The organism is Micromonospora sp. CA-244673, from assembly GCF_050948395.1.
Taxonomy (GTDB): Bacteria; Actinomycetota; Actinomycetes; order Mycobacteriales; family Micromonosporaceae; genus Micromonospora.
In genome coordinates this window covers 3,228,752-3,285,130 of sequence record NZ_CP192019.1, presented here as the reverse complement: position 1 = coordinate 3,285,130, position 56,379 = coordinate 3,228,752, and the positions used below count along the sequence as shown (strand labels likewise).

57 protein-coding genes and 1 pseudogene (2 of these 58 only partly in view) are annotated in these 56,379 nt (G+C 69.5%); 35 read left to right on the top strand and 23 right to left on the bottom strand.

Annotation, left to right across the window (positions count from 1 at the left end; all coding sequences use genetic code 11):
* Positions 1–424, bottom strand: the 5' portion of a protein-coding gene (locus tag ACQP12_RS15270) for a TetR/AcrR family transcriptional regulator (RefSeq protein ID WP_433288540.1). Its footprint begins 170 nt before the window's first position; the window shows 424 of its 594 coding nt (coding positions 1–424); it begins with the start codon at positions 422–424; the stop codon falls past the left edge of the window.
* Positions 425–506: 82 nt separating this feature from the next.
* Between ACQP12_RS15270 and ACQP12_RS15265 the strand changes: the two genes are divergently transcribed.
* The 4 genes from ACQP12_RS15265 to ACQP12_RS15250 all read left to right on the top strand — a co-directional run bounded on the left by ACQP12_RS15265 (position 507) and on the right by ACQP12_RS15250 (position 3,830).
* On the top strand, positions 507–929 hold the full coding sequence (locus ACQP12_RS15265) for a YbfB/YjiJ family MFS transporter (protein ID WP_433288538.1): 423 nt from the start codon (positions 507–509) through the stop codon (positions 927–929).
* A gap of 3 nt (positions 930–932) precedes the next feature.
* On the top strand, positions 933–2,087 hold the full coding sequence (locus tag ACQP12_RS15260; protein WP_433288536.1) for a CapA family protein: 1,155 nt from the start codon (positions 933–935) through the stop codon (positions 2,085–2,087).
* A gap of 213 nt (positions 2,088–2,300) precedes the next feature.
* A complete protein-coding gene (locus ACQP12_RS15255; protein ID WP_433289283.1) occupies positions 2,301–2,858 on the top strand; it encodes a dihydrofolate reductase family protein in 558 nt (185 codons plus the stop codon).
* Between the two features lie 660 nt (positions 2,859–3,518).
* Positions 3,519–3,830: a tyrosine-type recombinase/integrase gene (locus ACQP12_RS15250; RefSeq protein WP_433288535.1), complete on the top strand. Its 312-nt coding sequence runs from the start codon at positions 3,519–3,521 to the stop codon at positions 3,828–3,830.
* 5 nt (positions 3,831–3,835) lie between these two features.
* Here the strand turns inward: ACQP12_RS15250 and ACQP12_RS15245 are convergent, their stop codons facing one another.
* From ACQP12_RS15245 to ACQP12_RS15225, 5 genes are all read right to left on the bottom strand, one after another.
* Positions 3,836–4,159: an STAS domain-containing protein gene (locus tag ACQP12_RS15245; RefSeq protein ID WP_433288533.1), complete on the bottom strand. Its 324-nt coding sequence runs from the start codon at positions 4,157–4,159 to the stop codon at positions 3,836–3,838.
* Positions 4,160–4,353: 194 nt separating this feature from the next.
* Positions 4,354–4,755, bottom strand: coding sequence for a hypothetical protein (locus ACQP12_RS15240; RefSeq protein WP_433288531.1), 402 nt, complete (start codon positions 4,753–4,755; stop codon positions 4,354–4,356).
* Positions 4,756–4,996: 241 nt separating this feature from the next.
* Positions 4,997–5,542 (bottom strand): DNA cytosine methyltransferase, encoded by a 546-nt coding sequence (locus tag ACQP12_RS15235; RefSeq protein ID WP_433288529.1) that lies wholly within the window; start codon positions 5,540–5,542, stop codon positions 4,997–4,999.
* A gap of 47 nt (positions 5,543–5,589) precedes the next feature.
* A complete protein-coding gene (locus ACQP12_RS15230) occupies positions 5,590–6,573 on the bottom strand; it encodes a TRM11 family SAM-dependent methyltransferase (protein ID WP_433288527.1) in 984 nt (327 codons plus the stop codon).
* Positions 6,566–7,477: a hypothetical protein gene (locus tag ACQP12_RS15225; protein WP_433288525.1), complete on the bottom strand. Its 912-nt coding sequence runs from the start codon at positions 7,475–7,477 to the stop codon at positions 6,566–6,568. The genes ACQP12_RS15230 and ACQP12_RS15225 overlap by 8 nt, the downstream gene beginning before the upstream one ends.
* A 751-nt stretch (positions 7,478–8,228) precedes the next feature.
* Here ACQP12_RS15225 and ACQP12_RS15220 point away from each other — a divergent pair.
* Positions 8,229–9,080, top strand: a complete 852-nt coding sequence (locus ACQP12_RS15220) for a hypothetical protein (RefSeq protein WP_433288523.1) — start codon at positions 8,229–8,231, stop codon at positions 9,078–9,080.
* Positions 9,081–9,165: 85 nt separating this feature from the next.
* Here the strand turns inward: ACQP12_RS15220 and ACQP12_RS15215 are convergent, their stop codons facing one another.
* Positions 9,166–9,354, bottom strand: coding sequence for a dihydrofolate reductase family protein (locus ACQP12_RS15215; protein WP_433289281.1), 189 nt, complete (start codon positions 9,352–9,354; stop codon positions 9,166–9,168).
* Positions 9,355–9,384: 30 nt separating this feature from the next.
* Entirely contained in the window at positions 9,385–9,735 is a 351-nt protein-coding gene (locus ACQP12_RS15210; protein WP_433288521.1) for a dihydrofolate reductase family protein, read from the bottom strand.
* A gap of 380 nt (positions 9,736–10,115) precedes the next feature.
* Between ACQP12_RS15210 and ACQP12_RS15205 the strand changes: the two genes are divergently transcribed.
* Together ACQP12_RS15205 and ACQP12_RS15200 are read left to right on the top strand one after the other, a co-directional pair.
* On the top strand, positions 10,116–10,643 hold the full coding sequence (locus ACQP12_RS15205) for a 2'-5' RNA ligase family protein (protein WP_433288519.1): 528 nt from the start codon (positions 10,116–10,118) through the stop codon (positions 10,641–10,643).
* Between the two features lie 82 nt (positions 10,644–10,725).
* Complete coding sequence (locus tag ACQP12_RS15200; protein ID WP_433288517.1) at positions 10,726–11,505, top strand: transposase; 780 nt, start codon at positions 10,726–10,728, stop codon at positions 11,503–11,505.
* Positions 11,506–11,556: 51 nt separating this feature from the next.
* Here the strand turns inward: ACQP12_RS15200 and ACQP12_RS15195 are convergent, their stop codons facing one another.
* Positions 11,557–12,351: a Cof-type HAD-IIB family hydrolase gene (locus tag ACQP12_RS15195; protein ID WP_433288515.1), complete on the bottom strand. Its 795-nt coding sequence runs from the start codon at positions 12,349–12,351 to the stop codon at positions 11,557–11,559.
* 470 nt (positions 12,352–12,821) lie between these two features.
* Between ACQP12_RS15195 and ACQP12_RS15190 the strand changes: the two genes are divergently transcribed.
* The 8 genes from ACQP12_RS15190 (at position 12,822) to ACQP12_RS15155 (ending at position 22,907) form a co-directional block, all read left to right on the top strand.
* Positions 12,822–13,199: a pilin gene (locus ACQP12_RS15190; protein WP_433289279.1), complete on the top strand. Its 378-nt coding sequence runs from the start codon at positions 12,822–12,824 to the stop codon at positions 13,197–13,199.
* 2 nt (positions 13,200–13,201) lie between these two features.
* Positions 13,202–14,122: a hypothetical protein gene (locus ACQP12_RS15185; protein ID WP_433288513.1), complete on the top strand. Its 921-nt coding sequence runs from the start codon at positions 13,202–13,204 to the stop codon at positions 14,120–14,122.
* Entirely contained in the window at positions 14,119–15,081 is a 963-nt protein-coding gene (locus tag ACQP12_RS15180) for a PrgI family protein (RefSeq protein WP_433288511.1), read from the top strand. Before ACQP12_RS15185 ends, ACQP12_RS15180 begins: the two co-directional genes overlap by 4 nt.
* On the top strand, positions 15,078–16,868 hold the full coding sequence (locus ACQP12_RS15175) for a VirB4 family type IV secretion system protein (RefSeq protein ID WP_433288509.1): 1,791 nt from the start codon (positions 15,078–15,080) through the stop codon (positions 16,866–16,868). Before ACQP12_RS15180 ends, ACQP12_RS15175 begins: the two co-directional genes overlap by 4 nt.
* A gap of 20 nt (positions 16,869–16,888) precedes the next feature.
* Positions 16,889–19,378 (top strand): type IV secretory system conjugative DNA transfer family protein, encoded by a 2,490-nt coding sequence (locus tag ACQP12_RS15170; RefSeq protein WP_433289277.1) that lies wholly within the window; start codon positions 16,889–16,891, stop codon positions 19,376–19,378.
* Positions 19,379–19,746: 368 nt separating this feature from the next.
* Entirely contained in the window at positions 19,747–20,586 is an 840-nt protein-coding gene (locus ACQP12_RS15165) for a replication-relaxation family protein (RefSeq protein WP_433289275.1), read from the top strand.
* A gap of 646 nt (positions 20,587–21,232) precedes the next feature.
* Positions 21,233–21,937: a hypothetical protein gene (locus ACQP12_RS15160; protein WP_433288507.1), complete on the top strand. Its 705-nt coding sequence runs from the start codon at positions 21,233–21,235 to the stop codon at positions 21,935–21,937.
* A gap of 250 nt (positions 21,938–22,187) precedes the next feature.
* Positions 22,188–22,907 carry a DinB family protein gene (locus ACQP12_RS15155; protein ID WP_433288505.1) on the top strand — a complete coding sequence of 240 codons (720 nt, stop codon included), beginning with the start codon at positions 22,188–22,190 and terminating at the stop codon, positions 22,905–22,907.
* Between the two features lie 240 nt (positions 22,908–23,147).
* Here ACQP12_RS15155 and ACQP12_RS15150 read toward each other — a convergent pair whose 3' ends face one another.
* From ACQP12_RS15150 to ACQP12_RS15140, 3 genes and pseudogenes are all read right to left on the bottom strand, one after another.
* Entirely contained in the window at positions 23,148–23,864 is a 717-nt protein-coding gene (locus ACQP12_RS15150) for a hypothetical protein (RefSeq protein ID WP_433288503.1), read from the bottom strand.
* Positions 23,865–24,338: 474 nt separating this feature from the next.
* Positions 24,339–24,776, bottom strand: coding sequence for a hypothetical protein (locus ACQP12_RS15145; protein ID WP_433288501.1), 438 nt, complete (start codon positions 24,774–24,776; stop codon positions 24,339–24,341).
* Positions 24,777–24,991: 215 nt separating this feature from the next.
* Positions 24,992–25,474, bottom strand: a pseudogene (locus ACQP12_RS15140) (HalD/BesD family halogenase).
* Between the two features lie 159 nt (positions 25,475–25,633).
* On the opposite strand from ACQP12_RS15140, the gene ACQP12_RS15135 reads away from it, so the two are divergent.
* A complete protein-coding gene (locus ACQP12_RS15135; protein WP_433288499.1) occupies positions 25,634–26,047 on the top strand; it encodes a hypothetical protein in 414 nt (137 codons plus the stop codon).
* A 720-nt stretch (positions 26,048–26,767) separates the two neighbouring features.
* Here the strand turns inward: ACQP12_RS15135 and ACQP12_RS15130 are convergent.
* From ACQP12_RS15130 to ACQP12_RS15110, 5 genes are all read right to left on the bottom strand, one after another.
* Positions 26,768–27,022, bottom strand: coding sequence for a VOC family protein (locus ACQP12_RS15130; RefSeq protein ID WP_433288498.1), 255 nt, complete (start codon positions 27,020–27,022; stop codon positions 26,768–26,770).
* Positions 27,023–27,056: 34 nt separating this feature from the next.
* A complete protein-coding gene (locus tag ACQP12_RS15125; protein WP_433288496.1) occupies positions 27,057–27,470 on the bottom strand; it encodes an HAD family hydrolase in 414 nt (137 codons plus the stop codon).
* Between the two features lie 12 nt (positions 27,471–27,482).
* A complete protein-coding gene (locus tag ACQP12_RS15120) occupies positions 27,483–27,725 on the bottom strand; it encodes a hypothetical protein (RefSeq protein WP_433288494.1) in 243 nt (80 codons plus the stop codon).
* A 133-nt stretch (positions 27,726–27,858) separates the two neighbouring features.
* On the bottom strand, positions 27,859–28,122 hold the full coding sequence (locus ACQP12_RS15115) for a VOC family protein (protein WP_433288492.1): 264 nt from the start codon (positions 28,120–28,122) through the stop codon (positions 27,859–27,861).
* A gap of 192 nt (positions 28,123–28,314) precedes the next feature.
* Entirely contained in the window at positions 28,315–29,556 is a 1,242-nt protein-coding gene (locus ACQP12_RS15110) for a hypothetical protein (RefSeq protein WP_433288490.1), read from the bottom strand.
* Between the two features lie 807 nt (positions 29,557–30,363).
* Here ACQP12_RS15110 and ACQP12_RS15105 point away from each other — a divergent pair.
* A complete protein-coding gene (locus tag ACQP12_RS15105; protein WP_433288488.1) occupies positions 30,364–31,011 on the top strand; it encodes a hypothetical protein in 648 nt (215 codons plus the stop codon).
* A gap of 394 nt (positions 31,012–31,405) precedes the next feature.
* Here the strand turns inward: ACQP12_RS15105 and ACQP12_RS15100 are convergent, their stop codons facing one another.
* Entirely contained in the window at positions 31,406–31,765 is a 360-nt protein-coding gene (locus ACQP12_RS15100; protein ID WP_433288486.1) for a hypothetical protein, read from the bottom strand.
* Between the two features lie 365 nt (positions 31,766–32,130).
* On the opposite strand from ACQP12_RS15100, the gene ACQP12_RS15095 reads away from it, so the two are divergent.
* The 7 genes from ACQP12_RS15095 to ACQP12_RS15065 all read left to right on the top strand — a co-directional run bounded on the left by ACQP12_RS15095 (position 32,131) and on the right by ACQP12_RS15065 (position 37,703).
* A complete protein-coding gene (locus ACQP12_RS15095) occupies positions 32,131–32,925 on the top strand; it encodes a MarR family transcriptional regulator (protein WP_433288484.1) in 795 nt (264 codons plus the stop codon).
* Between the two features lie 89 nt (positions 32,926–33,014).
* Complete coding sequence (locus ACQP12_RS15090) at positions 33,015–33,653, top strand: diguanylate cyclase domain-containing protein (RefSeq protein ID WP_433288482.1); 639 nt, start codon at positions 33,015–33,017, stop codon at positions 33,651–33,653.
* 214 nt (positions 33,654–33,867) lie between these two features.
* Positions 33,868–34,452, top strand: coding sequence for a hypothetical protein (locus ACQP12_RS15085; RefSeq protein ID WP_433288480.1), 585 nt, complete (start codon positions 33,868–33,870; stop codon positions 34,450–34,452).
* A complete protein-coding gene (locus ACQP12_RS15080; protein ID WP_433288478.1) occupies positions 34,449–34,712 on the top strand; it encodes a hypothetical protein in 264 nt (87 codons plus the stop codon). Before ACQP12_RS15085 ends, ACQP12_RS15080 begins: the two co-directional genes overlap by 4 nt.
* Positions 34,713–34,905: 193 nt before the next feature.
* Complete coding sequence (locus ACQP12_RS15075) at positions 34,906–35,424, top strand: hypothetical protein (RefSeq protein WP_433288476.1); 519 nt, start codon at positions 34,906–34,908, stop codon at positions 35,422–35,424.
* Positions 35,421–36,512 (top strand): C40 family peptidase, encoded by a 1,092-nt coding sequence (locus ACQP12_RS15070; RefSeq protein ID WP_433288474.1) that lies wholly within the window; start codon positions 35,421–35,423, stop codon positions 36,510–36,512. Before ACQP12_RS15075 ends, ACQP12_RS15070 begins: the two co-directional genes overlap by 4 nt.
* Before the next feature lie 93 nt (positions 36,513–36,605).
* Positions 36,606–37,703 carry a DUF4314 domain-containing protein gene (locus ACQP12_RS15065; RefSeq protein WP_433288472.1) on the top strand — a complete coding sequence of 366 codons (1,098 nt, stop codon included), beginning with the start codon at positions 36,606–36,608 and terminating at the stop codon, positions 37,701–37,703.
* Positions 37,704–37,719: 16 nt separating this feature from the next.
* On the opposite strand, the gene ACQP12_RS15060 is transcribed toward ACQP12_RS15065, so the two are convergent.
* Entirely contained in the window at positions 37,720–38,748 is a 1,029-nt protein-coding gene (locus tag ACQP12_RS15060; protein ID WP_433288470.1) for a hypothetical protein, read from the bottom strand.
* Positions 38,749–38,917: 169 nt separating this feature from the next.
* Between ACQP12_RS15060 and ACQP12_RS15055 the strand changes: the two genes are divergently transcribed.
* From ACQP12_RS15055 to ACQP12_RS15010, 10 genes are all read left to right on the top strand, one after another.
* Entirely contained in the window at positions 38,918–39,220 is a 303-nt protein-coding gene (locus ACQP12_RS15055; RefSeq protein WP_433288468.1) for a hypothetical protein, read from the top strand.
* 251 nt (positions 39,221–39,471) lie between these two features.
* Positions 39,472–40,596: an AAA family ATPase gene (locus tag ACQP12_RS15050; protein WP_433288466.1), complete on the top strand. Its 1,125-nt coding sequence runs from the start codon at positions 39,472–39,474 to the stop codon at positions 40,594–40,596.
* A gap of 18 nt (positions 40,597–40,614) precedes the next feature.
* Positions 40,615–42,210: a VWA domain-containing protein gene (locus ACQP12_RS15045; RefSeq protein ID WP_433288464.1), complete on the top strand. Its 1,596-nt coding sequence runs from the start codon at positions 40,615–40,617 to the stop codon at positions 42,208–42,210.
* Between the two features lie 208 nt (positions 42,211–42,418).
* Positions 42,419–43,408, top strand: a complete 990-nt coding sequence (locus ACQP12_RS15040) for a DUF4192 domain-containing protein (protein ID WP_433288462.1) — start codon at positions 42,419–42,421, stop codon at positions 43,406–43,408.
* Positions 43,409–43,870: 462 nt separating this feature from the next.
* The gene (locus ACQP12_RS15035) at positions 43,871–44,344 is read left to right on the top strand and encodes a DUF3085 domain-containing protein (RefSeq protein WP_433288460.1); all 474 of its coding nucleotides are present in this window, start codon (positions 43,871–43,873) and stop codon (positions 44,342–44,344) included.
* A gap of 68 nt (positions 44,345–44,412) precedes the next feature.
* Positions 44,413–44,934, top strand: coding sequence for a hypothetical protein (locus tag ACQP12_RS15030; protein WP_433288458.1), 522 nt, complete (start codon positions 44,413–44,415; stop codon positions 44,932–44,934).
* 1,007 nt (positions 44,935–45,941) lie between these two features.
* Positions 45,942–46,313 (top strand): hypothetical protein, encoded by a 372-nt coding sequence (locus ACQP12_RS15025; protein ID WP_433288456.1) that lies wholly within the window; start codon positions 45,942–45,944, stop codon positions 46,311–46,313.
* Between the two features lie 234 nt (positions 46,314–46,547).
* Positions 46,548–47,834, top strand: a complete 1,287-nt coding sequence (locus ACQP12_RS15020) for an IS256 family transposase (protein ID WP_433288454.1) — start codon at positions 46,548–46,550, stop codon at positions 47,832–47,834.
* 183 nt (positions 47,835–48,017) lie between these two features.
* Positions 48,018–48,254 carry a hypothetical protein gene (locus ACQP12_RS15015; protein ID WP_433288452.1) on the top strand — a complete coding sequence of 79 codons (237 nt, stop codon included), beginning with the start codon at positions 48,018–48,020 and terminating at the stop codon, positions 48,252–48,254.
* 245 nt (positions 48,255–48,499) lie between these two features.
* Positions 48,500–49,030 carry an HNH endonuclease family protein gene (locus ACQP12_RS15010; protein WP_433288450.1) on the top strand — a complete coding sequence of 177 codons (531 nt, stop codon included), beginning with the start codon at positions 48,500–48,502 and terminating at the stop codon, positions 49,028–49,030.
* Between the two features lie 249 nt (positions 49,031–49,279).
* Here the strand turns inward: ACQP12_RS15010 and ACQP12_RS15005 are convergent, their stop codons facing one another.
* The gene (locus ACQP12_RS15005) at positions 49,280–49,483 is read right to left on the bottom strand and encodes a hypothetical protein (protein ID WP_433288448.1); all 204 of its coding nucleotides are present in this window, start codon (positions 49,481–49,483) and stop codon (positions 49,280–49,282) included.
* Positions 49,484–50,250: 767 nt separating this feature from the next.
* Entirely contained in the window at positions 50,251–52,332 is a 2,082-nt protein-coding gene (locus ACQP12_RS15000) for an NB-ARC domain-containing protein (RefSeq protein WP_433288446.1), read from the bottom strand.
* Positions 52,333–52,844: 512 nt separating this feature from the next.
* Here ACQP12_RS15000 and ACQP12_RS14995 point away from each other — a divergent pair.
* A complete protein-coding gene (locus ACQP12_RS14995) occupies positions 52,845–53,903 on the top strand; it encodes a glycoside hydrolase family 18 protein (protein WP_433289273.1) in 1,059 nt (352 codons plus the stop codon).
* 268 nt (positions 53,904–54,171) lie between these two features.
* Here the strand turns inward: ACQP12_RS14995 and ACQP12_RS14990 are convergent, their stop codons facing one another.
* Together ACQP12_RS14990 and ACQP12_RS14985 are read right to left on the bottom strand one after the other, a co-directional pair.
* On the bottom strand, positions 54,172–55,035 hold the full coding sequence (locus ACQP12_RS14990) for a DUF2637 domain-containing protein (RefSeq protein WP_433288444.1): 864 nt from the start codon (positions 55,033–55,035) through the stop codon (positions 54,172–54,174).
* Positions 55,032–56,379, bottom strand: the end of a protein-coding gene (locus tag ACQP12_RS14985; RefSeq protein WP_433288442.1) for a BTAD domain-containing putative transcriptional regulator. The gene runs 1,604 nt beyond the window's last position; 1,348 of the gene's 2,952 nt are visible here — the last part of the coding sequence; the start codon falls outside the window, past its right edge; it ends in the stop codon at positions 55,032–55,034. The genes ACQP12_RS14990 and ACQP12_RS14985 overlap by 4 nt, the downstream gene beginning before the upstream one ends.

Sequence of the window (56,379 nt, the reverse complement as noted above, 5' to 3'; positions counted from 1 at the left end):
TGGAGGTCAGGAGGTCGAGGCGGCGGTCCAGGTGGCGCGCGGTGATACCCATGACGGGCTGGGACTGGTGTTGCGCTGCGGCGTTGTGCATGGCGCAGCCACGGAACGTCGGCTCCTCGTACCACCGATGGAGCTCATCGAACACGGCGGCGAGCTGCTCGCGGGGATCCTCTCCGGCGGCGGCCGCGGCCGCGGCGATCCAGGAGGTCACCCGGTCGCTACGCGCCTGCAGCACCGCTTGGATCAGGCCGTCCTTGGTGCCGAAGTACCGGTAGAGAGTCTCCTTGGACACGCCGATGCGCGAGCACAGTTCGGCGACGCCGATGCCGTCGAGGCCCCGCTCGTACAGCAGCGGGGACGCCGCGTCGATGATGCCCGAGCGGGTGCGCTCCGGGTCGATCGTTGATCCCTTGGGTACCGGCACGAGATAGATGGTACCGAGCGGTTCCTTCTACTGCTAGCATCTCCCGAGTTCGTACCGATCAGTTCGATCACCGGGAGGGCTGATGACGTTGACCGCGCCGTTGTGGCCGGCCCTGCGGCTCGCCCTGGGCACCGCGTCCGCTCTCGGCTTCGCACGCTTCGCCTACGGGCTGCTGTTGCCGGCGATGCGGGACGACCTCAGCTGGACGCTGGCAGCAGCCGGCGCCATGAGCACGGCCAACGGCTTCGGCTACCTGCTCGGCGCGCTACTGACACGCGGGCTGATACGCCGCCTCGGCGCGGCCACCGCGTTCCGCCTCGCCATGGCGCTGACCGCCGCGTCGCTGGCCATCACCGCCGTCAGCGGCGACTACCTGACGCTGGCGGCCGTCCGTACGCTGTCCGGGGCCACCGGCGCGGTGGTGTTCGTCGCAGGCGGGGTGCCCGCGTCGCGCCTCGCGGCCGGCGGTCCGACCCGACCAACCTCAGAAAGCGTTGTGGCCTGATCGATGCGCAACCTCAACGGCAGCCTTCCGTTCAATCTCGGCCGTAGGTCGGTGCTCGCTCTAGGGGTCCTGGTCCTTGCTGTGCTGGTTGCGGCTTGTGGCACGCCGGCCGCTCGATGGACTGAGCCACCCTCGAAGACCGGCGCCCCGTTCCCAACTGCGAACATGCCTTCGGCGGCCCGGCCCCAGCGGGTCGTTTCGCTCTCCGCGACAGGCGACATCATCATGGGCAACGCCCCGAACCGGCTGCCCGCGGACGGCGGCAAGGGGTTCTTCGACTCGGTCGAGCGGGCGCTGCAGGCCGACCTGGTGATGGGCAACCTCGAAGAACCACTGACCGTGGACACGGGCACCGGCAAGTGCGGTGCCCACTCCACCCGCTGCTTCCAGTTCCGGGCGCCGCCGGAGTACGCCGCCCACCTGCGCGACGCCGGTTTCGTCCTCCTCAACCAGGCAAACAACCACGGCTACGATTACGGTCCGAAGGGTTATGAGAACACCCGGAAGGCCCTGGAAAAGTACGACCTGGCGCACACCGGCGCTCCCGACGAGATCACTGTGATCGAGGTGCAGGGCGTCAAGGTTGCGGTCGCCGGCTTCTCGTCGTACGTCTGGTCCAACAGCGTGATCGACATCGCCGAGGCGAAGCGGGTGGTCGCCAAGGCGGCCACCATGGCCGACCTGGTCGTTGTGCAGGTGCACATGGGCGGCGAGGGCGCGGACAAGACCCGGGTGCGCCCGGGCACCGAGATGTTCCTCGGCGAGAACCGGGGCGACCCGGTCACGTTCTCCAAGGCGATGATCGACGCCGGCGCCGACCTCATCGTCGGGCACGGTCCACACGTGCTGCGCGGCATGGAGTTCTACAAGGGCCGGCTGATCGCGTACAGCCTCGGAAACTTCGCTGGCGGAGGCAATTCACTCAGCAACGACGGCCGGTTCGGCTGGGGTGCCGTGCTCAAGGTGTCGCTCCGGCCCGACGGCACCTGGGCCGGCGGCTCACTGACATCGACGTACATGAACGGCACCGGCCGCCCGACCATGGACCCGGACGACCGGGGCCTGCGGCTGGTCCGTCAGCTCAGCGGCTCGGACTTCCCTCGGACCGCGGCCCGACTCGACGACTTCGGAAAGATCAAGCCGCCCACCGGCGACTGACGCGTTGGTCACGAAGCGGCCGAGCGAGACGCGGCGAAAACGGGCAGCTTCAGCTTCAGCCCACGACCCAGGAGGGCGGCATGGCCACCGCCCGCGAGCGAGCGCAGGCTCGCCCAGACCGACGACTTCAACGAGACAGGGCGCGTGTACCGCGAGCTCGCTGACGCGACGCCCGCCTGGGCCGACGCCCTGGTGGCGTTAGACTCGCCGGCCATGGGACCGCTCATCTTCAGCCTCAACCTCACCCTGGACGGTTGCGTCGACCACCGGGAGGGGATCGCCGACGACGAGACGCACGCCTTCTTCACCCGTCTCATGGACGAGGGCGGGGCAATGCTGTGGGGTCGCGTCACCTACGAGATGATGGAGAGCTACTGGCCGGCCGTCGCCCGCGGCGACGAGGAGGCGCCGCCGGCCATGCGCGAGTGGGCGGTCAAGCTCGAGGCCAAACCCAAGTACGTGGTGTCGTCGACGCGCAAGGACTTCCCGTGGGCCAACAGCCACCACATCGCCGGTGATCTGCGCGAGGGCGTGCAGAAGCTCAAGGACGCGACCCCGGCCGGGGTCCTCCTCGGAAGCGGCAAGCTCGCGACCGAGCTCGACCGGCTGGACCTGATCGACGAGTACAAGATGCTCGTCCATCCCAGGATTGCCGGCCACGGCCCGACGCTGCACCAGGGCGGGCTGCCCGGCACGCGCCAGCTCGAGCTGCTCTCAGCGGAGCCGCTCCGCAACGGCGCGGTGGCCATGCACTACCGCCGCGCGCGCTGAATCACAGGAGTCCATCGCCGCCAGCTCACCGGCAGCGCGGCGTCCTCCTTGCGCTCGCCGTGCAGCGCCGAACGACTCCTCGAAGGCGAGGACGTCTTCGAGGAGCCCGGTCGAGGGCTCCGTGGATGCCGCCAGCGGCGCAGCATCGGCCCGAACTACAAGATCGATGCCCTTCTCCGCGGCCACGACATCATCGGTGACCCCGGCTAACAATAAAAGCCATACCTGCCCCGTCCGCGTCAGCCCGTACGACTACCACCGGCGGGCCTGCAATGGAAGGTAGGGCGCTCTAACGGCAACCCCGCGGCCGCCGCAAGCTCGCCGACGCCGCCGGCGTCCCCTCCCCCACGCCGCGCGGGCTCGTGGCCGCGCGGCCCGGCCGGCTGCCGGCTTACAACATCACGGGTCAACGCCCTGCCGTGCTGCGGCGGCCCTCCGGGCTCTCCGCTCTCCGCGCCAGTCGCCGGGCCATCAGGCGTGACGGCCGCAGAGCGACAGCGGCAGCAGCCGGCGCGCGCCCAGGCGGCGGCGCGTGCGGCCCGTTCAGGGCCGCCTTGACTTGGACCCGATCGTCTGCCAGGTCCTCGGCGAGCACGTCCGGGAGTTCCCACCTGGCTTCGCCGAACTGGTTGACATCCCTCGGGCCCGGTCCGTCGTTGTGTGCCGCTGCCGTTCACCACCACGCGCGGCAATCCGTTCACCGACCGGACGTGGTCGCGGGAGTGCGCGGACTGGCGCGATGCGGCCGGCTGGCCGAAGGAGCACGGAAGGTTCCACGCCCTGCGGCGCTTCTTCGCCACGACCCTGATCACGAACCACGCCGACCCGCAAGAGGTGCAGCGCATGCTCCGGCATAAGACGCCGCGGATCACGCTGGAGACTGACGTGCGCTGGTGGCCGAAGCGGGAGCGCCGCCGCGGCCTGGTCGGCACGGTGCTGCAAGCTGCCGCGAGCCGTGCGGCACAAGCCTGAGCGAATCACCTGTCCGCTATGACGAACAGGTGCGACAACCCGGTGACGTTCAGAATCCGCCGCACAAACTCACTCGGCGCGATGGTGAGCTGCCGATCTGAGTTCTCGGTGGCGTTGTAGGCGTAGAGGAGCGCGCCGAGCACGGTGGAGTCCATGAACGTAACCGCTGACAGATCAATATGCAGGCGGGTGAGCTCGGGGTGCCGAAGCTCCTCGGTGAACAGTTCTCGGACGTCCGTGTGGGCGGACAAATCCAGTTCTCCGGACAGCCAGATAATGCTCGTGTCCCCGAGCCACTTGGTGGTGTGGGTCCAGAGGGGCGCCGGCATGGGCGGATCGTATACGCACCCACGCCTTGCCCGACCTCAGCCAAAGGGGTGCCGGGCGGGCGAGCGGTCTGGCGGGGCAAGTTCGAGTGCATTGGGGGCTCCCAGGAGCGTTGGCTGACGTGGCCCGGGCTGACGCGGCTCTTCGCGGGCGGCCGCATGGGGCCGCCCGCGAAGGGTTCCGCGTGTGGTGGCCGTCAGCGGTGGCTGCAGAGCAAAAGGCGTAGGGCGGTCGCCGCTTGGGCGGGGACGACGCCGTTGCCGAGGACGCGTAACGCGGCGGTGCGTGGGAGATCGAGGGTGGGGTCGGTGACCCAGTGGGCGGGTAGGCCCATGAGCCATTCCACGAACGGCGGTGCGAGCACGGGCTTGCCGTGCTGGCCGGGTTGGGTGGGCGCGGGAACGGGCCGGCCGATCAGGAGCTCCCAGCGGGCGATCGCCGGTGCGTAGATCCCCCAGGTCGCCTGATCGGGTGTTCCCGGTTTGCTGGTGGCGAGCTGGGCGACGGTGGTGCGTAGGTCGGCGCCGCCGCCGTGGTGCCCGGGGCCTCGCGCGTCGGAGGCCCGGGGCGTGGGTAGGGCAGGCGCTGCGCATCGCACGGCTGCGGACGGCAGGGTGAGGTCGCCGTGGGAGCCCCGTTGTCCCGGGCAGCCTTTCTGCCCGTCCGTCGCCCGCGGGGTGGGCAGGAGCACCTGTGACAGCGGCGGCCGGAAGCCGTCGCCTGCGCGGCGGCCGGGGGTGCCGGTGTCGCTGGCGCGTGGGGTCGGCAACAGCTGGTGGCGGGTGCCGTGGGGTTCGATGACGTCGGGCAGCCCGTTCTGGTGTCCGGGTCCCTTGCCGTCACGGGCGCAGGGCGTGGGCAGTGTCCGCACGTTCTCCCCCGCCTCTGGTGGCGGCGAGCAGGAACAGCCGGTCGCGTCGGTGGGCGGCGCCGATGTCGGATGCGCGTAGGCACAGCCAGCTCGTGTCGTACCCGAGCGTGGCCAGGTCGGTGTGGACGACGTCGAGTCCGCGTCTGCGGAGGGCGGCCACGTTCTCCACGAAGACGAGTGGGGGTCGAAGATGGCGAAGGGCTGTGGTGATGTGTTGCCAGAGGCTGGAGTGAGGGCCGGTGATGCCGGCGCGTTTGCCGGCGTTGGAGATGTCCTGGCAGGGGAAGCCGGCGGTGAGGACGTCGACGGGCGGCACGTGGGTCCAGTCGACGGTGCGGATGTCGCCGAGGTTGGGCACGGCGGGCCAGTGGTGGGCGAGGACGGCGCGGGCGTGTCGGTCGGTTTCGGCGTACCAGGTGAGCCGGCCGCGCAGCACCAGCTCGACGGCCAGGTCGAGGCCGCCGTAGCCGGTGCACAGCGATCCGATCCGCGGCCCGGGAACGTGGTCACTCACGCCACCTCCCGCACACCGGTCCCGACCCTGTTGCCCGGGGGTGGTCGTCAGTCATCGGCGACCTCCGTGGGTAGTTCCGGCCGGCGGAAGATCAACACGTCCTCGTGGGTGATCAGGTGCAGTGGGGTGCCGGCGGTGCGGGCCTTGCGCACGGCTTGGAGTTGGAAGAACGACGGCCGGGCGACGAGCCGCCCGTCGCGGACGGCGGCGAGGAGGGCGACGCACCGCTCGGTCGGGACCAGGCCAGCACGCACGCCGGCGGCGATGACCGCAGACGGCAGGTCCACGAGCTGACCGTTCTTGCGCCACGGACGGGCGGTGACCACGACCGTGCCGCCGGGGCGCAGCAGCACCGCGCAGCCGGACAGGATCTGCTCGAACCCATCAGTGAGACCAGTGAGGTCCCGGTAGGCGAGGTTCCCCTTGTCGGTGCCGTCGTTGTAGGCGTTGTCGAACTTCGCCACCCCATCAGCACCGGGTCGGACGAGGCCGTGAACGGTGGGCCCGTACGGCGGTGAGGTGACGACCAGGGCGACCTGCCCGGTGAGGGCGGCGGGCAGCAGCGATCGCAGGCGGGTGGCGTCGCCGCGGACCACGGACGCTCGGCCGCCGGCGCCCTGTTGCTGGGCGTGGGTGATGTTGGCGTCCGCGATGTTTGACCATCGCGGCTCGTATTCCACCCCGATCGCGTCGCGGCCGGCGTGGATCGCTTCGACCAGGGTGGTGCCGATCCCGCACATGGGATCGAGGACGAGGTCGCCGGGCTGGGTGTAGGTGGCGATGGCGTGCGCGGCGATGGCGGGGAGCATCCGGGCGGGGTGTTTGACGGACTCGGCGGTGTAGCGACCGCTGCGTTGAACTGGTCCGGTCTGCTGCGCGGTGGCCCACACCGACAGGCGCTGTGGTTGGTCCGGTGCCTGGTGACGTCCACTGCTCTCACGGTGGCTGTCGTCTTGGCGCCGGCCGGGGTGGGCGTCCTCGGCATCGCCGTGACGGCCCCGGCTGGGTGGGACGGGGGTGTGGTCAGTCACGGCGGTCACCGCCCGCGCGCCGCCGTCGGGTCGCCTGCCTGGTGTCCGGTCCGGGTACGGGGCTGAACACGAACAGGTCTGCGTGGACCTTCAGGTGCGCCACCCTCCACCGACCAGGGCTGGCCTGCTGGGCGATGGTGAGGAGTTCCTCGTCGGTGACGTGGTAGATGAAGGCGTCCCCTTCGGTGTCGGCGGTGACGGCGACGATGTGCTGCAGGTAGCCCAGGCCCATGGACGCGGCAGCGGTGGCCACCGGGGTGAAGTCCTCCGGCCCGGTGGGCGTGGTGGTGGGGACGGTGACGACGAGGACGAGGCAGCCGCCGGGGCGCAGGAGACGCGCGCAGGCGGTCAGCAGCCATGCCAGCCGGATCCGGTTGGTGGCGCCGGCGGGGTCGAGGGGCCAGTGGGCCACGACGAGGCTGATCGCCTCCTGCGGTGAGGTGCCGTGGCGGGACGGGGTGGTCGGGTGGGTGGACGGGGGCAGGTCGGGGTCGGTGAGGTCGTCGCCGAACCAACCGCCCATGTCCGGCAGGTCCCCCTCGGCGGGCGGCGCGGCGGGGTCGGGCGGGGTCGGTGCGGTGGCGGGGCCGATGATGAGGCTGCAGACGTCGGTGAACCAGCCGGGGTGGTGTCGGCGGCGGCCTGCCTGGCAGACGGCGGCCAGGGCGTGGTCGTCGGTGAGGTCGACGACCGGGTCGCCGGGGCGGCTGTAGGCGGCGACGAGCCGGTAGGCCAGCCGGGCGCCGATGCTGTGGCTGATGTCGGCGTCGGTGCGGGCGGTGCGCCACACGGTGATCGGTACCGGTGGGTCACCGGCGACCACGTCGGTCAGGGTCGGGTCGGCCTCGGGTGGGTCGACGGGCGGGACAGGGTCGTGTGGGTGCTGCGGCGTGTGCTCGTTCATGTGGATGTGGGCTCCGCGCCGCGCCGTGATGCGCTGACACCCTCAAATCGGCGTTTGTCAGCTGTGGCGGACACCCCGCCGGTCTGACAGAGCTCTGACAGCACCGTCGGTCGTGGATGCGTGACGCCCTGGATCGGTCAACCGTGCCCGGGCGGCTGTCGCGCCGGGGCCCTGTCAGAAGGTGACGGACAGCCAGCGGCGGCGGATGACGTTGGAGTGGCCGGCGCTGTCAGACGTGTGCCGGGTCGTGGTCATCGCGCGTGTGCCAGGTTCAGCGCGGTCAGGAGCGCCTCGTCGACGACCGCCATGTCTGTCATCCGTCGGTGCCACTGTCAGGCCTGGCGCGGCCACCGCGTCAGACGCCGTGCCACGTGTCGCGTATGGGCGGTGTCCGACAGCGCGGCAGGCTGTCAGAGACGGCCGGCGGCACCCGTGGCGATGGTCAGAGCGCTGTCAGGTTCGGTCGAGGGGACGGCGTGGCCGTCTGGGCCGCAGGCGCGGCTGGTGTCATCACCGCCCTGGCGATGTCGACGCGCAGGTCAGAGCCGGTTTGTCAGGCCGGTGCCAGGATGCGGTGCGGACGGCAGCCGTTGTCTGTGTGGGTGCGTGGCGGGTGCGGTGGCAGGTGCGGTCGTGTTGCTGGCCTGGGCTGTCAGAGGTCTGTGAGGACGCTGTGGCGCAATCGGTGTCTTCCGCGCCGGGGGACATCCCCTCGGCGTGTCGCCGACGATCGCCTTGGGGAGTGTGTGACATGACCGTGTCCGCCTCGAATTGGCCGGACTCGCCGCTGGACGCTGTCGAGGCTGCCTTCGCGGCACTGACCACGGGCCCCGAGCCCATGACACTCGATCTGGACACGCTCGGACCTGGCACCGGTCTGCCGGCCGGTGTCATGACACTGCCGGCGCTGCGGGACTGGCTCCTGCGCCATCCGCGCGCCTACGCGGCGCGTGACGCGGTGTGGCGGGACCTGGTTCGCCGCGCTCGCCTGGAAGGACCGTCCTGGGTCATCGCGGCGGTGGCGATGGCGCTGCCCGCGCTGCGCCGGCATGCCGGGCGGCTGCACGTGGGGTGGTCCGGTGACGGGGCCGACCTGGACGCGGAGATTCTCACCGGTTTCCTCACCGCCCTGCGCGACCGCGTCGACCTGGCCAAGCCGGCCCCGTACGCGGCGTTGTGCATGGCCGCCTGGCGGGCCGGTCACGAGATGCTGCGTCGCGTGGGCACCGCGGTGCCGGTGCAGGACCTGGAGCACGTCATCGGTCCTCGCGCGCCGCAGGTTCCCTACGGCCACCCCGACCTGCTGGTGCGCCGGGCCGCCCGGCTCGGTCTGCTCGAGGCCGGTGACCTCGAGCCCTACATCGACCTGCGGCTGGGCGGCAGAGCCATCGAACCGATCGCCGCGCGTCTGGGCATCACCGTCGACGCGCTGCGTAAGCGGATGAACGGCATCGACCAGCGCCTCGCTGACGCCCTCGCCATGGGACTGCTCAGCGGCGTCGTCTCGGCCGAGGCTCGCCAGTCCTTGCGGCACCAGTCGGCGCACCGTGCGCAGACTCGCGCCGGCCGCGCCCTCCGGAGCGCGCCTCGGGCAGCCGCCTGAACTGCGAAGCGTTCCGCTGCGGGCTGGCGGCTTGGCAGGCCCCGAGGCAGGGCGTCGCGTGGTCAGGGGCGGACAGGATTGCTCGCTACTTCACGACCCGGAACCGCAGGTGCGTGACCGCGTCGGAGGCGATCACCTGCGTACGCTCCAACTCAGTGTGGCCCAGGTCGTCCAGCAGCCGGGTTCCGGCGCCCAGCACCACGGGCACGAGGTTGATCTGCAACTCATCCAGCAGCCCGGCCCGCAGGAACTGCCGTCCCGTATGGGCGCCCATCACGATCACGTCCTTGTCCTCGGCCGCGTCCTAGGCGGACTTGAGGGCGGTCTCGATGCCGGCGGTGACGAAGGTGAACGCCGCGCTCTTCATGGCGAGTTCGTCACGGGCCTGGTGGGTGAGTACGAAGGTCGGTGCCGGATAGGGGGTGTCCTGCCAGTGGGGCAGTCCGACGTCGAACGTGCGCTTGCCGACCACGACCGCGCCCACCGAGGCGAACGTGGCAGCGATGACCTCCGTGTCGCGCGGGTCGGGACGGTCGGTGAACATCCATTCGTGTAGCCGCATGCCGCCCTTTCCCATGGGATGTTCCGCGCCGATGTCGGGGCCGGCGACGAAGCCGTCCAACGACATGCTCTTGTACAGCACCACGGTGCCCATCGAGACCTCCTGACCGTTGTCTTCAGGGTTGGACCGTCCGGCCTCCCAGGACTCATCGGCGACGCCGCGTCGGTGCCAGATTCGATGGGGCGAAGCACGCAAGATCGCCCGTACAGTGAGACAAGAGCTGGCTCCCCGGGACGGGACACGGGTCACTTCGACTGAGAAAGGACTCCAGTCGGAGCAGAAAGATTGAGGAGAGAGCAGGTCAACTGAGAAGGACACCTCACCGCGCCACGGACGTCTACTGGTGTCTTCAACAGCTCACAACCACCCCTGAAGACATTGTGTAGGGGAAAGTTCGGCTAAGGGTTGTCTCGCAGCTCTTCTGATCACGAATTCCGGTGGACTGTCAGGAGCGATGATCAGAGACTGTGGCGATGGAGCCGACAGAGAGTGCGCTGATCGTCGCCGTGCCCGAGGTCGAGCGGGCCGTGGGGCGCTTCCGGTCCGCTCTGGACATCGCGGCCAGCTGGGGAGTGCCCGCTCATGTGACCGTGCTCTACCCGTTCTTGCCCCCAGACCGGATCAACGACGATGTGCTCGCCATCCTGAGCCAGATCTTCGAAGCCACACCGCGGTTCGATATCTCGTTCGCGGAGGTCAAGTGGTTCGGAGATACGGTGGTCTGGCTCTCGCCGCAGCCGGATGGCGCGTTGCGCCTACTCACCGCGGCCGTGTGGCGGCGATTCCCTGAGGCTCCGCCGTATGCCGGCGCCCATGCCGACGCCGTACCGCATCTAACCATCGGCCATGACGCCCCGAAGCGCGTCCTGGCCCAAGCCGCCGAGGCTGTCGCCGGCCACCTGCCGATCCGCGCCACTGTCGAAGCGGTCCGGCTCATTGCCGGGGCGCCGGAACCCGACTCCTGGCACACACTGCGCGAGTTTCGGCTCGGCTCGGCATAGCGCCGCTGCATAGCTACGCCCCTCAGCCGACCCGTACTAACCCAACTCGGGACGCCAGGTAGCGATCGGCAACGATGTCCGTGTGCAAACGATCACCGCGTCCCGATCAGACTGGATTCACCCGTTCACCGGCCTGCGCCCTACTCAGTTTCGGCGGCTGGTGCGCCTGGTTGCCGCCCGTGGCGGCTCCGCGATCGCCGATGGCCGCCCGGGCCGGCAATGGGCACTGCACCTCGCGGATCGGGTCTTGCTGGTCGCCGCGTATTGGCGCACAAACCTCACGATGCGCCAGCTCGGACTGCTGTTCGGCGTCTCGCACTCGACCGCGCACCGGGTCATCGACAGCCTCGGGCGTCTCCTGGCCCTCGCGCCGGTGCGCCGCCGGCCCAGGGACCAGATCGCCATCGTCGACGGCACCCTGGTACCCACCGGCGACCACCGCCTGGCCGCCCAGAGCAAGAACTACCGGTACTCGGCCAACCTGCAGGTCGCCATCGACACCAACACCCGCCGGGTCATCGCCCTCGGCAAGCCGCAACCCGGCAACCGCAACGACACCGTCGCCTACCGCACCAGCGGAATCGCCACCGCCCTCGCCGGGCGAACGGTGATGGCCGATGGCGGCTACCAGGGCAACCCCGAAGCGATTATCCCCCACCGCAAACCTCGCGACGGCAGCCCACTACCGAAGTGGAAGGAACGCCTCAACGCTGAACACCGCGCCATCCGGGCCCGAATCGAACACACCCTCGCCCGGATGAAGACTTACAAAATCCTGCGCGACTACCGCCGCGCCGGCACCACCCTGGCCACCACCGCCGCCGGCATCGCCCACCTCCACAACATCGCCCTCGCCGGCTGACCACCGGACAGCACCGGAAACGTTCGTCCCGCCCGAGTTACGAGACGTCACTTAGGCGAATAGTTGTTCCAGCACCTGGGCGACACCGTCCTCGTCATTGCCGGCCGTGTGGTTGGCCGTCGCCGCGAGTACCGAGCCGTGTGCGTTAGCGACGGCGTAGGCGGTGCCCGCCCAGGCGAGCATGGGTAGATCGTTGGGAGCATCCCCGAAGGCGATCACCTCGGCTGGGTCCACCTCCCAGTCCTGGCAGAGCGTGGCCAGGGCGGCAGCCTTGGAGACGCCGAGCGCGGCGATCTCCAGCGGCGCGCGCTCGGCGGACCACGTGCATTCGATGAGCTGACCGAGTCCGGGACGCAGCTGCGTCCAGGCCACATCCGGGTCCTGATCGGGCAACCAGACCATGATCTTGACCAGCGAGTCGGCAACGAGTTCCGACAGCGTGGCGACGGGCACCCGGTCGTTGTCCAGTGTCGGGCGGTAGCGGTAACCCGGTTCGAAGAGCACCCGGTGACCGGTCTCCACGGCAAAGCCGGCCCCGGGCACCAGACGAGAGATCTCCGCCACCACCCGCCGCGTCACGTCCTGCGGCAGCGGGTGAGTGATCTGAATCTGGTGGCTGCCGACGGCGTAGCGCACCGCCCCGTTACCACAGATCGCGATGTCGATAAGCGTCTCCGACCCGAAGAGATCGTCGATGACCCGGGCCGGGCGGGCGGTTGCCGCCACAACGCGCACGCCAGCGGCTCGCGCGATTCGCAGGGCCTCGCGGGTCCGGTCAGACAGCGTCGAGTCGCTGCGTAGCAGGGTGCCGTCGAGATCCGTGGCGATGACGCGAGGGGTGACCATGGCGACATCTCACCACAGTTGCGCCGCTCCACATGGGCGCCTGTCTTTGAAGACAGGCCCGAGCGTGCGGGCCGGGCATCACGATGCCCGCGCGTGGGCGGAGCTGGTGGTCAGACGAGCGCCGTGGCTGTCAGACCGATGTCAGCTCCGGGGGTGTCCGGCAGAGCTGACAAGCGCCGGTTTGAGGGTGCGGAACTCTTCCGCGGCGCTGCACGAGGCGCTGGGAGGTTCCGCCCGCCGCCGGGCCCGAGGTAGGGCTGACGCGAGCCGGGCGCCTCGGGTGCCGTGCCGTTTTTGGTGCGCTGACACCTCACCGATTCCCGCTACACCCGACAGGGAGGACGCGCTCCTCCCGAGGGACTGTCGCGGCTCACCGACGCTCCGCTCCAGTGCCCGGCGGCGGCCCTGTCGACGTCCTTTCGACGCCCGCCCCTCGGTAGATCGAGGGTGGGCTGGAGGTGAATCCGCCCGTGTACCGCATCCGCGCACGTCTTCGTGCCCTCACCACCGTCGAGGTCCTCCGCCGCCTCGTCACGGTGGCCGTCGCGATCGTCCTGGTCGTGGCGGCCCCGGCCGCCGCGCACGCCGATCCCGGCTCGCCGGCGGTCGTGGCGGTGAACTCGCTGCCGGTGGTCATCGCCAATCTGCGGGCCTGGCTGATCGGCATCCTCGCCGCACTGGCCACCTTGTTCCTCGTCCTGGCCGGCGTCTACTGGGCCACCGCAGGCGGCGACCCGGCGCAGGTCGAGCGGGCTAAGGGGGCGTTGAAGAACGCTCTGGTCGGCTACGGCCTGGCCGTCCTCGCTCCTGTGCTGCTGCAGGTCGTACGCGGGATCGTCGGAGGCTGACCATGAGCTGGCTACTCGACCAGATCCTGGGCTGGCTGTCGGCGGCGATCCTCGCGAGCCTGGACGCGCTGTTCGGGGTGATCAGCAGCGCGCTGCTGATCACCCCGAAGGTCACCGCCCTGCCGCAGGTGCAGGCCCTGACCGGCCGTTCGGTGCTCGTCGTCGACACCGTCTTCGTGCTCGCCTTCGTCGCCGCCGGGGTGCTCACCATGACCGCCGGCGGCAGTGACACCACCCGCTACACCGCCAAAGACTTGATCCCGAGGCTGATCGTCGGGTTCGTCGCCGCGCACTTCTCCCAGCTGTGGTGCGGCATGCTCATCGACCTGGCCAACGCCCTGACCGGCGCACTCACCACAGCCGAGGGCGACAGCGACGGCGCGCTGCGCGCCATCAAGTCGCACATCCTCGCCGGACGGGACACCACGGCGGTGCTGCTGTTCGTGATCTGCGTGGCGATCATCGCCGTCCTGCTCGCGGGCACCGCGTTCAGCGTGATCGTCCGCTTCGCCGTCGTCATCGTCCTGACCGCCTTCGCGCCGCTGGCCCTCGCGTGTCACGCGCTGCCACAGACCGAACCGGTCGCCCGCATGTGGTGGCGCTCCTACACCGGTGTCCTCGCCGTACCCGTGGTGCAGGGCTTCACCCTCTACGCCGGGCAGTGGATGCTCACCGACCCCGAGCACCTGCTGCCCGTGCTCGGACTGCCGGTGGATCCGGGCGGCGCGATCAACCTGTTCGTGGTCATGGTCATGCTCTGGACGACGCTGCGCGTGCCGTCTTTGATGCGCCGCTACGTGGCCACCGGAAACAGCAGCCGCGGCGTGAACATGCTCGGCGCCGCGGTGCGGGTCCTCGTCGTGCAGCAGGCCACCCGCGCCGTTCCCGGCCTCGGCCGCGGGCTGAAGGCGGTCGGCCGATGAGCAACCACGACGACCGCGCCGATCCGGGCCGGACGCGGATGCCCGCGGACGTCGACGCTCCCGACAAGGTGCTGTACGGGCTGACGTTCCGGCAGCTGGCGATCCTCGCCGTCGCCGCCCTCGCCTTCTACGGGGCATGGCGGACCCTGCACACGTTCGTTCCCGCGCTGGTACTGATCTGCACGGCTGTCGTGCTCGGCGGTCTCGTATTCGGTGTGGCCGTGGGCCGGCGTGACGGCCTGCCGCTGGACGTGTGGCTGCTCGCCGCCGTGCGGCACTCTCGGGCACCACGGGCGTTGTCGACGACCGACACGACAACCACGGTGCCCGACTGGGTGCAGACCCCGGCGTCGAAGGTGACCCTGCCGGCGCCGTTGACGCTGCCGGCGGATGCGATCGACGACGGCGGGGACATTTGCCTGGCTGGAGCACGAGCGGCGATGGTGGCCGCCACCAGCGTCAACCTCGCCCTGCGCACCCCGGATGAGCAGGCAGCGCTGGTGGACACGTTCGGCCGGTGGCTGAACTCGCTGTCCGCGCCGACGCAGATCGTCGTGTCCGCCCAACCGGTGGACCTGCAGGGCGCCGCCCGCACCCTCGCTGAGGCAGCCGAGAAGCTGCCGCACCCCGCCCTGGCGGACGCGGCGGCCGACCACGCCGGCTTCCTCGACGAGCTCGCCACCCGGCGCGATCCGCTGCGCCGGCAGGTCCTCATCGTCACCCGCACCACCGTCGGCGAGCGTGCCGCCCGCCGGCGCGCAGAGGACACTGCCCGCGCGCTGGCCGGCCTCGGCGTCACCACCCGGGCGCTGGACGGCGGGGCCGTGACCGCCGCTCTCGCGGCTGCGGCTGACCCCTATCGGCCGCCCCGACCGGGCGGCCTCGCGGCCCCCGACGCCGTGATCACCGCAGCCGCGTCCCAGCGACACCACCGACCCGAAGGGGGCCGACAGACATGAACAAGCGCAACCGATCCCACTCGGGCGAGCTGCGGCGCCGGGCGCGGGGGCTGGCCGCGACGGTCGCCCCCGCCTCGGTGGAGGTGACCCCGCGGATGCTGCGCGTCGGCGACGGCTACGCCGCCACGCTCGTGGTCACCGGCTACCCGGCCGAGGTCGGGCCGGCCTGGCTCGAGCCGCTGTTGTCCTGGCCGGGCCGCCTCGACCTCGCGCTGCACATCGACCCGCTGCCCGCCCCGGTCGCCGCAGCGAGGCTGCGCACCCAGCGGGCCCGCTTCGAGTCCTCCCGGCGCGCTGACGCCGGGCGGGGCAAGCTACCCGACCCGGCCGTCGACGCCGCTGCCGACGACGCGGCGGACCTCGCGCAGCGGCTCGCCCGTGGCGCCGCCAAGTTGTTCCGCGTTGGCCTGTATCTGACCGTGCATGCCCGCACCGAAGACGAGCTCCTCGACGCGTGCGCCCAGGTCAAGGCCACCGCCGCGTCCACCCTGATCGAGGTGCAACCGGCAACCTGGCGGCACCTCGCAGGCTGGACCACCACACTCCCCTTGGCCACGGACTCGCTGCGGATGCGGCGCACCATGGACACCGCCGCCCTCGCTGCCGCGTTCCCCCTCGCCTCCGCCGACCTACCGGCGCCGCTGCCCGGCGACCCGCCCGCCGAGGGTGGGGTGCTCTACGGGGTGAACCCGGACTCGCAGGGCATCGTGTGGTGGGACCGCTGGGCACAGGAGAACCACAACTGCGTCGTCCTGGCGCGCTCCGGCGCCGGCAAGTCGTACTTCGTGAAGCTGGAGATCCTGCGCAACCTCTACCAGCAGGTGCAGGTCGCCGTCATCGACCCCGAAGACGAGTACCGGCGCCTGGCCGACGCGGTCGGCGGCACGGTGGTTCGCCTCGGTGCGGCCGGGGTGAAGATCAACCCCCTGGACCTGCCGGCCGGCGACACCCGCCCGGACGTGCTCACGCGGCGCGGCCTGTTCCTGCACAGCCTCGTCAGCGTGCTGCTCGGACAGCAGCCGCCACCGGCGGAACGAGCGGCCCTGGACCGGGCGATCCTGGCCGTCTACCGGGCCGCGGGCATCACCGCGGACCCGGCCACCCACCACCGGCCCGCCCCGCTGCTGCGCGACCTCGCCGACCGCCTGCGGGCCGACGAGGACCCCGCCGCACGGCAGCTCGCCGCCCGTCTCGCGCCGTGGGCGCAGGGGTCGTTCTCGGAGCTGTTCGACGGGCCGAGCACCACCCGCCCCGACGGGCATCTGGTCGTGTGGTCGCTGCGGCACCTGCCCGACGAGCTGCGCACCGCCGGCACCCTGCTCGCCCTGGACGCGATCTGGCGGCAGGTCGACGCCCCCGCCCGGCTGGCCGCACGGCGGCTCGTCGTGGTGGACGAGGCGTGGCTGCTCATGCGCGACGGCGAGGGCGCCCGGTTCCTGTTCCGCATGTCCAAGGCCGCCCGCAAACGCCACGCCGGCCTGACCGTCATCACCCAGGACGTCGCCGACGTCCTCGGCTCCGACCTCGGACAGGCCGTCGTCGCCAACGCCGCGACCCAGGTGCTGCTCAAGCAGGCGCCGCAGGCCATCGACGCCATCGGCGAGGCGTTTGGGCTCACCGCCGGCGAGCGGCGGCTGCTGCTCGCCGCCCGGGTTGGCACGGGGCTGCTGATCTGCGGCACCAACCGGACCAGCTTCGAGGCCGTCGCCTCCCCCGCCGAGCACCGGCTCTGCACGACGAACCCGAGCGAGCTGGCCGACCTCGACGACGAAGGAGACGAGCGGTGAAGTGCTCCCTCGCCACGTACCTGGCCTTGCCGGCGGCCGAACCCAGCCCTTCCACGCCAGGAACCGATGTACTCCCACCACCGACGGGCGCCGCGCGGTGGGTGCTCGACGCCGCCGGCTGGGTGGCGCAGCGGCCCTGGCTGCTCGTCGTCGCGGCGAGCGTGCTGGTGGCCTACGTCGCCGGCCGCAACCTGCTGCGGCTGTGGCGGCACCGCCGGCACGCCGCCGGCGCCCGTCTGGTCACCATCGCCCCGCCACCGGAGGTCGACCCGCACGGCGCCGCGGCGCTGTGGGCCAACCTCGCTGGCACGCTCACCCCGTCACGCCGACGGCAGCTGCTCGACGGCAGCCCCCACGTTGCCTGGCAGTACACGTGGACCGGTCGACGGCTGCTGATCTCGGTGTGGGTTCCCGGCACCGTGGCGCGCGGCGCGCTGGAAGCCGCCGTCCGCGCCGCCTGGCCCGGCGCCGCCTGCGTGGTCGACAGCGCTGCCCCGCCGATGCCGTTGGAGGTGTCGGCGGCGGTGGGCGGTCACCTTCTGCCCATGGCAGCCGAGTGGCTGCCGTTGCACACCGGCCACGACAACGATCCGCTGCGGGCGCTGATGTCCGCCGGCTCCCAGCTCAAGGCTGACGAGTACGCGTGTGTGCAGGTGCTGGCCCGCCCCGCCGGGCGCCGGCGCGTGTCGCGGGCCCGGCGGGCCGCCGCCCGGTTGCGCGACGGCAAAACCGCCGTCCCTGGACTCAACCCGGCCACTCCCCTGCGGTGGCTCGTCGAGCTGCTCCTGCCCGGCAGCACCGCCGGCCCCGCCCGGTCGGCTCCGGCCGGGCGGCGCGACCCGGGCGTGGAGCGCGATGTGCGGGCGATCCTCGACAAGACCTCCCACCCGCTGTGGGAGACCGCCGTGCGCTATGCCGTCGGCAAGGACAGCCGGCGCGGGAGCACGGACCAGCGGCCCCGACTGCGGGGCATCGCCCACGCGATCGCTTCCTCCTTCGCTGTGTACTCCGGCCGCAACCGCCTCACCCCTCGTACCCGCATGTCGTCGCCGGCCGCGGTGCTGGCGTCGCGGCGTCTCGGCGGCGGGTTCCTCACCTGCACCCCGGAATTGGCGGCGCTCGCCGCGCTGCCCCGGGATCTGGCGGTGCCCGGGTTGGATCGGGCGCGGGCGAAGTCGATGCCCGCCCCGGTCGCCGTGCCCAGCGGCGGACGCGGCATGAAGGTGATCGGTGACGCGCAGGTCGGCGGCCACGGGGTGGCCCTGGCCGTGCCGGATGCCCGCTACCACCTGCACGTCGTGGGAGCCACCGGCTCCGGGAAGACGACCCTGCTGGTGAACATGGCCGTCGACGACATCAAGGCCGGCCGCGGCACGGTGGTCATCGACCCGCACGGCGACATGGTCCTGGACATCCTCGACCGGCTCCCGGCATCAGTCGCGGACCGCGTGGTGCTGTTCGACCCGGACCAGCCCAACCCGCCGACGATCAACCCGCTCTCGGGGGACGACCCTGACCTCGTGGTCGACAACCTCGTGTCGATCTTCGGGAACATCTTCGCCAAGGCGTGGGGCCCGCGCATGGACGACGTCATGCGGGTGGCGTGCCTGACCCTGCTGCGGCACGCCAACGTCACCCTGCAGCACATCCCGCCCCTGCTGAACTCCGCGCAGTTCCGCTCGGCGATGACCGTTGACCTCGACGACCCGGCCGGCCTGTCCGGGTTCTGGCAGTGGTACGACGAGCTGAACCCCGCCCTGCGCTCCCAGGTCATCGGACCGGTGCTCGCCCGCCTGCGGGCGTTCCTGCTGCGGGACTTCGTCAAACGCACGATGCGCTACCCGCGCTCGAGTTTCGACATGGGAGAGGTCCTCGACGGCGGCGCGCTGCTGGTGCGCATCCCCAAGGGTCAGCTCGGGGAGGACACCAGCAAGCTGCTCGGCTCCCTGGTGCTGGCGCAGGTGTGGCAGGCGGCCACCGCCCGGGCGAAGATCGCCCCCGACAAGCGGCGCGACGCCACACTGATCATCGACGAGGCGCAGAACTTCCTCACCCTCGCCAACAGCCTGGACACGATGCTCGCCGAGGCCCGTAAGTACCGGCTGTCCCTGGTGCTGTCGCACCAGGACCTCGCCCAGTTCCCGAAGGACCTTCTCGCCGCGGCGTCGGCGAACGCCCGCAACAAGATCTATTTCTCGTGCGCGCCGGAGGACGCCCGCGTCCTCGCCCGGCACACCCTGCCGGAACTCGACGAGCACGACCTGACCCACCTCGACGCCTACACCGCCGCCACCCGCCTGGTCGTGGGCGGCCGACAGACACCGGCGTTCACCATGAAGACCCGCCCACCCAAGCCGCTGATCGGCGAGGCGACCGCGATCCGACAGGCCGCAGCGCGCGCCGTCCCGGCCCAGGACATCGGCGCAATCGACGCTCTGGTCGACCGCTACTCAAAGCCACCCCAGCAAACCCGCGCGCCCCGTGCGGAGAGCGACAAGGCCAGGCCTTGAGACCGGTTGGGCGCGAACGGGTCGCCCGGTGTGGCCAGGTGGCGGGGCTGACGGAGGTTCCTTCGGCGCCTGTCAGGCGCCTGGCGGGGGTTTCCGTTACCCCTTCCGCAGACGCTTCCTCCGCCCTTCACCACCAAGGGCTGACCGCAGCCGACCGACCAGCGCGGAGGGGCCTATCACTGCAGCACACGGCGGCCCACCGGCACGGTCACCACCACCCCTGATTCCAGACACCCCTCCAACGGAGGGGATCCACTTCCTCCCTGAAGGGATGTCCGCTCGTGTCTACCGATCGACCTGTCTTCCATCCCCGGTCATCCAACCCCCGCCTCCTCGCCTCCCGCAGCAACACCAGCCGCCGCTCCCGTCTGGAGCACCTACGTCGGCTCACGCTGCGCGACCGTCAGCTCCTCGCCTGGCTCGCCGAGCACTATGTGCTCTCGGCCGACCAGATCACCGAGGCGGCGTTCACCTCCCGCCGCTCCGCCCGGCTACGCCTGGCCACCCTGCACAGCATCGAGGCCGTCAGCCGCTTCGTCGACATCACCACCGGCGACGGGCAGTACCTCTACGCCCTCGGTCCCCTCGGCATGCTCGTGCACCCCACCGCCTACAACGACCCGGACCGGCCCGACGCCCGACCGCCGCGCAGCAGCATCGAACGCACCGAACGCATCGTCGGCAGTTGCCGGCTCGCCCACCTGCTCGGCACCAACCAACTGTTCGTCGACCTCCTCGCTCACGCGCGCATCCATCAGAACGCGCGGCTGGCCAGGTGGTGGTCCGAGCAGCACGCCACCGCCGCCTACGCCATAGCCGGCATCCGACCCGACGGGCACGGCGTGTGGTGCGTCGGAGACCAGCAGGTCGGGTTCTTCCTGGAGCACGACAACGGCACCGAGCCGCTCGCCGTCGTGCTGCGCAAGCTGCGCGGCTACGAACGCCTCGCCCAGTTCGGGCCCCGCTACCCCGTCCTGCTGCGCGTGCGCAGCCGACGCCGCGAGACCAATCTCCTACGCGCCCTCGCCGGTGTGCCCACCGCCATGCCCGTCGCCACCGGCATCCACGACGAGCATCCCGCCGGACCGGCCTGGACGCTGACCACCGAGCCAGGGCTGCGCCGCTGGCTGCACGAGCTGCCCAGCGACCACGGCCCCGACAACCCCGCCACGAACCCTCACCGCTTCATTTACCCCGACCACGACTAGGGCGTGTGTCAGATTTCGTCGCGGGCGCGGGCATGCGGTCGGCTGGGGTAGCCGCGAGCGGCTAGCCAAATGGTGAGGTCGGTGGCGATGCGGCTGACGTCGGTTGCGCAGTGAGGTCGTGCTCGCGCCAGCGGGGGTCGCGGCGTTCAACCTCGTAGCTGCGGTCGTCACCGCCTACGACGCCGACACCCCGGTCACAGCCGTCCCCCGCCCCAGCATCAGCAACCTGAACCGCACCAAGGCCAAGCACCAGATCACGGGCGGAGTTTCAGGAGCCAGGTCTCGCGGTCCCAGGTGACGGCGGGCAAAACCTGTGGCAGGTTGGCCAGGCGCGGAAACGCCAACGCATGGGGGTGACCATGGGCGCCTGCGGGCCTGGCCTGTTCTCCGACGACACCGCATGCGACGTGCGCGACGAGTACCGCGAGATGCTCGAAGACGGCGTGGAGGACGACGAGGCGGGGACAGAGACGGGTGTCGCTCGTGCCCCCATATGACCACTGGGCACCACGGTTACTGGCCCGTGGCTGGCCCGTCACGGACACCGGCTTGCTCCGAGGGCGACTGTCAGCGACGCACACGCCCTAACGACTATGGCGTACTGCTGGGTCGAACTGGAGTCAGAGACCTGTGCCAGAATCGGCCAATGCACAAGATTCCAGGCTATGAAGACGACCCCTTGATCGATGGGGCATACCTGGTAGACGAGCCACTGTTCTGGGCGAGCCACTTGTTGCAATGCACCAACGGCGTCGAAGAGCCGCTGTGTGCGGGATTCGGGGTCAGCAAGGCCGACCTGTTGCAGTTTTTCGAACGCGTCAGCGATGAGCGCCAGTGGCCAGTGCTGTCAGTCCCGCTCCCGGCAGGGCACCTGCTCCATGTCGTGTATCGCAACCTTCCCGGGGAAGGAGGGTACGACTACCTGCTGCACCATCCTGAGTGGAAGGCGACGGTTCCCTTGGCAAGGGTCGAAGGCTGCTTCATGGGGCCGGGGCTGTGCTGGCCAGAGTTGCTCGCCGTCGCGCATAAGGCGGCCGAAGCCGGATCGGCCCCGCGCCTTGACCCCTACACCTTCCTTCTGTTGTTGCCGATCATGAGTGACGCGGACCTCCCCTTGGATGCGGGCGATGTCCTCGCTGCGATGTTGACCGCCTGCGGCGCCGCCGGAGAGACCGGGGCGCTGGCTCGGATACTCCTTGAGAAGCAGGGCTGCTGGGGTCCGCAGCACTGGACTCTGACCCCGGCCGGGCGGGTCAGCGAGGCGAGGCATGCGTTTCGCCGCCCGGGGGTTATGTCGCCAGACGCGTTGGTTCAGGTCAGCCTGCTGCTGGGGCCCCGGGGCGACGCTTGACAACCGCGCTCCTGCGGCGGATCTCCTCGTCGGGCAGTCGTAGACCGTCCAGCTTCCCCGGACGGGGACAAGGTGGACCTACAGGTCGACTCGTCCGTGGCCAATAGGCCAGCCACCTTGGTCGGTCCGGAGAAGGATTCGTTGGAGGCGACCGCGACGCTGTTGCGTTCTTCGCGCTCGGTCAGGACCTGCAGGAGGCCAGATCAAGCGGAAGGCTGGCTTGTCGGTGCTCGGACCTAGTATGCGGAGCATGACGCGGTATGTAGACGAGGATCTGCACGGTGCGGAGTTCCGCGAGTGCGATCTGACCGCAGCACGCCTGATCGGCGTCGTCATGCAGGATGCCGTGATCGACGGGCTCGTCACCAACCTTGTGGTGAACGGTGTTGAGGTCACCGAGTACGTCGAGGCAGAGCTCGACCGGCGTCATCCGGTGCGGGTGCTGATCCGCTCCGAGGACCCTGCCGATCTGCGCGAGGCAGCGAGTCAGCTCCATGCCGGGTGGGCCGCCACGATCGAGCGAATCCGCCGTACGCCGGGCATCGAGCGCCGCAGCGTGAACGACGAGTGGTCGGCGGTGCAGACGATGCGCCACCTGGTCTTCGTTCACGACTCGTGGTTCCGCCGCTGCTGTCTGGGCTCGACGGAGCTGTTCACGCCGATGGGCATCGGGACGACCGTCGAGCCCTACCGTGGAGCGCACGGGCTTGACCTCTCGCTCGGTCCCGCCCTCGACGAGATCGTGAGCGTGCGTGACGCACAGGCCGCCGAACTCGAGGCCTGGCTCGACGAGGTCACCGCTGCTCGGCTCGCAGCGCCAGCGCCGGTGCCCGACGACGATGTCTGGCCGCCGTACGCCCGGGGTCGCTCGGTGCGGCAGTGCCTCGGCACCGTGCTCAACGAGACCTTCGAGCACCACCGCTTCTGCGTCCGCGACCTCGACCTGATCGAGGCACAGGACGCTGAGTAGGGCCGGCTACGGACTCAGCATCTTGCGGAGCATTGGAAGGACGAAGATCAGTTTCACAAGGACCTGGTGGGGCAGGCCAGCCGGCCGCTGTAGGGACCGTTCGTGCCCGCTGGTGACCGCCGGGGGTACGGGTTCCTGGCACGTGGATGGCACGGATGACCTACGCATTACGAGATCAAGTTGCCCATCTCGGTCTACCTGCCCTAACCCCGCCGGGCCTGCCAAATCCTGGTCTTCCCCTCAGGCCTCGCGTCCGCCAGCGCGCCGTTTGATCCGTTTCGCCAGCTCGGCGACTTCAAGAGCTTGGGCCTCATGCTCAGCATCGGTTGCGCCACGCCATGCGCCTGTCTGCGGATCCTGCACAAGCATTGGCTGGCGGAGCCGCCCACGAAGCCACCGGCTCAGCCATTCCGTGAGAGAGATCCCCTCGGGGAAGAAAGACCGCTCGGCCCGGCCCGAGTTTGGATCGAAGCCCCACATCATCGCCGATGGCTCGGAACAGTCGACGTACGAGTAGATCGCACATCCCCAATAGGCGACGGGGAAGAGGCCGGGCGGCTCTCGTGGGTCGAGCCGATCGACTGCCGTTCTCTCCAGGTCGTCCGTGTATCCGCCAGCCACACCAAGCACGCCGGGACCGAAGCCGCCATTGGCAATCTGAAGGTAGATGCGGCGCAGCAGCGGCGGCAACGGATGACCGAGCAGTCGTTCGGCGTCTCCAACGGCCTCGGCGGAGGCGGGTTCGAGCGGCGGCAGCGGATCGACGGCACCAACCGCCTTGGCTGCAAGGTGCGTCTGTGACCCACGCTCCTCTAGCCATCGAACGTCACCGGCAGAAGGCGTCAGTGCCCAGCGGCCATCTGCATCGAGGTGGCCAGGGCGGACGAAGACTTCATCGCTGTAGTCGAGGGCGGCCACGCGATCGGCAATCACCTGGAAGACTTCCTCTTCGCGCATTCGCCGAGTATCCACTCTGCGAGCGTTGATGGAATCAGCGGATCTCCTCCTCGGGGAGTCGTCAGACAATCCTTCCTCCCCCGACGGGGAGGCTGGTAGCCCTTGTGGTGCCCGGCGAGGTGATCCGCCCGGCCGATCTCTCAGGAGGGCCGGGGTTCGGGGCAACGCCCCGAGGTCTTCAAGGTCTTTGTCGTCCGTCAGCGTGGCCGGCCGGCCCGGCCGATGCCGGCGGGAGGTCGCCAGCAGGCCGGGGCCGAGCCGGCGCGGCCCGCTTTGCGGGTCGCCTCGAAGGCGCAAGTGGAACTCGGCAAGGTGCCGGTGTCGGGGCTCGCGACTCGTCCGGTGTGTGAGCCATCGGCGCCTGTCGGCTTGGAGCCTGTCCGCTACGGTCCGCCAACGTCCGGCCCGGTGCTTCTCGATCGTCACCCAGTTAGTCACCCGTCAGGGTGCGGCGTGCACAGGTTCATCCTTGGGCTACGAGTACGGCTCGAAGGTGGTTGGCAGGACCTCACGGAGGTAGTCCAGCGAACTGACCCCTCCGGTGCCGCCCAGAGCATCCAGCAGGAGGTCCAACATGCCGCCTGGATAGCGTTCCCCGGTCCGGCCGCGAATGTCGGCCACCACGCACGTCCACGTGTCGGCGAGCCTGGTGGTCAGTTCCCAGCAAAGCTCAAATTCGCCGTTGACCGTCCCCCAAGCGAACAGCTCGCCCGGCTTGTTGCCGAACCTGTAGTAATCCTCGATGTCGTTGACCAGATCGGTTCGGGCTAGAAGTTGTTCGACGTAGACCGTCGAATCCTCGCTGTAGTCCCCGCTCGTACGGGTGGAACACCTGCAGGAAGCCGAACGCGCCCGGAGGGAACCGCTCCACGTACTGCCGAAAGTCCGCCGGGAATTGGTGACCGAAGGCAACCTGCAACGACGACCAGTCCGGGCGGTACGGAGATCTGCCGTTCCAGCCGACCAACGCCGCCAACCTGTCAACCGTCGCACTCGCACCCGTCACGCTCACATCCTTCCAGCCGGCCCGGCGGCTACTGGCACAGCGCAAGCTCAGCTCATCCGCCACCCCGTATGCCGCCCGGGATCCTCGGGGACCTTGTCCTCGACCGACACCTCCGATCCGGCTACTTCCCCTTGGTCACGCGGAACGGTGTGTAGCCGCGGGAAAGCGGCGTCACTTCCAGGTCGTTGAAGATCAAGGCGAGGTTGTGTCCGTTCATCTCGAAGCGGACCTCATGGAAGTCGATCCCGATGCGCTCAGCCCACTCCTGGGCGCGCCGCGAGTCGGCAACCCGCTGCGCGCCGGGGTAAAGAGCCTGCTATCTCACCCCCCACACGTAGCCATCGAGATCCGGCCCAACCTCCGGGTCCGTCAGCCCTTCGTCCAACGAATCCCGCCAGATATCCGGGCTCAAGGCCGTCGTCGTCTCGGCTACGACGCAGTACTTGAAGAGGTAGCGAAGGTGCGCCGGCTGGATGCCCGTCCTCGGATCGGCGGTCGCGTAGACGAGGACCTCGTAGTCGCGCATGTAGTCGGTGTAGGCGTGGTACACCACCGCCTGATCGAAGACTTCGTCCAAAGCCCAGTCCAACTGGCTGATCTCCACGCCGCCCGTTCTACCAGGCACCGCGGCGGCCTGCGCATTGGATGAGGATCACGGATGGCTGCGGGCGCCCCTGGTGATGCCGTCTGCCGGCGTCGGGCTCGTCGATGCCGGGAGGTGCCTTCTGTAGGGACGTCTGTACGTCCTGGCTACGATCATGGCGTGCTCGTGGATGGGTTACCCGTGCCGCAGGCGTTGGTGGAGCTGAGCCAGCAGGGTCGGTGGATTCCACCCTCCGACCCGGAGCGCTTCAAGAGCGTGTTTGGCGATCGCGCCATGCAGCCCGTCTTCCTGCCGCTTGCGCAGATCCGACCGAATGCTTCCTGGATCGATCAGATCGACTATGACGAAGAGGTGCGGCAGCTCTACATCGGCAAGCCAAACCAGAAAGCTCCGCCCGGCGACATCGACCCGCACATGTCGCTGCTCTTGGGCGATCTCGGTCCGGACCAGCCGTTCTCCCTCGACTTTCGCCGCTCGCTGGAGTCACCAAGCGTGATCTACCTCGGCAGCCGGCCAGGGTGGGTCGAGGTTGCCCCAAGCTTCGATGCGCTAGTTGATGCCCTTGACTTGTGACGCCTGGCCTAAACTGTGGGGGTTCGCTTCTCCCCGTCGGGCAGCTGCAGACTTTCCAGCCTCCGCGGACGGGAACACGGTTGAGCGCACTACCGGGGCGAGTCTCGATGGGCGGCTGCCAGGCGTCGACCTGGGCGCCACGCGGTTTACACATCCCACGGCGCTAACGCGTCAAGCCGCCGGATCCGACCCGAGCCAGGATGGGCGAGGGGAGGAGCTCGACACGGAGACCGTGCGGGCACTCCTCGACTTCGTAAGCCAACAAGCGAGGTCGGAACAAGATTCGCACCGGCAACGTAGGTCGCAAATCTGGGTGGTGGTGGGCGTGTTCGTCGCTGCCCCCGCGAGCGTGCTTGCTGCAGTCGTTCAGGCTGCCGCTTATCTATGCTCAACCGCCAGCCAGCTGGACCGCTTCGTCCCGAACCCGATGATGGCTATCATCGACCGTCGGCTATGGCGTTTGGATGCCGTTGTGTGCTGCTTTGGCGTAGCGCCGTGCCGTCTGTCATCGTCGGCCGGCACCACGCCACCCACGCATTGGCCGATGCTGCTTCAGGCATCGCCAACCTGCACAACATCACCCTCGCCGCGTAAGCGCCCACCCGGTACCGGGCAACGTCTTCACCGAGGTACGAGTCAATCCTTCGACAGCGGCGCAGAGTTTGTGTCCGGTCACGGGACACTCTTGCCGCGCGCGTCGGGCTGCCCGGCGGAACGAACCTAGAGGACGTCGAATTCGTTGCCCTCTGGGTCGGCCATCGTCACGTGGCCAGGCGTACGGTCCGGTTCGTCGACCCGGAGTACGGTCCCGCCCGCTGCCGCCAGTTTGTCGACCATCGCCTGGACCCGCGGCCAGCGCACCTCCAACGGCTGGTGCCGGCCGCCGCCGACGTGGAGTTCGAAATGCATGCGGTTCTTGACTGCCTTCGGCTCGACTTCATGCTGGAAGAATCGGAGATCTTTCCCGAAGCGCATTGGGCAACCTCGACAAACCAGGAACCGAACGGCTTCAGATTCCGGCCAAGGCCAGCACCTGATCGAACCCGCGAAGTTGGGCTGGCGAACTCACCATCGGCAGCACCAGGGCGGGTATGCCGACGGCCACGGAACCGCCGTCGCATCCGGGATGGTCGCCAACCATCAACGTTCGATCTGGCTGTGCCGCCAGGGCTTCGACTGCGGTGCGCCAGATCCGTACATCGGGTTTGACGAAGCCGACCTCGTAGGAAAGAACGAAAGCATCGATGTAGCGGTCAAGCCCGTGCCTCGCAAAGCAGATGCGAATGTCCCAGCCCACGTTGCTGACCACGCCAAGGCGAATACCGCGGGCACTCAGCGCGGCGAGAGTGGACGCCGTGTCCGCGTACGGCGCCAGCGCTTCGGCGCGCGTTTCGTGCAGGGCTCGCGCAAACGGCAAGTCCACCCCACGGATCTGCTACAGGACAGCCAGAATCGCCCGGTCCCACACCTGTGGGTCCAAGTCCCGGGCGATGTGAGCAGGGTCCGTAGCCGTCGTCCGCAGCAACTCAGCGAAATCCGAGGCGATGCGCTCCGCCTCACCGGCGGCCACCTCCCGGCCGATCAAGGCCGCCGCGCTGCCGACCCAGCGGTTGGGGTCCCTGGCGAACAGGGTCCAAGCGAAATCGAACAGGACGGTTGTCACGGGTTTCGAAGGCACCAGGTCACCCTAGATCAGCGGGACGATTGACATGGGCCATGATGCTCCTGACTGCGCTCGACGCAGAACAGGTCGAGTTGCCCTCCGGGCCGGCCTTGGTCACCCGACCAGGGCCGCTGGATACCGGCAGTCCCTAGGTGGAAACCGATTCTTGGTCGTCACGCTTCCCCTCCGGGACCTTCAGGAACGAAATACCGGGCCGGATGCCGTCGGGGTCCTCGATGAAGGCGCCGTCGTCCCACTCGTCCTCGGGAAGATTGAACTGGGTCTGCCATGCCTCCCAGCTGGCGAACCCTTCCGGTGGGGCGGCCAGGACGTACCCCAACGCGAGGCACCAGAACGCTGCCAGTTCGCGCGGGCGCGCGCAGTCGACGGTCCACGACCACTGCTCGGACATCGCCCCACCATTGGCCGCCGAACGTCACACCGAGGGCCGGGCGAGTTCGGTCCGGTTCGCACAACACCCGTATGCAGACCTTTACTCCATGCCACACCCAGGCCGAGGGTTCGACGCCTCTTCTAGCACCGACCAATAGGGCGCACTACCGCATGTCGTGGGCACCGGCCGGCGGTCTTCATTGAGATCACCTCACTGGTCCTCTGACGCCTCGGCCGCCTCGATCTCATGCCTCGGCTCACCAGCGGCATGCTTGCCCCGCTTCTTCGGCTTGAACAGAGAGGTGACCCCCTCGCCGACGGTTCCGGCGACACCGGCGATCGCCCCACCGACGCCCTTCACAGCGGCCAGCGCCTGAGGCTCGTCAGGAACTCCATCACCATCGAGGTCGACGCGTCGGAAGGGTCGGGTTACCGTGCCGGCTGCGTTCGCCACCCAGTTACCCGTAGCTTTCGCAGCGTCCTCGAGCGCCACGAGCGCCCGGTTCGACTCATCCTCTTCTTCTACCGCCGTGACAGTGAGCGGCACTGAGAGGTAGTCGGGGAACTCCGATGGCGCCTCGGCAAAGGCCGTCCTCGCCGCCTCGACGACCTCGCGACCAAAGGCGAACCGAGCGACACCACCAGCAACGGCACCGACGCCGTACTCGATCGCTGCCTGCTGTTTGCCGTTCAGGCCGGAGCGCACGGTCTCCAGCCGGCCGGTCTGCACAGTCCGGACCAGGTCTTGCGCGGCGCCTCCTGGAAGGGTGTCCGCGAGCGTGTTGGCCCAATGCGACCAGTCTTTGCGGCCGGCGGCAATGGTGTTGCCGATGCCGACGTTACCGTCCGTCGACGCACTCGCGAGGTCGGCTGCCATGGCTGCGATCTGCTTCTGACTGACGCGTTCGTTGGACAGACCGTAGACGAGAGCGTGGGCCTGGTCCCGGTCAAGATCCATACCGTGAATGTCGGCGATCGCGAGGGCGAAGATCGCGGTGATCTCGAACTGGAGCTGCTCATCACCAGCTGGCAGGAGTGCGGCAGCCTTTTGGGCGCCTGTCTTCGCGGCGTTGAGCGCCGCGCCTTTCGCCAGCGCTTTCACCGCCTCCTTGCCAGCCTTCTTCGCCGCGACCTTGCCGGCCTTCTTCGCCGCCTGGGCGCTCACCGTCTTGGCAGCTGTGGCGGCGCCACCACCCGGGATCAGCGCGATCCCGACGGCAGCGGCAATCGAGCCGGCAGTGACGATCCCGCCCGCGATGGTGATCGCTGCAACGTAGTGCCGCTCGAGCATCGTGATGACCTCGGCGGGAGTCGCGTCGGGGTTCCGCCGCCGCACCCGCTTGACGTACTTGCGGGCGATGGCGTGCCGGGCGCTGACCGCCTTCGCGATCTCACGCTCGGCTTCTTCGTTGGGGAGTTCCGCCTCCAGGGTGATGTTCTCGACGTCAGTCACAGGATCGTCTCCCCCACGGTCAGATACTTCTCAGCGCCAGCTCAGCTGCACGAGTCTATGAGCGGGCTGTGTCACAGGCGACCCCGAACACCTCATCGCGCTGATAGCCGACAGCCTTTGCCGCCCGCTGCCGGTGGTGGTCACAGACCGCCTCGCAAGCCCCCCGCGGCCCTGGCCGGCGCCGGGCTTCCGCACCGACGCTGACGCCCGGCCGGCGACGTGCATCTGTCACCGTCGCCGGTCGCCTGTCAGACCCACCTGATCTGACAGGCATCCGCCCAACCCTGGCGGCGCAGCCCGTCACGCAGGCTGACATCGCAGGTCAGCACCGCTCCTCGGCCAGGACGGGGGCACGGGCGCTGACAGATCGGGCGGCTACCGTCTCGGCCAACACCACCCCACATTTCGCAGCATCCCGGTCCGGTCCCATCTCAGGGATCCCCGCCGCATCCCCTGCGGTTTGCGATGCCCACCCGCTTCGGCCGGTCGGCACACAACCCGCGCGGCGCCCCTCGAGGACGACCAGCCACTCGCACCACTGCATCTTTCCGTCCACCTGAAACCGACCCGCGCGCTCCGTGGGCCGGTCACTCCTGCGCGCCCACGCGCAAGCCCATCGAAGGAGGATCCCGCATGTCCCCTGTCAACGGCACTCCGCTGACCCGCCACGGCAGCCGCGTGCCCGCAGTCCCCGCACGACCGACCGCAGCGAACGCCGCTCCGCCGTCAGGGCCCCGACCGGCCGCCACCCGGGCGTCCAGCAACATGTCGCGGCCGACCGTGACGCCGGCCCCGAGCATCGCCACGATGGTGATCTGTCTGCCCGAGGAGCTGCCCGCCGCAACGCTCACGAGCCACCACCTCGACACACACTTCGGCGTCACCGGCACCCTCACGACCCTATTCTGGGCGACGCCGCGACTGCGGCTCTGGCAGCACCACCTCATGATCGGGCTGCGCAAGGGCCGTCCTGCGCCGTGCGCGGGTGGGCCGGTGCGACTGCTCGACCTGGCCGGTGTGCGCCAGGCCGCCGCCGTGGGCGCCGGCATCCGCCACCAGGTCTGGCAGCGAGTCGTGCATGGCACGAGAGCAGCTACCCCTTGGCCGACGTTCGAAGCCCGCCACCTCACCGACCCCGACCGCTACCCCCTCGAAGCCGCGGTCGCGGATTTTCACGCCCAGCCCCGCGTACAGGCGATGCGTCTGCACGCCGCCACCGTCGGTCCCGGGCAACCCTCCGTCGGGGAGCTGGAGATGTACCAGGCAGGCGAGGTCGCCTACCAGCACTACCGGGCCGCGAGTGCCGTCGCCGGCGATGCGATGCTCACCGTCGATGGCCGCAAGCTCGCCCCGGCCAGCGATGCCCTCGCTCACCGCATCACCTACCTGGAGCAGGCCCTGGCCCACCTCGATTCGCTCGGCCCAGATCAGCGGCTGCTCGCCGTCGCTCTGTAGTACGAGACAGTCCGCCGACCTCACTGTCACCTGAGGGACCCGCCCGCCGCCCATTGTCTGACGCTGCCGCCGTCGGCCGCATCGGCGATCGAGCTGCGGACCGCTGCCGCTCCCCCGGGCCGGCTGAGTCCAGCCGATCTCGCATCACCTCTGGCCTGCCTCCACCCCGGCCGGCGCGCTATCGGCCGCCAGGGGCGGTGGCCGCGTGCCGGCCGGTGGGCCGCGAGGAGGCGGCCGGCGCACATCGCCAGGGCCCCGGGCCCGGGGCCCTTCTCTGAGCCGAGGCCGGCGACAGGCCGCCGTTTCCTCTTCCACCTGCCAATCGAGAGCCGCTCCGTCACGACACACCAACTGTGCACCACGTCGGGACGTGTGCTGCGCTCGCAGGACCTTGCTAGGCGGTGAGAAACATGCCGGTCACGCCCACCATGGCGAGGACGACCGCCGCGGCGAGCACGTAGACCCGCGGGCGCGGTTCCCGGATGAAGTAGGTGGCCAGGCCGAACGTGCCGCCGAGGATCGACACGGCGTACCACGAGATGCTCGTCGGTGTGGCCTGGTCGATGAACAGCATCCAGGTGGCGACGACCGCGACGAAGATGGTGGCGTAGGCGATCGTCTGCCGCAGGTTCCGGTAGGCGGTGTGCTGCAACCGGCCAACCGACTCCCGGTAGTCCTGCGCCGCCGCAGCCCGTTCCTCGTCGCTGACCCGCCGCCGCTTGTTGCGGCTTCCAGAGCCCCGGCCCCCACTCATGCGGCAGAAGGTACCAACGGCCGTCACGCCGCCGCTGCTCTAAGTGATGCCGTCCGGTCGTTGCGACCACGAGCCACCAGGCGACTCACGAACGCTGAGCCGGCGCGGCTCGACGACAGCCCGCGCGGACCGCGACCGCCATGCGCGCAAGAACCGTCGTCGCCTCCCGCCGGCTGGCGGCCTCGGTGCCTTCCACCGCCAACGCCTCGCTCTCGCCGGATTCAGCCACACCACGTCCGGCTGCGCCGAGCCAGGCCGTTCGGCCTGTCCCGAGATGCGGTCCATGCACTTGATCACCGCCGCCTTCGAAGCGTGGATCAGTGCGCGGACCTCGACCCGAATCGAACGATGAAAGGACAACTGGCATGACCGACACGCACACGGCAAGCCCTCCCGCGCACAGCGCATTCAAGGTCCTCGCGGCGCTGGCCGAACTCGGCGAAGCCACGGCCGCCGAAGTCGCCGAGCACGCCGGACTGGGCTACTCCACCACGACTCCGAAGCTGCGCGACTGGGAAGGCTCCGGGCAAGCCGAGCGGTTCCGCACCGGCGACGGCCGCACCCTGTGGCGGCTCGCCGACGCCGGCCGCGCCGCCACCGCTACCACCGCTACCCCGCAGCCAGCGGCGGCCGACGCACCCGCACCTGCCACCGAACCCGATGTTGCCCAGCTTGACGCCGCCGAGGCGCAACTCCAGCCCGGTGACGCCGACCCGTCGACCGCAGCTGACACCACCGGCCCGCCCGACAGCTCTCCTGCCTCCCAGCAGGAGCCCGAGCCGAAAGCACCGGACGCCGGAGAGTCCACCGGCGGCAACGTTGCGGACAAGGCAACCGACCCGGCGCGCCAGACGCCGGCGGGCAATCACGACAGCGGCGACGGGCCGCGCGGAGAGGACCGTTCGGCGGCGGCGCGCCGTAGGGGCGGGTCGTTACGCGGTGCGGTCCTGGACATCCTCGAAGCGCATCCCTATCGGGCCTACAGGACCGGTGAGCTGTGCAAGCTCATCGACGCCGCGAACGCCGGCACGGGCGCGGCCAAGGCCAGCGCCGGTGCGGTCGCTAACGCGGCCATCAAGCTCGTCGCCTCCGGCAAGGCGGTGCAGACCGTCGAGCGCCCCGCCACCTTCCAGCTCGCCCCCGCCAGCGGCGGCGAGTAGCCCACCTGTCCGGCAGCCCGAGGGCGGGCGTCGAAGTTGGCGCCTCCCGCCCGCCCCCGGTGCTCCTTACGAGACAAGGAGCGTTCCGAGTGTCTCCCACCCTGAACACGATCGCTACCGCCACCGGCGGCATCCTCGCCGGCCTCGCCTTGGCCGGAGCCCTGCTCTGGCGGCAGCAGCAAGCCCTGCAGGCGGCCCGCTACCAGGCCACCCACGACGACATCACCGACCTGCCCAATCGGCGGCTGTTCCTGACCCGCCTTCGTGCCGCGCTCGCCGACCGCACGCCGGTCGGCGTGGTGCTGCTCGACCTGGACCGGTTCAAGGCCGTCAACGACACCCTCGGCCACGACGCCGGTAACGACCTGCTCGAACGGATCGCACGGCTCCTGTCCGGCCTGCCCGCACCGGTGCAGATCGCGGCCCGGCTCTCCGGCGACGAGTTCGCCCTGCTCGTGTCCGGCGACCGGGACGACACCGCCGCCGTGGCCCACGCCGCCTGGCAGGTCATCGCCGCCGCCCCCATCCGCGTGGTCAACGGCGAGCTCCGGATGGCCGCCTCCGTCGGCCACACCCACAGCGGTAACCGGCACACGAGCCCCCGACAGCTGCTCGCCGAGGCCGACTCCGCCATGTACCAGGCCAAACGCTCCGGTAGCGGCGTGTGTGAGCACCATGCCCGCACCGCGCCAGCTGGGCGGCGCAGCCGCGACCGCCACTACCGCTGACCACCGGGCGCCCGGCCCACGGCGCCGGCGAAGTCCACACCGGCCGCCGCGCCCAGCGATGCCGGACCGCCGCGGTCGGCTGTCCCGGGTCTGCGCGGGCCGCGCAGCCCACCGGTCCCCCGCCCACCAGTGGGCCCGTTCCTGATGCCGAGGACCCCGCAGCCGCCGGCTGCGGGGTCCTCCCCTTTCCTGCTCGATTGACAAGGAGACCCCTGTGTTGTCCTTCGCCGCTGTCCAAACCCTCGCCGGATGCCTGCTGGCCGTCGACGCCGACGCCGACGCGCTGGACTGGGGTCGGCCCGTGACCCTGCTGCTCATCCACGACCGGCCCCTGATCACCGACGGGCCGACGCCGGTACGCCAGATGCGCAGCGTGGAGTTCCCGCTGCACCGCGACGACCTGGCCACCGATCCGGCCGGGCTGCCCGCGCTGCTGCACCGCCTCGCCGCCAGCCTCGACGAGCCGGAGGCGGCGGCACCCTACCGGGCCACCCTCGACACCATCGTGCGGCTGATCCGCGCGACGCAGCCCGACGTGCGGCTGCTGGCCTGGGCCACCTGCTACGACGACATCCTCACCGACGACGGCCAGCCGAGGCAGGTCCGCCGCATCGACGCCGTCGACACCGACGGCCGCGTCTACCAACTCACCCACCACCTGGGTGAGGACCACCCGGCGCTGGTCGTCGACGACGCCCCCGACCCGGACGACACCCCCGCCACCCAGCCCGGACTGGCCGCGCTGGTGGCCGCCACCGCCCGCCACCCTCACTGGAGCACGGCGGGAGGCACGGCATGACCGGGCAGCCGCCGCCTGACACCGACCCCGACGAGCCGATCTTCGCCGTGTGCGGGCCCGACGGCGCGTCCATCCGCTGCCGCGTCTGCGGTGCGGTCGACCAGATCGTCTCCGACGAGGTGCCGTCCATGGCCGGCTACGGCGAGGACACCTACACCCGGTGCACCCGCTGCGGATCCGTCGAGACCACCGACCCGATCTTCGGCTGGCGCCCCCGTCCCGCCACCTGGCCGCCCAGCCCGGACCACGACGAGCCCTGAGCGATAGGGCGGCTATCAGCGCCACCCATGCCCGCCATGGCCATACCGGCGGGCATGTGTGGCGCGCGAGCAGTGCCCGCGCCAGCCCTGGCAGGCCGGTCCGGGCCTCCCCCACCACCCGAATGCGCCCGCCCGCCGCAATGCGGGCGGCGCACCCCATGTCATCCGCCTCTCACCGAAGGAGTTCTGTCCCGTGAGCAGCCACTGCTACGTCGGCGTCACCGAGCCCGACCACCCGCACCTCGCCCACGCCCGCTTTGTGCTCTGCGACGGCCACCCGAGCGTCATCCTGCCCAGCCTGGCCGCGATTTGGGCTGGGCCTGCCCGCTACGACACTCGCGCGCTGGTCACCGCGATCCTCGCCTGCGACTGGGAGTACCTCGACCCGGACATGACCGCCGCCACCCACTCGGCGTTCACCGGCCAGCTCCCGGTGCCCGGCGTCGGCATGACCCTGGCCTCCACCTGCACCGACGAGACGGTGGACACGCCGGAACCGGTCACCGTGTTCCCGTTGTGCCACTCCCGGCACCTCGACGTCGAATGGATCTACCTGGTCGACCCGGACACCGCCACTGTCGCCGTGCACACCGACGACGGCAGCCTCGTCGCCCGGTACCCCCTCTCGGGGTGCCTGCCCCGGCCAGCCGCCGCGAACCGGCGTATGGGAGAGCTTCGCCGGACGGCAGCGGCGGCGGGAACGCCGCGGTGAGCGCCCGCGCCCTCGCTGCCGTCGCCGCCGCAGTGATCGCGGTGGTGGTGCTGTGCGGGGGCGGGGTCGGCGCGTTGTTCGCCGGCGGCGGCACCGCCTCGGCTGCCTGCTACGGCACCGTCAGCGCCGGGTCCACCATCGCCGTGTCTCCACCCGCGGCCGGCGCCGCCGGGTGGAACAGCGACCAAATGGCCAACGCCGCCGTGATCGTCGCCGTCGGCGCGGACCTGAAGGTTCCGCCTCGGGGTTGGGTCGTCGCGCTGGCCACCGCCATGCAGGAGTCGACCCTGCACAACCTGCCCAGCGGGGACCGCGACTCGGTGGGGCTGTTTCAGCAGCGCCCGTCGCAGGGCTGGGGCACAGCTGCCCAGCTGCGGGATCCGCGCTACGCGGCCGGGAGGTTCTTTCAGGCACTGCTGGCCGTCGGCGGCTGGCAGGCCATGGCGCTGACCGATGCCGCCCAGGCGGTGCAGGGATCCGCCTACCCCGGCGCCTACGCCCGCTGGGAGGACGACGCGATCGCCCTGGTCCGCGTCCTGACCGGCGGCACTCCTGCCGGGCCTGTCGCCGCCGATCTGGAGCAGGCCATGAGCAACCCGCTGTGCCTGTTCGACGGCGGCGACGGCCGACCCGGCAGCGAGCAGGTGCCGCTCCCGGCGGGGTTCGCGCTGCCGCCGGGCACCCCGGCGCAGGTGGTGACGGCGGTCGGCTGGGCCCTGGCCCAGCTCGGCACCCCGTACACCTTCGGCGGGGACTGCACCGCACCCCACTCCGGTGTTCCCGCCCGCCAGTGCGACTGTTCCTCCCTTGTGCAGCAGGCGTATCGGGCGGCCGGCGTTGGCCTGCCACGGACCACGAGCGAGCAGGTCGACGCGGGCCAGCCTGTCACCGATTACCGGGACATGCGGCCCGGGGACCTGCTGTTCATCCCCGGCAGCCGCGGCAGCGCGGCCCGCCCCGGCCACGTCGGCATGTACCTGGGCCAAGGGCTGATCGTGCAGGCCCCGCACAGCGGCGACGTCGTCAAGATCACCCGCCTGTCCGGATGGGTCGAGCAGCTCGCCGCCGTGCGCCGCGTCGTGATCTGACCGTCCGCGACACCGCGGATCCCTCAGTGGCGCAGCCGGGTGTTTCCGGACCGCCACCACTTCTGACCTCCACCACACGGAGAGGACATCACCGTGAGCGCAATCAACAACAACGACGCCGAGGACGCTGGGTGTTACCAGCCGGGCGACCGCGTCGCGCTCGAGCGCACCAGCGACCCGCATACCCGGCTTCGGCCGGGCGACGAGGGCACGGTGCGTTGCTACGACCCGCGCCAGCAGGTGCTGGACGTGCGGTGGGACAACGGCTCCCAGCTGGCGATGCTGCTCGGCGCGGGCGACCGCGTACGTCGCCTGCCCGACGCCGGCTGGGAGCGGGTGCTCGACGCGCTGCGCACGGCCGGTCAGGCCGCCGGGCGGGACGCCGCCGCATGGTGGGCGCAGGACACCATCGGCGGGCGGGCCAGCGGCGACGTGGCGGCGACCGCCCGGGAGACCCTCACCGCCATCGAAGCGGGTCGGGACATTGACGGGCTGCCGGCCGCCGACCCGTACAGCCTGGCGGACGACGCCGACCGGTACGCCGAGCATGCCCCGCCTGGCGCGCCGGCATGGGAGCGGCTCACCGCGCAGCAGTGTGACCAGGCGCGGTGGGCGTGGTGCGACGGGTACGACGCCGCCGCCGAAGCCGAGGCGGCCCGGCAGTGCCGCGTGGTCCTGCACCCCGACGGCGACGACCGGGACCTGCGCCATGTGTACCCAGACCGGGTGCGTCTGGGCGGGCCGGGCGTGTTCGCCGGCGACTGGGCGTGGACCCCCGACGAGCACGGTCAGCTGCGCATCCCGGTCGGGTTCGTCGGGACCCTGGTCGACACGTGGAACGGGTGGGCGGTGTTCACCTGCACCCGGGAGGTGGCCGAGGCGATCGTCGCCGACCAGCACGATGCCCGCGACCGCTACCGGCAGCACCTCGCCGCCGACGGGATCATCGGGGAGCGTCAGGAGCAGATGGTCGACCAGTCCTTGGCCCGCCTGCGCTTCGACGGCGACGTCATCGTGGCCGACGAGACCCGGGTGTACGACGACCCGGAGGCCGTCGACCGCATCACGCCCGACGCGCACGGCCGGTACACCGTGATGGGCCGCGCCTGGACCTGGATGGCGGTGCACCCCTACGACTGTGAGCGGATCGTCGGCGACCTCCCTGGCCCGCCTGCGACGGCGGTTACCTGACGCGGTCTCCCCCAGCTCATTGCCGGGTGAGCACGTCCAGGGGCAGCCGGTACCAGCGCTCGGCGGTGATCAGGTGCAGCACCGGGCCGCGGCCTATCGCGATCACCTGCGGCGGGAGCGGGGCTGCGCCGGGCAGCACCAGCCGGTACTCACCGACGACTCGCATCGCCTGGCCAGCCAGCTCACCCACAACGAGGCGGTCCTGTTGCGGTGCGTACCCGCCGAGCAGTCCGACCCGGGTGCCACTGACCGCCAAGGCCTTCGCCCCGGAGATGTGATTGCGCCGCCAGCCGGCGACCGAGTCATGGCGAATCTGCACGATGGGGAAGTCGGTGTAGTAGCAGGTCCAGACCGATTCGTCGGTGACATTGAGCGCGTAGCAGTCGTCGATCGCGCCCCATTGGTTGTTCACATGGGACGGGAATCGCCACGTCGGCTCGAGCTGCGGTGAGAAGCGCACCAGGCCGCTGCTGCCCATCGGCGGCGCGGAGTTTGCATCGCCCCAGCCGTAGTTGCCGTAGACGCCTTCGTCGAAGTAGCCCACCCATACCTCCCCGGAGGTGGTGGTGAAGACGTGTTCGATGCCGTCACCGAGGGTCGCCTGCGCCTCGATGCGCCCGTCGCTGTCGTAGATCACGGCGTTGCGGTCCGGGCCGTCCTTGCGCCATCGGCAGCGGGCTCCGACCACCAGTACCCGCCCCTCGGGCAGGGGCTGGACCGAAGGGTGGGCCAGCGTCAACCCGGGCAACTCGGTGACGTCGACGATGTCCCCCGCCTGCCTGGTCACTCGGGCGGTCACGGGTCGGGCCGCCGTCGGGTCGGGGAACGTGGCCCAGCCGGGTTGGGTGGTGACCGACCGCAGCGCCGCTTCGTCCTCGGATGTCGACCACAGCGCTACCAGCTCACCGGCAGGCCCGATGGAGGCCGACACGAGCGCGTCACGCGGATCAGCTCGCAGGACCGGCGAACCCTCGCCGAGCTCCCACTTCGGCAGCCCCCGGCTCGTCCGCTTCCTCTTGCGCCATCGGCCCTTCCAGCTCGTCACCCCGGTACCCCATCACCTCACCACACCCCTGCGCCAGCCGATTCGACCTGCGGCAGCCATCCCGACGGCGGCGGGATACCGAGACGCGCTCGCCACCACGCAAGCGTTCCGTGGCTTCCAGACGGCCGGACGACATCAAGCGGCACGACCTACAACGAGGAGCATCAACATGTTCGATGACCCTGCCGAGGAGTTCGGCGAGTACGCCCACGAGGAGATCCTGCAAGCCCTCGTCCGGAGTTTGCTGACCAGCGCCGACCTGGATCAGCTCTGCGACGAGGCCGACCTGCCTCAGCTCACCCACGACGACGGCACCCCGGTGACCGTCACCTCCGCGCGCGTCTACCGCGACGCCGGCGTCCTGACCCTCGACCGTGGCGTGTGGCTGGAGCTGTCCGACGGCAGCGTCTTCGGCCTGACCGTGAGCATCGCCCGCCGCCCCCGCGACGAGGTCACCCTCCACCGCAGGTAGGCCCCGCCACCGATCGACTTGATCGATCCGGGATTGAGTGCGTTCCTTGTCGTCGCCCACCGCCGGTGGCGGCGACACCAGTACCCCGGCAGCCCTTCCTGGGCAGCCGCTTGAGCACCTCACGGAGTTGCTGCCCGGCCCCCGCCACCGGGGCTGTCGCAGTACCTGCCCGTCTCCGCCGCGCGGACACCGCACCAGCTGCCCGCGCACCCGGAGACGGGTGCGCGGGCCCCTATGACAGGAGGACCCGCATGGACCCTGCAACTCCACCCGACCCGAGCGACCCCACCCCCCAGCCAGCGGACGGCCGCCGGCCCGGCTATCTCTACCGGCAGGTCGCCGCTCACCTCGCCGCGCACCCCGATCAGGTGTTCAAGGTCGGGGAACTCACCACGGCGATCGCCGCCCCGTCCACCGGGGCGGTGTTCGAAGCGTTGAAAAAGATGGCCGCCGCCGGATACGCCACTCACACCACAGGCCCGCACCGCTTCCAGATCACCCAGGCCGGCGTCGACGCCGCCGGGACTTTGCCACCGCCCGCCCCGCGTACACCCCGCCAAGGACGTCGCGGGGCGGGTCGGCGGCAGCCGGTCACACGCCCCAACGGGGACCTGTATTTCCCGCGAAAGCTCGCGGGGGCGACCGATGTGGACGTACTGCGCCGGCTACGCGAAAAGCGTATACCGGTGCTGCTCTACGGCCCGCCCGGCACCGGCAAGACCGCCCTGGTCGAGGCCGCCTTCCCTGACCTGCTCACCGTCGCCGGCACGGGCGACACCGTCGTGGAGGACTTCCTCGGCAACTTCATCCCGCTGCCCGACGGCGGGTTCGAGTTCGTCTACGGGCCCCTCGTGACGGCTATGCGTGAGGGGCGGGCGTTGCTGGTCGACGACGCGACCCTCATTCCGCCGAAGGTCCTCGCCGTGCTCTACCCCGCGATGGACGGACGGCGGGTCATCACCATCCCCGGCTACCGCAACGAACGCGTCGAGGCCGCCGACGGCTTCTACGTCATCGCCGGGCACAACCCCGGGGTGCACGGCGCCATCCTCACCGAAGCGCTCGCCTCCCGGTTCGACGTGCACATCGAGGTCACCACCGACTGGGACCTCGCCCGCCATCTCGGCGTCCCCTCCCCCGCCGTGGCCGCCGCCGTCGCGCTCAACGGGGATCTGGCCGCCGGGCGGGTCAGCTGGGCGCCGCAACTACGCGAGCTGCTCGGCTTCGCCCGCGTCCGCAAAACCCTCGGCCTGCCCGCCGCGGCCGCCAATCTCGCCGGCCGTGCACCTGAGGAGGACCGGATGCAGGTTCTTGCCGCGCTGCGGCAGCACTTCGGCACCGAGGTCACCCCGCTGACCCTCGGCAAGCAGCGCTGAACCCTGGAAGGAGTACTGATGCCTCAACCACATCACCTGCAGCCCGGCCCGACCGCACCCACTGGCGGCTACCCGGCATGGCAGGAGTGGAGCGACGCCTGGACACGGCACGTCCCGGTCCTGACCGGCCGCACTGATCTGACCGTCACCGTCGCCCCCGGCGCCGGCGGCGGCGCACCCGCCTGCTTCTACCCCGCGGCGGGCCGCATCGAAGTCGACGCCACCCACATCGGCGCCCCCGACGTCGCGAACCCTCGCCGCGCCGGCCACAAACGCCTCGTTCCGACCGCCTACGGGCTGCTCGTTCACGAAGCCGCCCACGCCGTGCACAGCCAGTGGAGCGCCCCGCCTGGCACTCCGCCCGTCGTCGCCGCCGTCGCCGAGCTTCTGGAGGAGTCCCGGATCGAGAACCGGCACCGCGCCCGCCGCCGGACCGACCGGCGGTGGCTGCGCCACAGCGTCACCACACTGGTCAGCCCCGCCGACGCCCCCGTCGACGACCCGTGGCACGCAGGCCAGCTCGCCGGCCTGCTGCTGGCCCGGGTCGACGCCCGCATCATCACCGCCAAAGACATCAAAGGTGTCCGCGCCGCCGTCACCACCGTCCTCGGCCGCAAACGGCTGCTGCAGCTGCGCGACGTGTGGCGCGAAGCCCACACCGTCGGCGACACCGACGCCGAGGCGATGATCGACCTGGCGTGGCGGTGGTGCCAGATCCTCGGCATCGACCCGCGCCGCCAACCCGACACCCCCACTGTCGATGCGGGCGTGTTCGCCGGTGTGCTCGCCCAGGCACTGGCGGACTACCTCGCCCACACCGCGGGCCTCACTTCCGCGCAGTATCGGGCGCAGCAGCTCACCGCCCGGTTCTCCGCGCCCACCACCTGGTCGCTGCGGGATCCCACCGACGGCGAACGCGCCGCCGCCCGCACCCTCGCCGCCCGACTCCGGCACGCCCGCACCCACCAGCCCGAACCCGACACCCGGCCCAGCCTCGCCCCGCCGGGACGTCTGCGCACCCGCCACGCCATCACCGCGAAGGCGCAGATCGCCGCCGGGACCGTGCCGACGGCTACCCCGTGGCAGCGTCGCGCTCAGGTGCCGCCGCCGAAGCCGACCCTGCATCTCGGGGTCATCGTCGACGCCTCGTTCTCCATGCACCCGTGGGCGGCGCCGATGTCGTCGGCCGGGTGGATCCTCGCCCACGCCGCCCGCGCCAATCAGGCGGTCACCGCCACCATCGCCTTCGGCAGCGACGTCACCCTGCTCGTCCCACCCCGCCAGCACCCCCGGCAGGTCCTCGAGTTGCGGGCCGACGGCGGCAGTACGGCGTTCACCGACGCGGTGAAACTCGCCGACGAGCTGCTGCAGCTCCGTCAGCCCGGCCGGCTGCGGATGCTCACCGTCGTCTCCGACGGCGACCTGCCCGACATCGCACCCGCCCAACGGCTGATCACCACCCTGCACCGGACGGGCTGCGCCGTGCTGTGGCTGCGCCCCGCCGAGCTGCCCGGGCACACCTTCACCGACGCCAGCATCCTCACCGTGGCCGACCCGGTGCAGGCCATCGGACACATCGCCGACGCCGCGGTCACCGCCCTCGAGCGCGCCTGACACCTTTCCGGCAGCCCGACAGGGGCCAGGCCGAACCGCGCCGCCCCAGGGCTCGGATGTCGCCATGCCTCACCGGCGGGCCAGCAGGCCCGCGGATCCCATCCCGCACCTCCATCGCCGTTGCCGGATAACGGCGCGACATTCGCGCACCCCCGGCACGGCCGATCCACCCTGCCCGACTTCACCTCACCGAACGACAGGAGACACCATGTCCGACTTCAATCGGCTGCCGGTCGGCTCCCCGGCCGACCTGCTCACCGCCGTGCCCTACCTGCTGGGTTTCCACCCCACCGACAGCTTCGTCACCGTCGGCGTCGCCGGCACCCGAGTTGTCGTCGCCGGCCGCGCCGACCTTCCCGAACCCTCCCACGTCGCCACCTGGATCGCGGGCATGGCACGGTCGCAGATCCGCCTACTGCGCCACGCCGCCGCCACCCGCGTCATCGTGATCGGCTACGGGCCCGCCACCGCCGTAACCCCGGTCATGGACGCCATGACCCCACGCCTCACCGCCGCAGGCCTCGACATTCTCGACGCCCTGCGGGTCACCGACGGCAGCTACTACTCCTACCTCTGCCAGGACCCCGCCTGCTGCCCCACCGACGGGACGCCCTACGACCCCCACCGCAGCGACGTCACGATGCACGCCATCGTCGCCGGCTGCCAAGCCCTGCCCGATCGGGCGGCGCTCGTCGCCAACATCGCCCCCACCAGCGGAGCCGCCCGCGTCGCCGTCACCCGCGCCACCGTCCAGGCCCGCGCCCGCCGCCGCGCGCTGCTCGCCCAGGCCGGACACGACGGCCTGGTCCGCGCCGGCGTCGACGCGGTGACCGCGGCGTTCGCCCGCTACCGCGACGAGCAGGTCCTCCCCGACGACGAGCTGGCCTGGCTGACCGTCCTGCTAACCGACCCGGTGATCCGCGACGCCGCCTGGCAGGCCAGCGACGACCGGCAGGTGCCCATGTGGACCGACATCACCCGCCGCGCCCACCCGCCCCTCGCGGCGGCGCCGGCCAGCCTGCTCGCCCTTACCGCCTGGCGATGCGGTGATGGGGCCCTGGCGTCCGTCGCCGTGGACCGTGCTCTTGCCGCCGACCCCGACTACAGCCTCGCGCACGTGATCGACCAAGCGCTCCGCGCCGGTCTCCCCCCGTCCGTGCTGGATGGCTGGCCGCACATCGGTCGGCCTCCGTTCTGAGCTACAGGAGAAATGCCCGGTTCTTCGAGGCCGTACCCGGGCTCCTGCACGACCACAGCTACACCCTCAACCCGAACCAGCTCCCCGACGCCTGCCCCCATCACCGCCACTGGTGGGCAGATCATCGCCCTAACCGGCGCGACCGACGATGCTCAGCGGACCCCCACACCAGCCGCGGCACAAACCGGTCGCTGCGGGAACGGCTCGACCCCATCGCGGACACCCTGACCACCGCCATCGCTCGGCACGACGAGGCCAGCACAGCTCGTCACCGCGTCCGTGACTTCCTCAGCCACGCCGGCACTGACCTGGTGTCGATTCCCAATCCCAGCAGCGGCATACCGGCCTCGGTGCGACGCCCTGAACGGCCCGCCACGGCGCCGTTCACGGCGTGGCCGTGATCCGCGCGCTGCGGGACTCAGCACCGCCACCGCCCGCTGAGCGACCTGACGTGCCGGTGCCTTGTCCAACCACACCCACGCCCAGGAGGGGGCACGCCTACCCATGGCCCTGCATCTCTATTTCGACTTGACCCAGACGCTACGGCTGGCTGAGCACGCCGTCGCCGCCACCGACCAGGCACCCTCATTCACCGAGCACGAAGGCGGCATCGCCTGCCCGGGCGCGCTGGTGTGGGTCCACGACCACGGCGTCTATTTGATGTCCAGCGGCCTGCCGCGCCTCGAGGATGCGAACCGACCCGGCAGCAGCCTCGTCGTCTACGCACACGGTTGGAACCCCGGCACCGACGGGCACCGCCGCGACCCGGATCTCGGCGGCGACGACTTCGCCGAGCACCTGCACCTCACCGACCAGCCCACCCCGCTGATCACCACCCTGCGCACCGCCGCAGCCGCCGGCTACCCGTGGCTGCACCTGACCGTGCGCTCCGACGCCTACGAGGTCCGGGTCACCCGGATCCGCCACCAGTCCTGACATCAGCCGACGGTCCCGCCGCCCACCAGGGCGGCGGGACCCTTCCCATTCCCGAGGAGCAACCTGCGATGACCACACCCGAGACGACGACGTCACCACCGACTATGGAGGCCGTCCTACTCGACGCCTGGAACATGTTCCACCCGGGCCAACCCGCACCACTGGGATGGCTCACCCACACCACGGCCCAGATCCACGCTCACCTGCACAACCAACACACCCCGCCGCAGGCCCAACCGCCCGCCGCCGACACGTACGCACTGGCCCACTTCCGCCGCGAGGTGTGGCGATCCCTGCGCGAGGCGGCCATTACCCACGACATCGACGCCGACGCTGCAGACCGGGTGCTGAGCGCACTGGACCTGCCAGCACTGCCCCGCCGCTGGCAGGTTCGCCTCACCTTGTCCGTCCTCCTCGAGGTCACCGCTACCTGCCGTGAGGACGCCTTCGACGCCGCCGAAGCAGCCGTCGAAACCGCGCTCACCGCCACAGAGGTGGGAGCGCGGTTCCTGTGGGACGGCAGCGAGCGCGACGGCGCCGACCCCGGCGATGTGGACCCGGACGCCGACGAACCAGCCGAGCTGAGGTGAGCGCCAAGGTCCGGGCTTGGTCGTCGCTCGGCTTCGCACACACGGTCGCCGTTCTGTACCCGCGGCACCTGCTGCTTCGCCGCACACGACCACACCACCGCCCGCAGGCACGACGGCGCCGAGCTGAACACGGCCGCGCCTGTGCGCCGCCGGACTCCGTCCTGCGGCGCACTACGACCACTATCTCGGCGGCTACCAGCACGACCACCCGCCGCGCCGGACTGCTTCCTCAACCAACGGGCCGACGAACCAACGGCACAGAGGCCTCCGCCATGTGAACACGACTTGATCTATGCGGAAAGTCGAGCGTCACTGCATCCAACCGCCGCCCCTGGCGAACCCGACAGCGACACCCCACACCGCTGGCCAGGGGCGGCGGACCCCACGAGCCAAACCCGTCGAAGGAGGCAACAAGCCGTGCAGCTGCCGCACCGCCACGCCGTGCCGCGCCCCGTCAACGACGTCCTTCTGTGGCTGCTCGCCACCGACGTCGCCGCCGCCCACCAACCCCACCCCGACCAGCCGCGCCGCTGCGCTAACCTGCGTTGCGCCGGCCACCAATACCCATGCCCACCGGCACGCGACGCCCAGCGCGCCTGCCAGGCCGCGACCCGACCTGACCCGTCCACTCACGGCAGGGCCCGAGTGCCCGTACCTACCGGCCGGTTCGCCGGGTGGTTCCGGCCCGCGCGCCCGCAGCCGACCGCCTCACCACGCGCCGCCTGACCGGCAGCGGAACAGCCCACCCGGTCCGGCGCTGCCGGTGCCCGACGACCGCGCACGGGCTGACGTAGCGGCCTACCGGCAGTCGGACCCCACGGGGTCTGTACGTGGCGCGGTCGGCGCTGATCGTGTCCCCAGCCCGCGAGCAGTCCGCGCGGCGCCCTGGGAGATCCCGGTCCGTCGCGGATCGATCGCGCACCCGCTTCAACACCTCAACCTCACTTCGGTCCGCAACGGGCGGCGGTCGCCGGCGGCGCCGCTGCGAACATGCGAAAGGAAACGTCATGGAACCCGTTCTGCCACCCGACGTCGAGTGCGACGGCGACGCTGAAATCAGCGTCGGCGACCCGGTCCTCGGCAAGTCACGGCTGTTGTCACGGCAGTGCGACACCTGCATCTTCGCCCCCGGCAACCGAATGCACCTCGCCCCCGGCCGGCTGCGCGACCTCCTTACGGAAGCCCGCCAGCGCGAAGCCTTCATCATCTGCCATCAGACGCTGCCGCACTACGGTCAGCCAGAGGCCAAGCCGGCAATCTGTCGGGGCTTCGCAGACCGCTACCGCACCCAATCGCTGCAACTGATCGAACGGCTCTTCGGCTTTGTCGAGGTCGACCCGCCACAGTCAGCCGAGACCAGACCCGCGGCAGGGAGTTGACCGCCGTTGAACTACGAGACCCGGTTCGCGTGCCACCCGGGGCTTTCGCCTGCCGGTGCAGGCCCGATGCGGCTACTGGGTCCGCTGGAACGCCAGCGGAGTAGCCGTAGCCGGCGTGCGCGGACCACCAATCTCGCAACTGTCTCCTGCCGCATCGCCAGGCGGGGAGTGTGGATCTAACGGTGTTTCCGGCCTGACCTGCCGGGCGTTGTGCCTGGTGAGGAGGGTGCCGTGATGACCGCGACACTGAACGACCAGACCGGACGTAAGAAGCGGCCCGAGCTATCGGCGGAGGCGAAGGCCGCCGCCGAGCTGGTCCGGGCCGCGAAGGAGCAGGGCCTGTCGTTGACCGGCCCGGACGGGCTGCTTAAGCAGCTGACCAAGACGGTCCTGGAGTCCGCGTTGAACGAGGAGATGACCGAGCACCTCGGCTACGAGAAACACGACCAGGCCGGCGCCGGGTCGGGCAACATCCGCAACGGCAGCCGGTCGAAGACGGTGCTGACCGACACGACCGGGCCGGTGCAGATCGACGTGCCGCGGGACCGGGCCGGCACCTTCGAACCGCAGATCGTGCGCAAGCGGCAGCGGCGCCTGTCGGGGGTCGACGAGGTCGTGTTGTCGCTGTATGCCAAAGGCCTCACGACCGGGGAGATCTGCGCGCACTTCGCCGAGATCTACGGCGCCTCGGCCAGCAAGGAGACCATCTCCCGGATCACCGACAAGGTCATCGAGGAGATGACCGACTGGTCCCACCGACCTCTCGACGAGATCTACGCCGCCGTGTTCATCGACGCCATCGTGGTCAAGGTCCGTGACGGGCAGGTCGCCAACCGGCCGTTCTACGCCGCGATCGGGGTCACCCTCGACGGTGAGAAGGACATCCTCGGCCTGTGGGCCGGCGCCGGCGGTGAGGGCGCCAAGTTCTGGATGAGCGTGCTCACCGACCTGCGCAACCGGGGCGTCAAGGACGTGTTCTTCCTCGTCTGCGACGGTCTCAAGGGCCTGCCCGAGGTCGTGACGAACGTGTGGCCGCAGACGGTGGTGCAGACCTGCGTCATTCACTTGATCCGCAACACGTTCCGGCTCACGTCACGCAAGTACTGGGACGAGATCAAGCGGGACATCAAGCCGATCTACACCGCCGTCAACGCTGACGCAGCCAGGGCCGCGTTCGACGACCTTGCCGACAAGTGGCGCAGCCGGTATCCGGCCGTGATCCGCCTGTGGGACAACGCCTGGGCGGAGTTCATCCCGTTCCTCGACTACGACCTGGAGATCCGCAAGGTCATCTGCTCGACGAATGCGATCGAGTCGTTGAACGCCCGCTACCGGCGGGCCGTGAAGGCTCGCGGCCACTTCCCCAACGAGCAGGCCGCGTTGAAATGTCTGTACCTGGTGACCCGATCCCTGGACCCCACCGGAGCAGGCAGAACCCGATGGACGATGCGCTGGAAACCCGCCCTGAACGCCTTCGCCATCACCTTCAGCGACCGCTTCCCAGCCGCTGAAACCTACTAACCAAGATCGCCGGAAACACCGTTAGCGAGACAGCCCCGCCAGGCGTAGTGAGGAGCCAGTCGGCCTTCGGCGCTTGGCGGTCTGGTGGCACCACAGCGCAGCCGACCCGCCCTCAGCCCAGAGAGGACTTGTTGCTTCTGACGCATGTCGCCACAGCGAGGCGCCGGGCGGCATCATGGCCGGATGGTGGCAGTAGAGGCGTGGTTTCGCGGTGGGCCGGTCGACGGGCGACTGATGCCCGTGGAGGTCAACGCGGACGGCAATCCGCCAGCGGTGGTCAAGCTGCCCCAGGCTGGCTCTTACGTCGGGGCGAGCGATGTCGCGGCGCCTGCAGTGGAGCACGTCTATGTCCTCGTCGACAGGTTTGATGACGTCGAGGTCTACCAGCACCAGCAGCCCGTCTCCGAGGCGGCAGACTGACAGCTAACGCCTGCGAAACGGCCGTTCTGCGGTTGTTCGCTTGTAGGCCGTTGCCATATTTGCCGCCACCTGCGTATATCGAAGTACCACTATCTTCGATGACCAGGAGAGCCGACCGTGACCCGTACCCTGCGATGGGCCGCTACGCTGCTGGCCGCCATCACCGCCACCACCGCCCTGACCGCCGCCCCCGCCTACGCCGAGACATACTCCGCCGCCCTGGGCACCGCAGTGGCGGTCTGCCAGTGGCCAGCGAGGTCCGCACCGGGTACGACCGCAGCCTGTTCCCGCTCTGGATCGACGCCGACGGCGACGGCTGCAACACCCGCTACGAGGTCCTCATTGCTGAGGCCACCACCAAGCCCACGATCGGGTCCGGCTGCTCCCTGTCTGGCGGGCGCTGGTACTCCTACTACGACAACGCCTACTGGACCCTCACCAGCGACCTGGACATCGACCACATGGTGCCGCTGGCCGAAGCGTGGGATTCCGGCGCCCGGAACTGGACCACCAGCCGCCGCCAGTCCTACGCCAACGACCTCGGCGACGCCCGCCCGCTGGTCGCCGTCACCGACAACGTCAACCAGGCGAACGGCGACGAGGACCCCGCCACCTGGATGCCGCCGTACAGCTCGGCCCGCTGCCGCTACATCAACGAATGGTTCGCCACCAAGATCCGCTGGCGGCTCACCGTCGACACCGCCGAGAAGAACGCCCTGACCAGCTGGGCGAACTCCTGCTCCAACGTCACCATCACCGTCGTCCGCGCCTTCTAACGAGATCGGTCAGGGCGTCACTGCCTGGCTTGATCTTGGCTGGTAACCTGCGCCTTGCGGTGGCTGAAGGCCTTTCCCTTTGTGCGTTCCCCTTGCTGACACTTGAGGAAACACCGCTGAGGCCCCCGGTTCGCCGGGGGCCTCTTTCATGCCCCGTCCCCCACTGCCAGGAGCGGGCCGCCCCGTCAATCTCGCCCCACCCGACTCAACGGGTCCGCCAAGATACGGGGGTAGGGCCGGCAGCCCTGCTCAGCTCAGCTGTTCCCGTTCGCGTTGCCGGGCGGCAAAGCGTTCCAGTGCGGCCTGGTGGGCGCGTCGGTGCTTGCGCCAGTACCGGATGCGCCACCAGCGCAGCTGCACTCGTTGCAGGAACGACGCCCGCTGAGACGATCCCAGCTCGTAGCCGTACCAACCATGCTCATGCTCGGCTTCGCTTGGTGGCTCGCGCGTCATGCGGCCAGTGTCGCACCGACACGCGCCGCTGACGTGGCGGCCACGCACAGCACCCGCTCCCCACCTGGAACTCCTGCGACAGCCGCCACGGGCCCGCTGGCTGCGCTAGGTGCAGGTGAGCCGACCGTGGTGAGTGAGTGGTCCGACCATCAGCCATAGGCTCTCCGATGGGCCCGGACCAGTAAGTCTCGCGCTCGGTATGCCGCGACAGGCTTCGCTCGTGCCGTCCTCGTCCCCTCAGCGGCCACCTGCGTCTCAAGGTCCTTCCGTTGCTCTCGATCTACAGGACTCTACGGCCGAGCGTCCGATTGAACAGGGACTTTCCTCTGCGGTCCCGAGCGCTGCTTTCCGAACATTGCCGGTGACGCCTCCTGGCGCGCGATCGGCGGCTGGAGGTCTGACGTCCGACACCGCGTCAATCAGCCGACAGTGAGCCGATGAACCCGGACCGTGCCCTCGAGATCGCCTTCGACGTACCAGGATGGCCACCGCTCAAGAACGAGGCCAAATCCATGCTGGCCGCCAGCCACAAGCAACAGGAAGTGTCCGAGCCCTGTTGGAAGCAGCCGCCGCAGCGTCACGGGAAGTCCGCTGGGCGATAGCAAGCGCCGACATCGCGCTTGATGTAGTTGTTCGAGCGCCGGCGGGCCGTCCTCTCGGAGACGCAACCAACGATCTCGGTGGAATCGGGAACGTTCTTCAAGACAAGAGTCACCCAACCAGCGTGGATCTTTCCCACCTTGGAGTGACTTGATTCCTGGTGCGGGTCACGCAGGGCCCACGTCGACATAAGCCTTGAGTTCAACAAACTTCTTCGACTGGCGACGGCATTCATCGAGGGCATAGGGGTCATCGGGGTTCCAGCTAAGCCACTGCTTCATCCAATACAGAATTTCTTCATTCCTGTGCATGGACTGTCCATTAACAACGAGCGCCTTGTAAATACGGGATTTATCAGCATCCGAAGCCCCTTGCTGTTCGGCCGCACGAAGGGCTCGCTTCAGAAGATTCGCCGCTCGATCGAAAGACTGCTGAGCCAAAGCGCCATCTAAGGCCCTATCCTGAGCCTGCCCGAGCCTGCTTTCAGCATAGCCTGCCTGCAACAGTAGTTCATGGCGTTCGCCGCAGCGGGTAATGCCATTCTGTGCCGCGTTGCTCATTTGCGTCCAATTTTGCTGCTCCGCCTCAAACCAAGACCATTGAAGGTACACTTCCTTGCGCGAGTTGCCGAGTTGGAATGCCCGACTCCAAGCTGCACGGGCATCAGCATCCCGGCTTGGACTCATGGCGGCGAATGCTAGTGCCTGCGCGGCAAGCAGGTGCGGATTATTGGGGAATGCGTCCAGTGCCTGGTCGGCGACATTCAGCGCCTCCTGCGGCCGCCTGGAGCTGGTTAGCACGCGAATCTGACGCACATAGCCATCCACCTGCCTGGTGGATGAACTACCGCGGCTTGGCGTGACCACCGCCTCCACTGCATTGCGTAGTGCAAGACGACTTGCATCCTGCCTTACGTCCTTTCGCACCAGTGACTCAAGATTTCTGTTGACGCGAAACGTCGGAATGTCATCAATTATCACCGGACCTGGTACGAGGTAAGATTTTTCCAGCTCGTCCAGCGCACCGAAAATCAATGCCTCGGACTTATTTAGAATGCGCTCGAGCTGAGCAACCGAAAGCTCCACCCGCGCAAGACAGCATGCGTCAAGAACCTCCTGCGCCAACGGTGACAGCAACTCGCGTTCTCGCTGCAAGGCATAGCGTCGTGCCGAGTCTCCGGACTCGTTCCGCCATCTCTCAATCGCCTTGTCGACTGGCAGCCTTCGACAAAGCCGGAGGAGATCTTCCATGTAGAGAGGGCTTCCCTCGGTCAACTCGATAATAGATTCGAACCTAGCTGGCAGTTTGGCATCGGCAAGAGCGAGTCGGTTTGCCATGGTGCGCAGGAACTCTTCAGCATCACCGCCCGCCAAGCCGGAGACCTTTGTGGAAGACCTGCTCATACCGGCATACTGCCTACGGCTAGTGAGAAGGATTTTACTTCCAGTACGCGGAGCGTCGTACGTGAGAAACTCGACAACGTCTTCACAGTCAGGGTCAATCGAATCGATGTCATCCGCAACGATCAGGGATGGAAGACTTCTCATAAGTTCCAATACCTGCTCGCGCTTGGCGTCGACGCTCTTTGAGACCTCGGTCGACCATCCGTAGTCATTCAATAGCTTGCTGAGCGCGCTATCTAAGTCATGAAAATCCGGATTATTGATTTCTCGTACCGAAGCCTCTTGGTATCTACGCCGCTTTGCGCTCAGCCAGAATATGCCGACTAAATTGCCGGAGGCGAGGTGGCGCACAGTGTTGCAGAACTGATAAGCAATTGCGCTCTTTCCCTTCCCGCCTTCACCTACCAGCACCCACCTTCCAGCACTAGGATCCGCCAACCATCGCCAAAGCTCTTCAAGCTCCGTTGTTCGACCAATAAAGTGGTCGAACATTTCTTCCTTCGGTGGCAATGAGCAGGAGAGACTTGGCGATGAGCCATAACTTGTGACATCAAGAGATGCCGCCCTGCGCGCAAGTTCCGTCTGTATAGACTCCAGGCGGTTCATTGGTCCTGTCAAGTTCAACGCCTTCAGGACGCGACCGGCGTTGTGAACCACATTCAAGGCATCATACGGCGAGAGATCCGTTTCCGGCGGATGACTGATTGGGTCGCGGATCGCTTTAATCTCTCGCAAGCTTGCCAACACGGAGTTCTTGAACGGCTTTAATGCCTCGCCAATCGGGCGCAGGTTCTCGTCAACGAGATCAGGGAAGAACTTTTCGAAGATGTTATAGAAGTGGTTCACACTAAGAAGGTCCGCCGCGTCAGCTGCACTCCTTGAAACGGCCCCGGAAGCCTCCGCGATCGTGGCACTTCGCGCTATTGAATCCCACTCTTTGGCGAAAAGCGCCGTGATATGATCGGGCCACATCTCACCATAAGCCGACCGCAGCCTATCTCTAATGAGACCCACGATCGCATTCCGGAAGCATTTCTGGATGGCCTCATACGCCAGCGCGTCCACAGACAGTGAGATATCAGTCATTCTTCTCCCCGCACAGACAGCCCGGTACCCCTACTTCACAGCAAGCAAGCCCTCACCGTATCACTTACATCGCTCAGTTCAATCGCCCAAACGGGTTGGCGCCGTATACACAAAGGGCTTTGCTGCGAAAGCTATCTCGACAGGTCCCAGCACACTCACCTGGGCAGATCCGGATGTTCACGGCCAGCGTCTCACGGGCGAGTGGGTTAGCCCGTCGCGCCGTTTTCACCCGAGTGGGCTGTGACGCCGGCTGCTACGGTGGGCCGGTGATCATGTGGCGGCCGGTTCTGGGTGCCTACTTCCCCGGAGTGGACGCGCACGAGTACCCGATCGAGGATCTTCCCGCCGACCTGTTGACCCACCTGTTCTACGCATTTGCCACGATCGAGGACGGCCGCCTGACCCTTCCGCCCGCGGCGCCGGGGCAGCTCGCCGCGATCAAGCGGGCGTATCCGCACCTGCGCATTGTGATCTCGATCGGCGGCTGGGGCGCCGGTGGGTTCTCCGATGCCGCGCTGACCCCGCGCACCCGCGCCGACCTGGTCGCCGAATGCGTGGAACTCGCCGCCGGCTTCGACGGCGTGGATCTGGATTGGGAGTTTCCAGTATCCGGCGGCCCAGCCGAGCTCGCCCGACGGCCCGAGGACCGGCGCAACTGCACGCTGCTCGTCCAGGAACTGCGTGAGCGTCTCGGCCCGGACCGCCTGCTGACCGCCGCCCTGCCGGCCGGGCGGCTGCAGTCGGCCGGTCCTTATGACCCGGCGGACAGCTTCGAACTCGCGGAACTCGCCGAACTCCTCGACTTCGTCAACCTCATGGCCTATGACTTCGGTACGGGCTTCTCCCCGATCGCTACGTTCAACGCGCCGCTGGCGCAAGTCGCCGACGACCCGCTCGAACCCGGCCTGCGGCAGTGGAACAACGTCACCGGTGCGGTCGACTACTACGAGCGTCACGGCGTACCACGCGACAAGCTCGTGCTCGGCGTGCCGTTCTACGGCCGCGGGTTCCGCGTCACCTCACCCGGCGAGCAAGCCGGGCTGTTCCAGCCGCAGATCGGTACCGTCGATGTCGGTAACTGGCGCGACATCAACCGTGACCTGCTGCCCGACCCGGCATGGCAACGCCACCGCCACCCGGTGGCCCGCACACCGTGGCTCTACCATCCCGGTACGCAGACGTTCGTCAGCTACGAGGACGCCGACTCCATCGAACAACGAGCGGCGTTCGCGGCGAGGCACGGGCTGCGTGGCGCGTTCACGTGGCAGCTCGCCGGTGACGACAGCGAGCATTCCCTCCTCGCAGCCATGACCCGCCCGTTCCGTCAGTAGCCCGTCGTGGTCCGCTGGCCGGCGTTGAGGAAGGACGCTGCGGGGCAGCAGCAGGCCGGCAGATCGGCGGAGACAGCGGCGAGCGGTTCGCCGCACTCTCTCAGCAGAGGCGGATCCGTTACGCCGTCGACGCCGCGTCGCTGGCGATGCCGCCTTCAAGACCGCCGGCGGTTGTGCCCGGTATTTGCCTCCGCTCATCGCCGTCGTCGGCGGGAGGCCTTGCGCGTTGGCTTTGGGCGGAATATGCGGAGAGCCGTACGAACAGGTGTCAGCGAGGCGCCCGTTGACGGATGTCGATACCGTTACCTGCCGGTAATGGCCAGTGGCGGCGAACGGTGCGTTCGGACCTGCCGATTCGGGCGGCGATTTCGGCCGGGTGGAGGGTGGGGTCGCGTCGCCGCCAGTAGGCGACCGCTGGGCCGGTGGCGGCCGGCACGTCGTCTGGGCTCGTGTCCCACGCCGCGTGCGGCAGTCCCGGCCGGCTCGAGCCGTCGTCGTTGGTAGCTCGTGGCTGCGGGGCATCGGTGCGCCGTGCTGGTGGCGTGTCTTGAGCCGGTTGGTGATGCGTGCCGCCGGGTCGTGATCGAGTGCGGGTCGTGAGGATGACAGTCGTGGCCGGTGCCTTTTCGGCCGGGGGTGGAAGTGTTGGCGCTGTGCCCGGGGCTGTTGCGAGCGCCGCGGCGTGGATTCTGGCGGTGATCTCGACAAGGCTGACGCTGGCGACGATGACAAGCCCGTCGACGGAGATGGGCAGCAGGTAGGCGGCGCCGTGTTCGGTCTCGCCGTAGCGGGCGGCGACGCCGGCGAGGTGCCAGTAGCTCACCCAGGTGGCGATGGCGGCGATGACAGCGGTCGCGGCGATGCGGATGGCGCGGAGCAGGCGGCGGTGGTGGGGTGCGCGGGAGATCAGCTCGACGGTGAGCAGCAGGGCCAGAGGCGGCCATGCGGCGATGATTTGGCTTATCGGGTTCGGGCGGGCGTGCAGAACGTTCGCGGCCACTGATGCGACGACGCCGAGGGCGAGGCTTGCCCGTACCGCCCACCGTAGTCGCTGCAGGTGGTCAGTGGCGTCACCGGTCAGCGCGTCCGGTGAATCGTTACTGCTGGATGTGAGCGTGGCGTTCGCGGTCATTCGGGGCCTCCCTCCGTGTTGAGCAGACGGCGGTTGCCGGAGGTACTGCCGTGGCGGCGCAGGTCGGCGATGAGTCGGTCGGCGAGGGCGAGGGTGTCGTCGCTGGGTTCGGCGTCGATGTCGTTGAGCCGGCGTGCCAGGGTTCGGCGCAGCATCCGGATGCCCTCGACGTCGCCGAGGTCTTTGCGGGCTCGCATCGCTGCCTGGTACAGGGCTTCGTGGTGCGGGTTGTGCGTGATGGCGGCGTCGAGAACGGCCAGTTGCTGCACGGGCTGCCCGGTAAGGGTGTCTGTGAGGGCGAGGTGCGCGTCGAGGGCTTCTTGGCGTACTGCTTCGCGGTAGGGCTCGATCCATTCGTAGTCGCAGCCGTCGGCGAGGGGTCCGGTGTAGGCATCTACTGCCCGGCGTAGCGCGGTGGCGCGGGTTTGCGGGTCGGTGGCTTGTGCGGCGTCGCGGATGGCTGTGCGCATGCGCCAGAGGTCGATGTCGAGCAGGTCTCGGTTGAGGACGTATCGGTGGTCGGGGTGGGTGACGTGTCCTGCGGATCGGCCGGCGTGGCGTAGGACGGCGCGCAGTCCGGAGACGTAGGTGTAGAGCCGGCCGGCGGCTTTGCTGGTTGGGGCGTCGGGCAGCAGGTCGTCGAGGATTGCCTCAGCCGGGGCGGCCCCGTCATGGACCGCCAGGTACACCAGGAGCTCGAGGGATTTGGCGCGTGGTGTGCGGTGGGGGTCTGCGCCGACGACGGCGGGTTCGCCCAGCACCTGGATCCGCACTTGCTTGCCGTCCTCGGGGTCGCTGCCCCTGTCGCTGGTTGCCTGCTCTGGCGCTTGCGAGTCCTCAGGGGGCTTGGATGCCGGGACGGCGGGGCTGTCCTGGTGCCCGTCTCCTGGCACGGCAGCGGTGCTGCGGGGTATGTCGGCTCGGGTTTCGCCGTCAGCAGTCGGGTCGGTGATGGCCCCGCCGGTGTGGGTGGCGGGAGAGGGCGGAGTCTCGGCTGCGGACGAGTGGGCAGCCTCGGCGGGCATAACGGATAGGCGTTCGGCGGGCGCGGGGACCTGTGGCAGCCCGGTGTGTGACTCCGCGAGGGTGGTGAGCAGGTCAAGGGCCTCGGCTGGGTTAAGAACGGTGAGGCGGTCAATCTCGTCAGGGTGGGTGGTGTGCCGGGCGTCGCGGTCGCCGGAGGTGGTGGCGCCGTCGGTGGCGACGGTGATGGTGTCGCCGGCGGGCCAATCGCCGAGGAGTACGCCGTGGATGTTCAGGCGTTGGCCCTGGTTGAGCAGGGCGGCGGTCCGGGCCTGCTCGCCGCTGGGGTCGGCCAGCAGCATGACTGGTGGGACGGGTTCT

What these genes read in the sequence shown, in the direction of transcription:
- ACQP12_RS15175 (WP_433288509.1), top strand. Translation starts at nt 15,078, where the DNA reads ATGAACAAGCGCAACCGATCCCACTCGGGCGAGCTGCGGCGCCGGGCG.
- ACQP12_RS15045 (WP_433288464.1), top strand. Translation starts at nt 40,615, where the DNA reads ATGCCTCAACCACATCACCTGCAGCCCGGCCCGACCGCACCCACTGGC.
- ACQP12_RS15115 (WP_433288492.1), bottom strand. Translation starts at nt 28,122, where the DNA reads ATGTCCGAGCAGTGGTCGTGGACCGTCGACTGCGCGCGCCCGCGCGAA.
- ACQP12_RS15100 (WP_433288486.1), bottom strand. Translation starts at nt 31,765, where the DNA reads ATGAGTGGGGGCCGGGGCTCTGGAAGCCGCAACAAGCGGCGGCGGGTC.
- ACQP12_RS15105 (WP_433288488.1), top strand. Translation starts at nt 30,364, where the DNA reads ATGGTGATCTGTCTGCCCGAGGAGCTGCCCGCCGCAACGCTCACGAGC.
- ACQP12_RS15130 (WP_433288498.1), bottom strand. Translation starts at nt 27,022, where the DNA reads ATGCGCTTCGGGAAAGATCTCCGATTCTTCCAGCATGAAGTCGAGCCG.
- ACQP12_RS15080 (WP_433288478.1), top strand. Translation starts at nt 34,449, where the DNA reads ATGACCGGGCAGCCGCCGCCTGACACCGACCCCGACGAGCCGATCTTC.
- ACQP12_RS14995 (WP_433289273.1), top strand. Translation starts at nt 52,845, where the DNA reads ATGTGGCGGCCGGTTCTGGGTGCCTACTTCCCCGGAGTGGACGCGCAC.
- ACQP12_RS15160 (WP_433288507.1), top strand. Translation starts at nt 21,233, where the DNA reads ATGCACAAGATTCCAGGCTATGAAGACGACCCCTTGATCGATGGGGCA.
- ACQP12_RS15185 (WP_433288513.1), top strand. Translation starts at nt 13,202, where the DNA reads ATGAGCTGGCTACTCGACCAGATCCTGGGCTGGCTGTCGGCGGCGATC.
- ACQP12_RS15055 (WP_433288468.1), top strand. Translation starts at nt 38,918, where the DNA reads ATGTTCGATGACCCTGCCGAGGAGTTCGGCGAGTACGCCCACGAGGAG.
- ACQP12_RS15040 (WP_433288462.1), top strand. Translation starts at nt 42,419, where the DNA reads ATGTCCGACTTCAATCGGCTGCCGGTCGGCTCCCCGGCCGACCTGCTC.
- ACQP12_RS15180 (WP_433288511.1), top strand. Translation starts at nt 14,119, where the DNA reads ATGAGCAACCACGACGACCGCGCCGATCCGGGCCGGACGCGGATGCCC.
- ACQP12_RS15255 (WP_433289283.1), top strand. Translation starts at nt 2,301, where the DNA reads ATGGGACCGCTCATCTTCAGCCTCAACCTCACCCTGGACGGTTGCGTC.
- ACQP12_RS15225 (WP_433288525.1), bottom strand. Translation starts at nt 7,477, where the DNA reads ATGAACGAGCACACGCCGCAGCACCCACACGACCCTGTCCCGCCCGTC.
- ACQP12_RS15095 (WP_433288484.1), top strand. Translation starts at nt 32,131, where the DNA reads ATGACCGACACGCACACGGCAAGCCCTCCCGCGCACAGCGCATTCAAG.
- ACQP12_RS15260 (WP_433288536.1), top strand. Translation starts at nt 933, where the DNA reads ATGCGCAACCTCAACGGCAGCCTTCCGTTCAATCTCGGCCGTAGGTCG.
- ACQP12_RS15265 (WP_433288538.1), top strand. Translation starts at nt 507, where the DNA reads ATGACGTTGACCGCGCCGTTGTGGCCGGCCCTGCGGCTCGCCCTGGGC.
- ACQP12_RS15015 (WP_433288452.1), top strand. Translation starts at nt 48,018, where the DNA reads ATGGTGGCAGTAGAGGCGTGGTTTCGCGGTGGGCCGGTCGACGGGCGA.
- ACQP12_RS14990 (WP_433288444.1), bottom strand. Translation starts at nt 55,035, where the DNA reads ATGACCGCGAACGCCACGCTCACATCCAGCAGTAACGATTCACCGGAC.
- ACQP12_RS15025 (WP_433288456.1), top strand. Translation starts at nt 45,942, where the DNA reads ATGGAACCCGTTCTGCCACCCGACGTCGAGTGCGACGGCGACGCTGAA.
- ACQP12_RS15150 (WP_433288503.1), bottom strand. Translation starts at nt 23,864, where the DNA reads ATGCGCGAAGAGGAAGTCTTCCAGGTGATTGCCGATCGCGTGGCCGCC.
- ACQP12_RS15195 (WP_433288515.1), bottom strand. Translation starts at nt 12,351, where the DNA reads ATGGTCACCCCTCGCGTCATCGCCACGGATCTCGACGGCACCCTGCTA.
- ACQP12_RS15205 (WP_433288519.1), top strand. Translation starts at nt 10,116, where the DNA reads ATGGAGCCGACAGAGAGTGCGCTGATCGTCGCCGTGCCCGAGGTCGAG.
- ACQP12_RS15005 (WP_433288448.1), bottom strand. Translation starts at nt 49,483, where the DNA reads ATGACGCGCGAGCCACCAAGCGAAGCCGAGCATGAGCATGGTTGGTAC.
- ACQP12_RS15245 (WP_433288533.1), bottom strand. Translation starts at nt 4,159, where the DNA reads ATGCCGGCGCCCCTCTGGACCCACACCACCAAGTGGCTCGGGGACACG.
- ACQP12_RS15030 (WP_433288458.1), top strand. Translation starts at nt 44,413, where the DNA reads ATGACCACACCCGAGACGACGACGTCACCACCGACTATGGAGGCCGTC.
- ACQP12_RS15020 (WP_433288454.1), top strand. Translation starts at nt 46,548, where the DNA reads ATGACCGCGACACTGAACGACCAGACCGGACGTAAGAAGCGGCCCGAG.
- ACQP12_RS15155 (WP_433288505.1), top strand. Translation starts at nt 22,188, where the DNA reads ATGACGCGGTATGTAGACGAGGATCTGCACGGTGCGGAGTTCCGCGAG.
- ACQP12_RS15220 (WP_433288523.1), top strand. Translation starts at nt 8,229, where the DNA reads ATGACCGTGTCCGCCTCGAATTGGCCGGACTCGCCGCTGGACGCTGTC.
- ACQP12_RS15050 (WP_433288466.1), top strand. Translation starts at nt 39,472, where the DNA reads ATGGACCCTGCAACTCCACCCGACCCGAGCGACCCCACCCCCCAGCCA.
- ACQP12_RS15210 (WP_433288521.1), bottom strand. Translation starts at nt 9,735, where the DNA reads ATGGGCACCGTGGTGCTGTACAAGAGCATGTCGTTGGACGGCTTCGTC.
- ACQP12_RS15215 (WP_433289281.1), bottom strand. Translation starts at nt 9,354, where the DNA reads ATGGGCGCCCATACGGGACGGCAGTTCCTGCGGGCCGGGCTGCTGGAT.